Below are 57,671 nucleotides of genomic sequence, written 5' to 3'. Positions count from 1 at the left end.
GATCTCGTCGAACCGGTCCGCAGACAGCTCGATGCCCGTCTCCCGGGCAATCGCGATCAGATGCATGACCGCGTTCAGCGAGCCGCCGATGGCGGAATGCACCATGATGGCGTTCTCGAACGACTGGCGGGTCAATATGTCCGAAGGCTTGATGCCGGCGCGGGCGAGCCGCATCACCTGCTGGCCCGCCTCGCGGGCGGACCGGCGAATCTCGGCGTTCGTCGCCGGAATAAGCGCCGACCAGGGCAGCGCCAGGCCCAGCGCTTCGGCCATCGCCTGCATCGTCGCCGCCGTCCCCATGTACTGGCAGGCGCCGCAGGTCGGACAGCAGGCGCGCTGGAAGGCGAGGAATTCCTCCTTCGTCATTTTGCCGCTCTCCGTCTCGACGCTCATATGCCACAGCTCTTCGTTGGAACGCATGCAGGGCCCCGCGCCCATCGCTCCCCCCGGAATATGGATCGCCGGTATATCGAGCCGGGCGATCGCCATCAGATGCGCCGGCACCGCCTTGTCGCCGGCCGACGACAGCACCATCGCGTCGAACGGCGTCGCCATGGCGTGGATCTCCACCATCGAAGCGATCATATCCCGCGACGGCAGCGAATAGTGCATGCCGTTGTGGGCCTGCGCCACGCCGTCGCATATATCCGTCGTCGTATATACGGCCGGCTTGCCTCCGAGCTGGTAGACGCCCTTCTCCGCCTCGGCGACGAGCTCGCCGAGGTGATAGGAGCTCGGGTGGCTAGAGCCCATCGTGCTCTCCACAAGCACCTGGATTTTATCCAGATCCTCGACGCTCCAGTCCATCGACATGCGCAGCGCGTCGCCCTCGTAGCTGATCTTGCGCACTTTCTGGCTGGCGTATTGCGTCTCTTCGTTCGTCATCTCGCCCATCCTCCATTCGTCCGGCGCGGCGCTTGCGCTGTGCGCGCCGCCGCTCGTTCGCTTTTGTTCATCGTGATTGCCTCCAGTCGAAATGGTCGTCGAACGGGTACATCGGCCGGTCGATATTGACGAAGTTCAGCGACTTGATATTGGCCGTGCTCGCCCCCGGCGTATCCAGAATGTAGATGCGGGAGGACAGCTTCTCGTATTCGGAGCGGAACTGGTTGGCCGACTTCACCAGCACGATGTCCGCCTCCGCCGGCTCCAGGCCGACGCTGCGGTACATGGCGGGATCGCCGGTGAAGACGGCGTTCTCCATCACGAGCAGCGACAGACCGCCGATCGCCAGCACGGCGCAGCGTCCCATATCCGCCTCCAAATTTTTGATGAAGCCGCCGCCGAAGCGGAACTTGCCGCTGCCGACGGCCGCGACCTCGGCTTCGATCTCCAGCGGCTGCCCCACCTCGGTCGATATTGAGTGGCCGACGGCCAGCCTGACCCGGCTGCCGCTCCCCGCCGCCGACGCCTTGCGCGCCGCCTCGGCGTCGACGATGGACAGCAGCGCCGTCCGGCGATGCTGCACGTTCAGCCGCAGCAGCTCGCGCAGCACGTAGTTGCTGTCGCCCGGCGAGCCCGCTCCGGGGCTGTCCGCCGAATCGGAGAGGATGAACGGCCTCCCGGAGTCCCCGCCGTCCAGCAGACCGACGACCGCCTCCACCGTATGCAGCTCCACGTCGAACGCCGCCCTGCGCGCCCACATCATCGCCGCCAGCCGGTCCGCCTCGGCTTCCGCCCGGGCCCGGTCGGCTCCGACCACAACGACAGAGCAGCCCATCTCCTTCACGTCCAGCCAGGGCTGCACCGCGAACAGCGACGTGGCGATCGAAGCGCCCGCCTTCTCCCCGTCTTCCGCCTCCAGCCATAATTCCCGCATGGGCCCCCGGTACGTCTGCTGGTTTTCCGCAGGCACGATCATCGGCACTTTGCGGAAGGCGACTGCCGGGCGGCGGGAATCCCCAATCATATCGAACAGCAGGCAGGCTGCCCGGTGGCCCGTTTCCATATAGTCCACATGAGGGAACGTCCGGTAGCCGACGATTCCGTCCGCAAGAGCGGCGATCCGCCGGGTCACGTTCGCATGCGAATCCAGCGTGACGACGATCGGTATGTCGGGTCCGACGATCGCGCGGACATCCTCCAGCACCTCACCTGCCGCGTCGTCTTCGTCGTCGGCGCACCAGGCGCCGTGCAGCGCCAGCAGCACGCCGTCCGCCTGACGCAGCCGCCCGATACGGCTCAGCAGCATCCGCTTCAGCTCGTCGAACGGCGTCCGACCGATTCTTCCGGCGGAGACCGCGCCCGCATATAGCGTCGGCAACAGCTCCACTCCCCGTTCCTTGGCCGCCAGATAGAAGCCGCTCAGCTCGTTGCGCGCCGTCCCTTCGCTCGCCAGCTCCTCGTCCACCGCCATATAATAGCGCCGGAAATCGTCCACGGTGACGGACGCCATACTGAACGTGTTGCTCTCCTGCACCAATCCGCCGACAATGACTCTCATGCCCGCAGCAGCTCCCTTCTTTTATGTGCTCCGTCGATCTGCCCTCGTCTACGTATGCTCCTCCGCGCCCGATCCGGCCGCGACGAAGTCGAACGAATCGCATACCATCGCCCCGCCGCCGGCGAGCTCGACGGTGACGGCGCGATAGCCGCAAGCGAGCTCGCCGCTGTCGAAGACGACGCGGGAAGGCCCTGCGATTCCTGCAGCCAGGTCGATCGTCGCGAGCAGCGTTCCGTCCAGGTATACGCGGATTCGCCCGAGCGAGCGGTCCGACGGACTCCACAGCCTGAACCGTCCGCCGTTATAATTCCATTTGACCCGGCTGCCCGCGCGGTCGGTCCGATACCCGAAGCCGAAGCGCAGCCGCTCGTCTGTCACCAGCGTCCAGCCCTCCGGCTCTACGGCGCTGCCGTCTCTGGCGGGCGCATGACCCGCGCCGATCATCCCTTCCGTCGCCAGACATGCCACCGTCAAGGGGGAGCCCGCGCGGTCGAGCGCAAAGCGGTCGACCCGCATCGCGCTTCCCGCCCCCGCGAGCAGCCCGACCGCGCCGCGGCGTATCGCGATGCGCCCGGACCAGACGTTAGCGCCGTTTATCGTCAGGCTCGTGCCATCGGCCGCATAACGGAGCCGAATCTCGTCCGGCGCCGCCTCCGCAGCTGTAGTACCGGCCGCCGCCTCCACCGTTGCCGGAGTGTTCCCCCTCGCCGGCGGATAGACGCCCGCGGCCAGCGGCGCGACGCCTCCCGAATCGTCGTGGTCGGTCAGGCTCCAGCGACCGTCCGACCATTGTAGCCGCAGCATGTCGCGGTACATCAGCGGATGCAGCGCGGCTCCCGCCGTCGTGATGTCGGGGCCGACCGGCGCCCGGCACGCCCAGCAGACGCTTTTTTCCCCGGCGGAGCCAACCCTCGCCTCAAGCGCGAATTCGCCGAATTCAGCCGTCAGGAAGCTGAAGGCGTCGCCGTTCGGCGCGGACAGCCGGAATGTCTCGCCTCGATCGATGTCCGCCCAGACGCATTCGGCGAAGTTGATCGTCCCGACATCCTCCTCCGGCGCCGTCTTGGCGGGGTAGATAACCCGGAAGCGCCCGTCCGCCTCCGGCAGACCGGCCAGCGTCTGGCCCCATATGCCCTGCTTCTCGTGCGCCAGATCCTCCGCATGCCATAGCGAGCCGTACTTCATCAGCTGCCAGGCTTCGGGCAGATGGGCCCGCTCCCGCTCCGCCCGGTACAGCGCCTGAAAGCCGCGGTTCAGCGCCAGCGAAGTGAACGGCGCGTATACATACCGCTCGTCCTCAAAGGCGGGGAAAAACTCCGCAATCGGCGGGTGGAATACTTGACTTTGAGGATGCAAGAGCAGTACCGGCGCCGAGTACGGCCCTTCCGGCCGTTCCGCCGTCATCGCCGCGAGCGCCCACGTGCCGCCCCAGTTCTGCGGCGTGCTGGCCATCGCCACGATCAGCCAATCCCGCTCCCGCCGGATGAGCGACGAGGCGTACAATCGCTTGTATCGGCCGAGCAGCAGCGGCTGGTCCGATTCCCGGTGAACCGGCGCCGCCGCGATGGCGAACGGACCTTCGGGCGTTGAGGCGACGGCGTAGCCGATGCCGCCGTCGACATTGCCGGGCGACGCCCAGCCGAACACGGCGTGGTAGCGTCCGGCGTCCCAGACGACGCACAGGTCGGCCGCGCCGCCGCGCCGGCCGTCCCGCGAGTCGTAGCCGTCCGGCGTCCCCTCCAGCACGGTGCCGACCGGCTGCCAGGATGCGCCGTCGTCCGCCGAGCGCATGGCGACGACATGCAGGCTGTCGCCGGACGTCTCCGGCGGCCAGTAGCCTTTGTAATAAAGCGATATATACACATAAAGCAGGCCGGACACGGGGTCCCGGAACAGCGTCCCGTTCACCGGCCACTCGAACGGAGCCGTTCCCTTGTAGACCGGGTTCGCCGGGGACCGCACGAACGTGTCGAAGGACGGATCGCCGATGACGGGATGCCTGTACCAGTCGTTCTTGCGAATATGGCGCGCATAATCGATCATGCTACGCCTTCACCGAGCCGGCCGTCAGGCCGGACACCATGTACCGCTGGCCAAAGACGAAGAAGATCAGGCTCGGCAGCGTGGCGATCAGAATGTCCGCGAACAGCAGGTCCCACTGCTGCTTGTATTTGCCGAAGAAAATGAAGACGGTCATCGGCAGGGGCCACTTGTCTCCTCCCGAAAAGTACAGGTACGTCGAGACATCGTTCCAGACGCCGATGAAGTTAAGGACGACGACCGTCACGGACACCGGAGCCAGCAGCGGCAAAATGATCGAGAAAAACATCTGGTAAGGCTTGCTGCCGTCTATAATAGCCGCCTCGTCGATTTCTCTCGGAATGGTTTTCAGAAAACCGATATACAGAAAGACGCTCAGGGGCAGGGCATAGGTCGTAAAAATGGCGATCAGACCGAGATACGTATTGTTGAGATCGAGAATGAGCATGGCGAAATAGGTCGGGATGATCGCGGTCGGAATAATGATGCCGGACAAAAAGTAGACGCTGGCGAACCGGGCGAACCGCGTTCCTTTTCTCGCGATGTAATAGGCGGCCGCGGCCGATAACAGCCCGCCGATGAGCACGACCGTGATGCCGATGAACAGCCCGTTGTAGATGCCGGACAGCGCGTTGGACTTCTCGAACACCTTCGCATAATTGTCGAAATGCAGCTGCTTCGGCCAGTTGTAGCCGAGCCGGTTGGCGTGGATCGTATCCTTCAGCGAGTTGACGACGACGATCCAGACGGGCAGCAGATAGACCGCCACGACGCCCAGCATGATCAGCTCCGCGATAAGCTTCCACAGTTTTGCGAGTCTCGAAATCTGCATTAGTATTCAACCTCCAGCTTGCGGAACAAACCAAGCGTGATGAAGCTGACGAGGCTGATGACGACCGTGAACAGCAGTCCGGCCGCAGCGGAATAGCCGTACAAGCCCGTCGAGAACGATTTGAAGATGAAGGTGCCGTACACCTGCGTCGCGTCGTTGGGTCCCCCGTTCGTCAGCCCGAATACCTGGCCGAACACTTTGGCGCCGCCGATCAGGCACAGAATGAAATTGATGGTGATGGCGGGCATCGTCAAGGGCAGCGTGATGTTGAAAAACCTTCGAAAGCTGCCCGCCCCGTCGACGGTTGCAGCCTCGTAATATTCTTGCGGCACCGATTGCAGCCCCGTCAGGAAAATGACGACCGTAATGCCGATGCTGGCCCAGACGTCCATGGCGCAGATCGACAGCATGGCAAAGCGCAGATCCGTTAGCCACTCCTGGGCGAGGAAGCCGAGACCGACGCTGCGCAGAAAGACGTTGATCGGCCCGAACTCCGGCTGGTACAGCGCGCTGAACACGAAGGCGATGACCAGCGGGTTGAATACGATCGGCGAGAAAATAATCGTCCGGTACAGATGCTTGAGCTTGATCTGATTGTTGAGAATGATGGCCAGCAGGAAGCCGACGACGATCTTGACGCTGGTGGTCAGTATGGTGAAGATCAGCGTATTTTTGATCGAAATGGAGAAGATCGACGACTGGAACAGATCGACGAAGTTGGTCCAGCCGTTAAAGGCCGGCTTCAGCGGGTAGTAAGAGGACCAGTCGGTGAACGCCATCGCGAACCCGGACAGGTTGGGGATGATGAAAAAGAGGCTGAACAAGAGAAACGCCGGCAGGACGAACAATATCGTATACTGCTTCGATACGCCTTTTGAAAGCATGGCCTTACCGCCTTCCGTAATCGGCGAAGGCGCGCGCCGTTCGCGCGCGCCCGCGCAATCGCAAATTTTGTAGAGGCGCTCCGGCCGTTACCAGCCCGGCGTCTTGATCGTGCGGTTCAACTGGGCGTAATCCTTGTACCAGTCGTCGAACGCCTTGTCGATCGGCTTGTCGGCGAAGATGTCGCGGAACGGCTTGCCGCTGTCCGAGAAATTGAAGGTCGGGAAATGCTGGCGGAACACGTCCAGCGTGATCGGAATCTGGTTTGCGGTCGTCAGCTGCTGCATTTCCTGCTGGAACGGATTTTGATCGGTCGCATAGCCTTCGTACGGGCTCGCGCCCTGGTCGGGAGCGACCATGATCTTGAAGTTGTCCGGCTCCATGAGGAAGTTGATCAGCTCTTTGGCCTCTTCCTTATGCTTGCTGTTGCTCGGCACGCCGAAGGCGCGGCCCGACAGGTTGACGACGCCGCTGATATAATCGTCGCCGAGCGTGATCGGCATCATGCCGAGATCCTTGACCTTCTCGGGATCGGTCTTGGCGAGATCGGCGTACAGCCAGTCGCCCAGCACCATCATGCCGTATTTGCCGTCCAGCAGCCCCTGGTAGCCGTCGGGAATCTGCACGGTCATATGATTGTCGTTAATATACGGCTTGAGCGCCAGCATCCGGTTGGCGAATTCAACCAGTTCCTTGACGTCGTTCGGCTTCTCCTCGTTTTTGACGATCTTCTCCACATCTTCGTCGGGGAACGTATAGACACCGCCGACGGCTTGAAGCATCTGGTACGTCCAGCCTTCCTTGCCGGGAATGAACAGCGGCGTGGCGCCGGTCTGCTTGATTTTCTCCAGGCCCGCCGTCAGTTCCGCGTAATTCATCATCGGCACCTTGACGCCGGCTTTCTCGAATACCTTTTTGTTGTAAATGGCGCCGAAATAGCCGAGCGGCGTGGCGTACGCTTCGTACACCTGACCGTCCTTGGCGGCGAACTGCTTGACGCTGTCGATCATCTTGTCCGCCCACGGACCGGAAAGCGGTTCCAGGAAGGTAAAAGGAATGTAGCCGTCGCCCACGTTGGCCTGGAACAGATCGGGGGCGTCGTCCGTCGACATCTTGGTCTTCAGGATGTTGATGAATTGATCGTCCGGGTAGACGTCGAGTCTGACCTTGTTGCCCGTCGCCTTCTCGTAGGCGGCCAGCGCGTTCTTCAGGCCGACCGATTCGCCCCAGCTGTTGAAGGTGGAGAGCACCAGCTCGACCGGCTTCTTGGCAGACGCAGGGCTGGCTGACGCGCCGGCATTGGATGCCTGCGAACCGGTGTCGCCGGCATTTTCATCCGCTTTATTGCCGTTTCCGCAGGCCGCCAGGATGCCCATCAGGATGACGAACGCCAAAATGGCCGCCGTCGATTTAAGTCTGGAATGTCGCATGCTTCGAACGCCTCCGATATTCGTAATGTGTGCCGCCAGCTCGTTGCCCCCTTATGATAGCAAACGGCAAAAGCCATCCGATATGGAAGATCGTTCGGACGGTCTGGATTTTTGGACAGACATCCGGAGAGCGGATTCGTTTGTGCTATACTGTGGGCAAGGCGGTGATCGGCATTGAGATTGAGGAATTCTCTGCAGGCAAAAGTCTTCTTGGTCTATTCCTTGGTATTCGTTGCGATTACGATTATGGCAAGCGTTCCCGCCTATCTCTATCTGAAAAAAGGCATCGAGAAAAACGCGCTGAACAATATCGACCAGACGATGGCGACGATCAGCGGCAAGCTGGATACGAGCTGGGGCGAGTTCAACAGCATCAGCAAGCAGGCTTATCTCAGCACCGGAATCAACGGACGGACGGTCATTCAATATTTGGAGCTGCTGGCCGCCGACGGCGAATCGTACGATACGTACGAATCGGGCAAGGCGGTGGACGATTTTCTCGGCCTCATCTCGGCGATCTACAACGATATTCACCGGATCAGCATCGTCACCGCCCAGAACGCGGTTTATCTCCGCCCTTCCGTTCGCCAGCTGGCCAACCGGCCGCCGGACGATCCCGCCGAGCTTGACGCTGTGCGCCGATCGAGCGGCGAGACGCTGCTCCGTTACCGGGACAAGGACTATGCCGCCAATCCCGACGACGTGCCCGTCTTCGTGTTCAGCCGCCTGCTCAATCCGAAGCAAAACAAAATCGGCGTTATCGAGATGCAGATTGAAGTCGCCAAGCTCATCCCGCTGGAACAGCTCGCGGCGATGCCGGGTTCCCGGCTGCTCGTAACGGCGGGCGACCGCGTCATCTACACGCTAGCGGACAACCGGAACGGCGAGGCAACGGACGGCGAGGTATCGGAAGGCGGGGCCGCCGCCGCTGTGGGCGCCGCAGGGCAAAATGAATACGCCTTCAGACAGACGGCGCCGAAGTCCGGCCTGTCGGTCGTACTGACGGTGCCGCGCACGGTCGTATTCGCGGAGCTCGACCTGTTCCGCAATGTGGCGGTCGCCACGGTCGTCGTCCTTATCCTCTTTTCGGTCGCCGTCTTTTATTACTTGTCCCGCGTGCTCACCCAGCCGCTGGTGAAGCTGAAGAACGCGATCGATTCGATCGACCTGCAGGACGCGCAGCCGAAAATCGACAACAAATTCAGAATGAACGAAATCCAGAAAATCAACTTTTCGTTTCGCAACATGAACGACCGGCTGCAGCATTCGCTGGAAAAAATCGTCCGCTTCCGCACGCTTCAGCTGCAATCCCAGTTCGACACCCTGCAGGCGCAGATCAATCCGCATTTCCTGTTCAATATGCTGGGCATCATTCAAGCCTCGGCCGAGAGCGGCCAGCTCGAGCAGGTCAACATGCTGAGCCGCAATTTGTCTGAATTTATGCGATATTCCATCTCGATGGATTCCCCGACTACGACGCTAGACAAGGAAGCCGCCTTCACCGCGCAATATCTGGAACTGATGAAGACGCGCTACATGCACCTGCTGGAATACGAATTCGATCTCGATCCCGACATGCTGTTTATTTTCGTTCCGAAGCTCATCCTTCAGCCGCTTGTGGAAAATGCCATCAAGCACGGGTTCGGCGGCAACGCCCGCCCGCTGCGCATCTCGGTTGTCGGCCGGCTGGAGGGCGAATGGTGGGAGCTCCGAGTGCTCGACAACGGCGCCGGCTTCACGGACGACGGACTGGCTGCCGTCAACGGCAAGATCGAGTCGTCGCTGGCGAGGCTGGACGCGGACTTCGAGCAGATCCGCCTCGACCTGGGCGGCATGGGCATGGTCAGCACGATCGTGCGGATGAAGCTGCAGTTCCGGCATCAGTTCCGGTATGCGATCGGCAATCGGCCGGGCGGCGGGGCGGAAATTATGCTGCGCGGCACATTTAACGGATAGGGTGATGGAGCATGAACATCATGATCGTGGACGACGAGCCGTTCTTCATCGAACAATTCAAACGCAGAATCGAGGAGCTGGGCAAGGAGCTGCGGGTGGCGCTTAACGTCACGGCGGAATGTTACGACGGACGAGAAGCGCTGCGGCGCATCGCCGAGCGGAAGCCGGACGTCGTCTTCACCGACATTCAGATGACGGCGCTGAGCGGCATCGATCTGGCCCGGGCGATCCGCGAATTCGATGCGGAGCTGCCCGTCGTCGTCGTCAGCGCCTATCCTTCGTTCGATTATGTGCGGGAGGCGATCCGCTTCAATGTCGTCGACTATTTGCTGAAGCCGGTCGATCTGCATTCGCTGCGCAGCCTGATCGAGAAGCTGCTGCTGCGCACGCGCAACAAGTCGTATCGGGTGCAGCGGGCAGCCCTGCTCGCGCTGCTCGGATCGCCTCATGCTTCTGAGGACGCAGACGCCGCCGTCCGCCCGTTGTTCGCCTTTCCGCTGTACCGCGCTTTTCTGGTGCAAAATATGGCCATCATTCAGGAGCATCCCGTGCTGGTGCCGGACGACGACGAGGAGGAGGAACGGCTGCGGGCGTTGCTGGCGGCGGAGCTGAGCGAGGACGATCGGTTATGGAGCATTCCGCTCGACGACGGCCGCTCCCAGCTGCTCGTGGCCGGCATGCGCGAAGACGAACGGACGAAGCTGGACCGTTTTCGCCGAGCCGTCTCCTTGCATTTCTCGAGAAACGGAGTCGCGCCTTCGGTAGGCTGCAGCGAACCGGTCGGCGATATCCGCCGATTGGGACAGCTCGTGCCAGCGCTGCGCAGCGTGCTGACCGAACGGACCGTCATCGGCAAGCCACAATGGCTCGACGCCTCCGCGCCGGAGCGTCCGCTCGCACCGCAGTTCACCAAGGTCGAAAAGAAGCAGCTCGAACGGCTGCTCGTTCGCGGCGACCATGCCGGAATCGCCAATCTGATCCGCCATACGGTGCAGCTGTGGGAGGCTGACGGCAGTCCGATGATCATCGTGCGGCTTCAGATCAAGGAGATCGTCGGCATTCTCGAAAACGACGAGCGCGAGACGAAAGGGTTCAAGCTGCGGAATTGGGACGCCCGGATCGAGGAGCTGCTGCAGATGGCCCGGTCGTTCGGGGAGCTGGCGGACGGCCTGATCGCCATGCTGGCCCGCAGCTTCGAATGGGAACTCGACGAGTTGAACAGCGGGGATCTGGTTCGCTTATTTGCCAAGATCGAGCTGTACATCGCCGCCCATATCGGGCAGCCGCTGTCGCTGACGCAGCTGATGAACAAGTTCCACATTTCCAAAACGCTGCTCTGCGGCTTGTTCCGGGAAAACAGCGGCAAGTCGTTCGTGGAATACGTCACCGCCATGCGCATGCGCAAAGCCCAGGAGCTGATGGTCCATTTCCCGTCCATGCGCAACAAGGAAATCGCCGAAATGGTCGGCTATGCCGACCAAAACTATTTCAGCCGCGTATTTGCGGCCACGGCGGGCATGAGCCCGAGCGAATACCGGGCCCGTCATGCCGAGTCCGGCTGATACCGCCAGGGTCAACTCAATAAGGCGAGCTAGACCACATTCCAGTACCGAGCGAGGTTCCACGATGAAGGATCATCCGCTTCTTTCCCTGCTTGCAGCTGCCGAATTGAAGGTGCTGACGTTCGACAATCACCGTCTGCGCGCGATCAACTACCGCAACCGCGTCATTCACGATTTTTATATGATGACTTATGTCCGCAGCGGATCGGCCAAGCTCCGGGTCGGGGACCGCGTGTACGACATCGCTCCGGGCACCGTCATCTTTATTCCCCCGCTGCTTGAACACGATCAGTACAAAGACAACGACGAGGAAACCGAGTTCCTCTGGTGGCATTTTACGTACCGGATTCAGAACACGGTCGACGTACTTCCGTTTTTAAGAATTCCGTTCATCTATCCGCTGCGCGATCATCGCCGGTTCGAGGACGCGTTCGACGAGCTGATCCGATGCCGGAACCCGGAGGACGGACATCTGCCCAAGGTGATCCTGCAAAAGGCGAAGGCGCTCGAGCTGTTGTACGTGCTGCTGGACAACGCCGTCGGCCAAGCGAACGACGCGAATCCGGAGCTGCCGCCTGCGGGCTTTCTGTCCCTGCTGCTCAAGCTTGCGGCTCGGCCGGAAGCTCACTTTACGCTCGCCGATCTGGCCAAGGACATGCATATGAACCCGACTTACGTCAGCAATCAGTTCAAGAAAATATTTGGCAAGTCCCCTATTCTGCTCCACCGGGAGCTGAAGATTGCCAAAGCCAAAGCCCTGCTTGAAACGGGCGATCGCACCGTCGCCGACATCGGCGCCGATCTGGGCTTTGAGGATGCGCAGAGCTTTACCCGGCTGTTCAAAAAATACGCGGGCATCTCGCCGATCCAGTACAGGCGCTTGTTTGAAATCAGACCTGTATAAGTGTTAACTAATCCTAAAATAAGGCGCTGGGATAAGCAGGCCGTTCCCTCTACAATGGGTTTGATGAAAGCGGGTCAGCCCGGTTGAGGAGGTTGTAAATGGAATCTTGGAACGTCGTTTTCCCTCAGGCGCAGCAGGTCGAGATACGCAAAGAACCGCTCGACCCGGCGCTTGGGCGAACGGAAATTTTGTGCCGGTCGACGGCATCGCTCATCAGCACTGGCACGGAGCTGCAATGCTTAAGAGGCGTCTTCGACGCGGGAACCAATTGGTCGGATTGGGTGCAGTACCCGTTTCGGCCCGGCTATATGACGACAGCCGAGGTACTGGAGGTCGGCCCGGACGTGACGGACATCCGCGCGGGAGACCGCGTCAATGCGGGGCATCCGCATGCGCAGTACTTCAAGATCGAAGCTAGCGACGTCTATGTCCTGCCGCAGGCAATCAGCGACGAACAGGGACTCTGGCTGAGCTTGGCCAAAACGACGCAGCTCGGCGTCCGGCGCGCGGAGCTGAAGCTGGGCGAGACGGTCGGCATCATAGGGCTCGGGCTTCTGGGCCATTTGGCCGCCCAGTACGCTTATTTGTCAGGCGCCCGCGAAATCTACGCCATCGATCCGGCCGAGAGCCGGCTTGACCTGCTGCCGAAAAAGCCGGGCATTATCCCGCTGCCCATGAACGCAGAAGCGGCAAGAGAAGCGATCCGCGCGGCGACGGGAGGCAAAATGCTCGACGTCGTATTCGACGTCACCGGTCATCCTTCCGTCCTTGCCCAGGCTACCTTGCTCGTCAAGCCCTTCGGCCGCGTCGTACTGCTCGGCGATACCTCGGTGCCCTCGCAGCAAACGCTCGGACCGAACGTCGTATCGGATTGTATCTCGATCCTTGGCATTCATGCCGTCAAAGATTACAGGGATTGGAACCATCCCGCCATGTCCGGACTGTTTCTTCAATACTTGCTCCAGGGTCGCATGGATATCGGTTCGCTCATTACGCACCGTTATTCGCCGATGGATGCGCCGGAAGCGTACGGCCTGCTCGCGAATAACCGCAGCTCGGCCATGGGCGTGCTGCTCGATTGGACGCTTATAAATTAAACGGGGAATAGTCCTACGGCTGGCATGCGATTAATCTCTGGGGTGATCGATGCGCATGATATCAAGGAAAGGCAGCTTGGCGAGCTTCTCGAGCGTTTGGACATGGACCAATCTCGTGCGCGCGTCCAGCTTCACGATCCGGCCCCGCACCGGCTCCGGCTCGTCCCAGATCGTCAGCACGACCGTGCTTTCTTCCTGCATCGCCTCCACGAGACGCTCTCCCAATTCCTCTAGCTCGAATTCGTCGCGCGTCGGACGCTTGGCTTTATATTTTTTTCCCGGCTTTTTTACCTCTGGCATGGTGTACCTCCTTAGAAGTGAACTCTCCTATTCTATCAAATAACGGAGGCGTTATGGGAAAAAGGCGCTTGTGATATAATAAACCAAGTTTATTAGAGAAACCTGGTGAGAAAATGGAACGTTCGGAGCGCAAATATTGGGTGCCGGCCTTGGAAAGAGCGCATGAGGTGCTTCATTGCATCGCGGCCCGCCCTTCCCGGCTGCGGATGATGGACCTGGTGTCCGAGACGGGCATCAACAAAAGCACGATGTTCTCGCTTCTGCAAACGATGGAGACGCTGCTTTGGGTAACGCGGGAAAAAGGCGAAACGTATGCGCTCGGCCCCGTATTCGCCACGCTGGGCCGCGCTTATTTTTCCGGCATCGATCTCGTCGCGCAGTTCCAGCGCCTGGCGGCGAGCGCGGCCGAGCGGGTCGGCGAGACGGCGCAGCTTGCCCGCTTGGAAGGAACCCATATTCTGTACCTCGCGAAAAAAGAAGCGCCGGCGCCCGTACGGCTCGTCTCCGAGCCGGGCATGCGCATTCCCGCTTATGCGACGGCAATGGGAAAAGCGCTCCTGTCGCAAATGCCGGACGATCGGGTGCGCGCGTTGTTCGCGGACGCCGCGTTCGAACGGTTTACCGAAAAAACCGTCTCGAACGTGGAGGCGTTGATCGTGCAGCTCGCGCAAGTTCGCGAACTCGGGTATGCCGTGGACGAGGAAGAGGTCGTGAACGGGATCGCGTGCATCGCGTCCGCCGTCAAAGACCCAAGCGGCGTTCCCGTGGCGGCCGTCAGCTTCACGATGCCGCTGCCTCGCTGGGAAGCCAAAAAGCCGGACGCCCGGACGGAAGTGCTGCGGCTGGCGGAGCAATTGTCAGCGTTGCAGTAGATGGAGATTGGGTCTGGGTTTCGAAAGATTAGGCTCGAATAAGAAGACCGATTCGAATACAGATCCTGATTGAGAATCGGAAAGGACTCGTTTTCGCCGCCTTTGGCGCGTGAAAGCGGGTTCTTTTTTCGTTGACCGGCGCAAAGGCGAATGCTATATTTGTTTTATATAATAAATTTGGTTTTATATAATAAACTTAAGGATGTGAATACCGCTTATGAGGCTGGACGGCAAAGTGTGTTTGATTACGGGTTCGGGCTCCGGCATCGGTAAAAGCTCCGCCTTGCGCTTCGCGCAAGAAGGCGCAACCGTCATCGTGAACGACCTCGATCAAGCGAAGGGCCGGGAGACGGTTGACGAGATCAACAAAAGCGGCGGCAGCGCCCTGTATATCCCCGGCGACGTCACGTCGCCGGCCGATATGGAGCAAATGGCGCAGACCGCCCTCCAAGCGTATGGGCGCGTCGACGTGCTCTTCAACAATGCCGGCATCAGCGGCGTCGGCGCGCTGCACGAGCTGGAGCTCGAGCAATGGGACAGAGTGATGCGCGTCAACATCGCCGGCGTTTTTTTGCCAAGCAAGTATGTGCTGCCGAGCATGATGGCGCGCAAATCCGGCTGCATCATCAACATGTCGTCCTGCATCGCCGAGATCGGGCTTGCCCGCCGCGCCTCCTACGCCGCCTCCAAAGGCGCCGTCCTCGCCTTGACCAAGTCGATGCAGGTGGACTACGCGCCTTACGGCATCCGCGTAAACGCACTGCTCCCGGGCACCATCTTTACACCGTTCGTCGAGAACTACTTGAAAACGTCCTACGACGAGCCGGAAAAGGCGATCGAAGCCATCAAGAGCCGCCAGCTCAGCGGCGAGCTCGGCAAGCCCGAGGACGTGGCGAATGCCGCGCTGTTCCTCGCTTCGGACGAAGCCGGATTTATGATGGGCTCGCCTCTCTATATCGACGGCGGCGTCACGTTCGGCAAAAATGCATAATACGTTTTAGATACTGCGAGAAGGAGACTTAAGCGATGAGATTCGTAACAATTCGGGAAGAAGATAAGCTCGCTTTGGGCGTTGTTAGAGGAGAACAAATCGTGCATCTGCGCAAAGCGCTGGAAGCCGTGCCGGCGCAGGGCGTGCCCACTGAAGCAATGGACTTGATTCGCGGCGGAAAAGAAGCGGTCGCTGCGGTCGAACGTTATATCGGTCAATTGCCGGCATCGCCGCAAGCCTTCCTGCTGCAGGAGAGCGACGTCCGGTTCGGCCCGTGCGTGACCGCACCGGGCAAGATCATCTGCATCGGCTTAAACTATCGCAAGCATGCCGAAGAATCGAACGCGCCGATCCCGGAATACCCGATCCTGTTCAACAAATTCAGCAATACGCTTGCCGCCCATGGCGACGAGATCCCGCTGCCGAACCGGGTGACGAGCGAGGTCGATTACGAAGCGGAGCTCGCCATCGTCATCGGCCGGGACGCCAAATACGTAAGCAAGGACGAAGCGCTGGACTACGTATTCGGCTACTGCTGCGTCAACGATCTGTCCGCGAGAGACCTGCAGATGCGCACGCATCAATGGCTGCTCGGCAAATCGCTCGACAAATTCAGTCCGCTCGGACCGTACCTCGTCACGTCCGAAGAAGTCGGCGATCCGAACGCGCTTGCCATGCGATCGCTCGTCAACGGAGAAGTGCGGCAGAACTCCAACACGTCGGACATGATCTTCCCGTGCGACGAGATCGTCAGCTACGTGTCGCAGCATATGACGCTGTATCCGGGCGACGTCATCTTGACCGGCACGCCGGAAGGCGTCGTCCTCGGCCGCCCGCCCGAGGAGCGCGTGTACCTGAAGCACGGCGACATCGTCACGATCGAGATCGAAAAGCTGGGCTCGCTCACGAACCGGATGGTGGACGAATAGGCAACGGGCGGTGAAACGCAAAAAGGGATGAAGCCGAGCAGCCTTCGGCTTCATCCCTTTTGGTTGAGAACGCGACACGATCGTGGCGTTAGGAACGTTTGCGGCTCCCCACACAAAGTACTCCCAGCCCCCCGGTCCGCCGTTCGGGCTGACCGCCTTGAGCGGGTAGTCCTAATCGCCCGGATTGAAGCTTACGTAAGTCCTTCCCCAGTAGGGCGACCGGAAGGCGACAAGTCCGCCGCCGCAATCGCGATATCGACCGGGCCGCCCGCCGCGAGCTCGAGCTAGAGCTTGAGATTGTTGACGTAGTCGGCCTGGGGCGTAAAGGTCACGTCGAGCTTCGGGCGAAGTGTATCCATTGTTTGCCGCTCGAATTCGGCGACCACGTCGTCGAAGTGTCTGGGCTTGTCCCCCTATAGCATGATTTGAAGCGTGACGGGCTCCGCATTGGAAGTCTTCCCGGTGCCGCTCGGAACTGCCTAACGGCACGCTGACAACGCGGACAGGCACAGCAATGCGGTTAACGGGAGAAGCGTCGCGCGGCGGGCTGTGCTTATGTTCATCTGGGCGTCCCTCATTTTTCGCTAGGTTGCCTTTAGTATAACACGCACGCAGTAGCCCTTATCGAGACTCTAACTCGGCAGGGTGGCGTTTCATTAGCTCGGGAACGGAATGACCTCGGCCCGTCTCCTTCAGCCGCTCGACATAACGTGGCAGCTCGCCCTTCGCATGCGCCGGGCCGCCTTCCTTGATGACCATCCAAAGCGGGTCGACGTCATGCTTCATCGACGCCATAATGCCGTCCTGCCATTCATATAGAAGATAGACGGTTTCCTTGCACAGCTCCGGACGCACGCCGGCTACGTTATGCTGCTCGAACGGATCGTCCTTCAGGTTGAACAGCATCTCCTTGTCGAACAGATGATAGCCGTCGTGATACGTCCGCACTTACAGCCAGTTTGCAGTCTTGCGCTGACCATCGCCATCGTTTCACCTCAGTACTACATTTAAAAAATAAAAATGCCCCCGCTTTTTAGTGGAGGCGTCAGTGTATTCGACTCTTAAAATCCACCAGGAGCAGGTGGTTGAATGTATGTTTGATTCTGTTCTTTTTTTGCAGCACTAACCATCAAAAGAATACCTGTGATAATGTGCATGATCATACCCACGAACGGAATCCATGCTACTAACGAGGTTACGATCCCTAGAATTGATCCATACTTCACTTCTTGATTTTTTGTGGAAAGAACCAACGTTACGATATGCAGTACGAACATTACGAAAAGCGGAACGTACGAAAAACCAATTACTATCAATCCTCCGAGAACGGGGATACCCAAGAATATTTCAAGAGCACCCGTAACCCACTTTAGTACTTTAGAACCTGTCATTCTGCATCCTCCATATCAGGAAATATGTCCTAAATATAACAGACGGAATACTGTGAAGGCTACTATTTTTTTCTATTTATTTTGTCTTTACGTTTTCTTTCGACACGAATATCAATCATGGCATAGAAGATGGCTGCCCACTCGTGACGGCTATCTGCACCAAGGAATGAGGCAGGATTTTTAATTAGTGGAGGACGTAGTAGGCGTAATTGGCCTCTGCGTCGCGTCGGCAAGGCGCAATGTGGAGGCTGTTTATGCTTGGAGCTCTGATCGGCGGCTTCGGGCGCGGTGAGTTAGTGGCCCCGACGTGGGATGATGTGGACTTCGAAGCCGGAACAATCCGGGTCGACGAGAGCATCTCATTGACCGTGGATGGAAAAGCGATTATCGCGGCCCCCAAGACGGAAGATTCCGAAGCCACGGTTGATATGCCAAAGTGGTATATGGACGAGCTAAAGAAATATGAACGATCGTGGAAAAAGAATTACATGCAGATGCGAGACAAATGGAAAAGTACGGACGGACGTCGATATGTATTCCATGCCGGCTACGGGAAACAATGTACTTTTCGAATCCGTCGCAATGGTGGAAGAAATTCCTCGCGCGGCATGAGTTGAAACATATTCGGCTGCATGACCTTCGGCACACGACCGCAACGTTATTACTGGAGAACGACACGGATCTGAAGATTATCCAAGAACGTTCGCGTCACTCCCAGTATTCAATTACAGCTGATCTGGATGCGCATGTCACGAAAAGGCGAGCCGGGCGACAGCGGACAAGTTCGACCAGTTCGATCCGCGCGCAGGTACGAATTGAAAGTTCGCTCCCTCGTCGCTTCCACGCACGAAAATAAGAACAAGCATTCCCCAACGATCGAACCCTCACCGCTCCGGTAAAAATAAAAAAATCCCTCATGCATCAAGGGATTTCATCATTTGAGTTATGGTGCGGTCGAGAGGACTCGAACCTCCACGGTATTGCTACCGCCAGCCCCTCAAGCTGGTGCGTCTGCCATTCCGCCACGACCGCATAATTAAAGTGTTGATGTTCTCCAAGCGGCAGTGCCGGGGAACTTCTTGAAGCGTCTTCCTTGCGTCAACCGATCTTGCCGATCGAAGGTGGTGAGCCATGAAGGACTCGAACCTTCGACACCCTGATTAAAAGTCAGGTGCTCTACCAACTGAGCTAATGGCTCGTACTGAAGTTGGTGACCCGTGGGGGAATCGAACCCCCGTTACCTCCGTGAAAGGGAGGTGTCTTAACCGCTTGACCAACGGGCCGCATTAGCATCAATTCGCTTGTTTATCTCGTTCCCTCTCGGGCGACAAAAATGATTATATAACACGCTTTGCCGATTCGCAAGTACCTTTACGCAATTTTTTAAAAGTTTTTTTGTGGTGTATGCTAAGACCAAGAAAGGGGCATCCATCATGACTCAAATGCTTCTATATAACGAATCGACGCAGCGCGTGGAGGAGACGGCCGTGCGGGTGCCTAGCGAGGGCGAAGTCGCCTGGGTGCCGCTGATCGCCGCCTCGCAGGAGGAGATCGAGCGCGTGCTGCGAGATGTGTTCTGCTGTCATCCGCTTATCGTCGAGGACTGCGTCAAGCTGAACCAGCGTCCCAAGCTCGACCGCTACGACAAACATCTGCTCCTCACCTTCTTCGAGGTCGGACAGGATCTGACGACGATCGAGACGGAGCATGTCATCGGCCCCAACTACGTCATCACGGTAGCCCCTCAGTCCGCGAGCTCGGTCGAAGCGGCGGAGCGGGACTTCCGCGCCGCGCCCGAACGCTTCATGACTTTTTCCGGCGTCATCCTCTACCGCCTGCTCGACCGCTGCGTCGACGACTATGCGGATCTGACCGACAAGGTGGAAAACGTGCTCGACAAACACGAGCGGGCCGTCTTCCGCAATCCGCATGTCAAGATCGCCGGAGACGTTTTTCGCCTCAAAAGGAAGCTCCATACGATCAGGCGCATTATGGCGGACGAAAAAGCGGCGCTCGCGCAGCTGACGCATCATCAGTTTCCTTATACCAGAGAGGAAGCGGATGTATATTTCATCGATATCTACGATCATGTATCGCGCGTGCTCGATTCGATTGACGGCTTCCGCGAGTCGCTGTCGGGTCTCCTCGAGCTGCAGATCAACATGAAGTCGGATCGCATGAACGAGATCATGAAGACGCTCACGATCGTCAGCTCCATTTTCCTCCCCCTGACCTTTGTCGTCGGCCTGTACGGCATGAACTTCCACGATATGCCCGAGCTGCGCTGGAAATACGGCTACCCCGCCGTGCTGCTCGTCATGGCTGTAATTGCAGGATCTCTCTGGTGGTTCTATAAGCGAAAAAAATGGCTGTAATCGCCCGCCTCGCCCCTCGTTTCAACGGTTGTTGTATCCGGTTAAGCAAGAAGTAATACGGATTCGACAAAGGGGCTATTCGTTATGAATGAATTCAAGCTGCACGACGGTTCCCTGTACTGGCCAAAAACGATGTCTTTCTTCCCTACATATCCCTCTCTGCGCGAACGCGCGATGACGCAGGTCGCGATCGTCGGCGGCGGAATGACCGGCGCGATCTGCGCGGCAACCCTCGCAGAAGCCGACATTCCCGCCGTACTCGTCGAAGAGAAACGGGTCGCTTGCGCCAGCACGGCCGCCAATACGGGCCTCATCCAGTATTCGAGCGATATCATGCTAAGCGAATTGGCGGACCGGATCGGCGAAAAGGACGCGGTCGCGTTTTACGCGCATAGCTATAAGGCCGTGAACGACCTTAGCTTGCTCGCGGCCGCCATTCCACAAGACGGCGGCTATCGCGCCCGCGCCAGCCTCTACTGCGCCTCGGAGACCGGCGACGCGACTAAGCTGCGCCGTGAATACGAGATGCTCCGCCGGCATGGCTTTGCTGCCGATTGGGGCTCCCCCGCAGGAGTCGGTCCCGGCTTCAAGGCGCGTTATCCCGAAGCGCTCGTGACGCATGGCGATGCCGAGCTCAATCCCGTTCGCTTCGCCCACGGCTTGATCGCGCAGGCGGCACGCAGCGGTGTCCGCGTCTTCGAGCACACAAGCGTGACGAGCATGCGAAGAAGAGGCGACTGGTTCGTCTTGACCTGCGACGGCGGAGAGATACTTGCACACACGGTCGTACGCGCAACAGGCTATCTCCCCGGCGTCGATGGCGCTGCCGGAAGCGAACCGCTCCTTCGCCGCACATTCGCGCTTGCGACGCGGCCGGACTCGGTTCCGTCCGAATGGCGCCCCGACTTGATGATGTGGGAAACCGCGCGACCCTACTTCTACTTCCGCACCACGCCTGACGGCCGGATCATCGCCGGCGGGCTTGACGAAGCCATGCGGGACTCCGCGGACGGCGGATGGACGCTGCAAGCGCGAACCGACAAGCTGCTCGCCGAGCTCGGGGCGTTGTTCCCGGGCCGCAGCTTCGAAGCCGAGTACGCCTGGAGCGGGGCATTCGGCGAATCGCCGGACGACCTGCCTTTCATCGGCGAGCATCCGGAGATGCCCGGTCTCTTCCATGCGCTCGGCTACGGTGGCAACGGCACTGTCTACGCGATGCTGGCCGCAAGCATGTTGGTGGCGCGTCTGCGCGGGGAGATCCATCCGCTAGCCGGATTGCTGCGGCCGAGGCAGGTCGCTAACCAGGGTGCAAAGGACAAGCCGGCGATCAGGAAGGCTTGATGGGATGTAACTGCTTGTACGGCATACTGGGAAGTCTCGCTCGGGGGTAAACGTTGTTCGCATTCGCACGATTTGAGCGATGTAGTTCGAATGAGCGTGTTTGTTTGTTTCTAATCGAGACTTGTTCGTCCTTTGCGTCGCATCGAGAAGGTTGTTTGTTCCTGACCAGAACTACCCCGCCCTGCTCGACTTAGTGACCCGCGTGTTTGTTCCTAACCAGGACTAATCCGCCCTGCTCGACTTCGTGAGTGGGGTGTTTGTTCCTGGCCAGGACTACCCCGCCCTGCTCGACATCATGAACCGCGTGTTTGTTCCCGACCAGGACTACCCCGCCCTGCTCGACGGCGTGAGCCGCGTGTTTGTTGCTGACCAGGAATACCCCGCCCTGCTCGACATCATGAGAGGTGTGTTCAAACAAAATAAAAAAGGATTGCCTATTCGGCAATCCTTCGTCATGTCGCTGTAGTGGCGGAGAGAGAGGGATTCGAACCCTCGCACCACTTGCGCAGTCTAACCCCTTAGCAGAGGGTCCCCTTGAGCCACTTGGGTATCTCTCCAGAACTGGCTCCCCGAACAGGACTCGAACCTGTGACAACTCGATTAACAGTCGAGTGCTCTACCGACTGAGCTATCAGGGAACGTTTTTCTCAAAAGCGACATTGATTAATTTATCATATGTCCTTAAATGAGTCAAGCACTGTGCACAAACTTTTTTTAAACTAATTGTGCATCGCCTGTCCAGCCATGGCAACGGCCTTCTCCGGCGCGGCTTCTTCGAGTCGAAGCTTGCCTTTGCACCGGCCGCAAACGTACTTGCGCGGATCGGTCTTGCGCTTGCGCGGATAAGACATGCCACAGGCCCTGCATACCAGATGATAGCGGACCGGCAAGCTGCGGCGGGCGCCCGGCAGCGCCTGACAATAAAGCGTGGCGCCGACTTGCGCAAGCAGCGTCTTGAACTCGGCGTCGCGATGGCGGTAGCCTCGACCGAGCAGGTGCAGATGGTAGTGGCACAGCTCGTGCTTGATGATGCGCTCCGTCTCTTCAGCTCCATTGATTGCGAGCTGATGCGGGCTGATCTCGATATGATGGCTTTTGGTGAAGTAACGGCCGCCTGTCGTCCTCAGCCTGCTGTTGAACGCGGCCTTGTGCAGGAAAGGCCTGCCGAACCATTGCAGAGACAATGCCTCCACCCACTGCTGTAATTCACGGTTGTCCATTAAAGGAGCCTGCCTTCCTGCCTATGCCTTGTTCTACTTGAATTGTAGCCACGGGTTGGGCTACACTGTCAAGTAGAATTTGCCGAGGGGAGACCATCTGACTCATGCCCGACATGACCCACGTATTGCTGCAACGCGCCGACGGCAGCCTCCTGTTCGTCGAGATGCCCGCATCTCACGCCTATCAGCTTAGCGCGCTGAACCTTAGACTGCACAAGGAGCTGTCCAAGCTGACGGCGGACAACGTACCGGCGCTGCCTAGAGCCGTCGCTGAGGTAGGCAGCCTGGATCTGATGGAGGGTGCGGCCGAACGAATCGGCGGCATGGACTACGTCAACGAGCTCGAAGCGACATTCGCCGCCGTACGGGAAGGCGAGTACCCGCTCGTCTCGCTGCTGACGGAGATTCGCGCCCTGCAGGCGCAGCTCGAGCAGTGGTACGAGGAAGAAGGCCTTCTCTAGTCTCCATCGTTCGACGCGCGGCCTGATTTTTTACCTTAATTCCAGCAGTCGGACCTGCACGGTTCGCCTTTCCGCTCCATAAGGTATTAGTACAGCATGACAGTGGAGGAGGACGACGGCTATGCCGCAATGGCTGTGCAATCAGATGATGAGGGCTTACCAGAAAAAGGACCGCCGCCAGATCAAGATGCTGAACGACTGCTGGTTTTTCTATTATCGCCAGCCCGCAAAGGATGCGGCCGCGATTAACCGTCCCTAACCGACCGTTCGACCGTCAAGGATTGAACGCATACCTATCGCTATCATAATCACAGCCGCCCCGAATGCGGACGCAGCATGCTGCGCCGCATTCGGGGCGGCTGTATGTCGGGCGGGATCATCTCGGCGTCAAGCCTCCGCAGGCCCCTTCATCGTCAGACTAACGCGACCCTTCTTCAGATCCGTGCTCATGACCCATACTTTGACCGTGTCGCCGACCGCGACCACTTCCGTCGGATGCTTCACGAACCGGTTGCTGATCTGCGAAATATGCACGAGACCGTCGTTCTTGATGCCGATATCGACAAACGCACCGAAGTCGACGACGTTGCGGACCGTGCCGGTCAGCTCCATCCCCGGCTTCAGATCCTCGATATCCAGTACGTCCGTATGAAAAATCGGCGCCGGCAGTTCATCGCGAGGATCGCGTCCCGGGCGCTGGAGACTGTCGAGAATGTCGCGCAGCGTCGGCACACCGACGCCCAGCTCGGCGGCCGTCTCCGCGGCGTTTACGGCGCGCAGACGCTCCTTCACCTCGTCGGTGCCGATCGCTTCCAGCTTCAGCCCGAGCGCCTTGAACAGCTTGTCCACGACGCCGTAGGACTCGGGATGGATCGGCGTGCGGTCGAGCGGATGCGCGCCGTCCGAGATGCGCAGGAAGCCCGCACACTGCTCGAACGCCTTCGCGCCGAGCCGCGGCACCTTTTGCAGCTGCTTGCGATCGGTGAATTTGCCGTTCTCTTCGCGCGCCTTGACGATGTTCTTCGCCAGTGTGGCATTGATGCCCGACACGTACGAGAGCAGCGACGGCGACGCCGTGTTAACGTCTACGCCGACGTGGTTGACCGCCGACTCCACGACGCCGCCGAGGCTCTCGTCGAGCCGCTTCTGTGACACGTCGTGCTGGTACTGTCCGACGCCGATCGCCTTGGGCTCGATCTTCACGAGCTCCGCGAGCGGATCCTGAAGCCGGCGCGCGATCGACACCGCGCTGCGCTCGGCGACGTCGAGATCGGGGAACTCCTCCTGCGCAAGCTTGGACGCCGAATATACGCTGGCGCCCGCCTCGTTTACGATCAGATACTGCAATCCGCGTTCCGGCATGCCTTTGATGACCGACACGACGAACTGCTCCGTCTCGCGCGATGCCGTGCCGTTGCCGACGACGATCAGCGTGACGCCGTACTGGCCGATCAGCCTGCGGAACATCGCCTCGGCCTCCGCCTTCTTGTTGTGCGGCGGCGTCGGATAGGACACGGCCACCTCGAGCAGCTTGCCCGTATCGTCGACGACGGCCAGCTTGCAGCCGGTGCGGTAGGCAGGGTCTACGCCGAGCACGACCTGCCCTTTGACGGGCGGCTGGAGCAACAGGTTCCGCAGATTCTCGGAAAAGATCGAGATCGCGTGCTCCTCCGCCTTCTCCGTCAGCTCGGCGCGCAGCTCGCGCTCGATCGAAGGGGCGATCAGCCGCTTGTAGGCGTCCTCCGCGGCCGCCGCCAGCGCGTCCCGCGCCGGAGACGGCCCACGGAGCGTACGCCTGTGCAGCTCGGCGACGACGCGTTCCGACGGCACCTCGAGTCCGACGCCGAGCACGTCCTCGCGCTCGCCTCGGTTGATCGCGAGCACCCGGTGCGGCGGCAGCCGTTTGACCGGCTCGCTGTATTTGTAGTACATCTCGTACACGGATTCGGCGTCGGCATTTTTGGCCTTGCATTGCAGCACACCCTGGTCCCACGTGAAGCGGCGCACCCACTTGCGGATGTCGGCGTCGTCCGCGATACCCTCGGCTACGATGTCCATCGCACCCTGGATGGCCTCCTCCGCGCTGCCGACGCCCTTGGCGGCGTCGACATATCGGGCCGCCTCGCGCTGCAAATCGCCCTGCCTAGGCTGCGACAGCAGCCAGTTCGCGAGCGGCTCGAGCCCCCGCTCCTTGGCCACGCTCGCCCGCGTCTTGCGCTTTTGCCGGTACGGCCTGTACAGGTCTTCGAGCTCCTGCAGCTTGACCGCGGCGCCGATCGCCTTCGCCAGCTCGGGCGTCAGCTTGCCCTGCTCGTCGATCAGGCGGAGCACCTCGCCTTTGCGATCCTCCAGCTGCTTCAGATAGCCGCGGCGCTCCTCGATGGCCCGAAGGACATTCTCGTCCAGCTCGCCGGTCATCTCCTTGCGATAGCGGGCGATAAACGGGATCGTGTTGCCCTCGTCGAGCAGTCCCGCCACCGTGCGCACTTGCGCAGGCTTCAGATTCAGCTCCGATGCGATCTGCGCGATCATGCGCTCCGCCGCCAGCTTCGCGTCCGGCAATGTCGCTTCATTCATGGTACTTCGGCTCCCTCTGATCAAGTCTTTTCCCATCATAACAAAAGACGCTTCCGTCAGGAAGCGTCAGCAGGATCGGCATCAAGCGCGAGCGCAGGCCGGACATTGTCGGGGCAGCGCAGCGCGGCAAGGGCGAATCCGACCATATCCTCGATCAGCCGCTCCGCGTCGGGCACGGGCTCCGACAGCACCGGATCGAAGAAGCTGAATTCGCGCCTGTACGTAATCCCTCCCCATAGGTAAAGAAAGGCGCTGTCGAGCGAGCGGTAATGGAAGACGCCGCGCAGCTTGCCTTCGGCGAGCAGCGACCGGATTTTCTCCCAGATCGGCGTCAGATACTCTCGAATGTAGTCGCGTCTGCACGACTCGTTGCCGATCTCGTTCTGGATCACGCGGACGAGATCGGGGTCCTCGAGCTGGAACTTCACGATCTCCCGGATGACCACCTTCAGTCCCGCGATCGGCTCCAGCGGAGCCGCGATCGTCTCCCGAACGAGCTCGATCGGAAAAAACTCGTCCAGCAGCGCTTCGAAAAGCTTGTCCTTGCCTTGAAAATAATACGACACGAGCGCGGGATTCGTATCCGATTCGACGCCAAGCGCCCGAACCGTCGTCCCGTCAAAGCCCTGTCGTGCGAAAAGCCGCTTGGCGGCCAGCAGAATGCGCATCCTTGCGTCTAGCTCGTAGGTACCCATAATTCCTCCCACTGCCGGATAATACTTTAGTGCTTCACCGCATTATCTCTATTATGCAGCAAAGGACCTACGCGAAGCAAGCATGCGTTTGTCGAATTTGTGGTATATTTTATGCAAAAAGAGATCGTGCGGCCTTTGTGTTTGCGCATTGGCGCGTAGCCAACTGTAAAGTCGGACTGAGGGGCCGTTATTCTTGTTTCTATCGCTGTTCGCGGCCCGATCGCGGACTCAGGGGGCGCTATTGCGAGATTGACGACCTTTTTTAGCCTTGATCCGAGGAAATAGCGCCTCTCCAGTCCAAAACGATCGTCATTGGGACGGGTTTTGCGAATTAGCGTCCCCTGAGTCCGATGCATCGTGCCTGTTGCCAGATGCCTCTGTCTGATGTCTGATGTCTGATGTCTTGTGCCGGATGTCTCTACCTGGCGCCTCTGCTTGGTGCCCGGTTCCCACCGCCTCTGCCTGCTTTGCAATCCGCTGTTGCCCCCAGGCGCAAAAAAAGAACGATCCCTTCCCTCAAGAAGGAACCGCTCTTAAAAATCGATCAGACCGACGCTGATGAGCAGCGCCTCGTCTACTTTCCTCATCATTTCCTCGTCCAAGTGCGTAATCTTATCCGTAAGCCGCTGCTTGTCGATCGTGCGAATTTGCTCGAGCAGCACGACCGAATCGCGCTCCATCCCGTGCTCCTTGGCCTCGATCTCCACATGCGTCGGAAGCTTCGCCTTTTGAATCTGCGCCGTGATCGCCGCCACGATGACCGTCGGACTGAACCGGTTGCCGATATCGTTCTGTATGACGAGCACAGGGCGAACGCCGCCCTGCTCGGACCCGACGACAGGCGACAGGTCCGCGTAGAACACATCCCCGCGTTTGACGATCAATCGCTACACCCCGCTCACGAGCCGTCCGAGCGTGCTCTCGGCGTCTTCCTCGGCATGGAAGGCCTCGGATGCCATGTTCAGGTTGATCTTGGCCATCTCCAGGTATCCCCGCTGCATCGCGTCGCGGATCAAGCGTTTTTTTCTGTCGACCAGGTACTGCTTCATCGCCTGGCGGACGACCTCGCTGCGATTGGAATTCTCGTTCGCCGCGACATAGTCCACCTCGCGCAGCAGATGATCGGGCAGACTGATCATAATCCGCTTCGTATTGTGCAAATTGGCCACCGAACACGCACCCCCAAAAAATGTCCATGCTGCAATAATTCCCAGTATCTCGTTAGCTGAAAGGAAATATACGAATATCATACCATTCGCGCCGTTCGCGCGTCATTCCTGCTTGACGGCATTAAAAAATGCCGACGCTTCGACGGGCCGCTATCCCTGCCATAACGGGTTGGCCACGCCGACGACCTTGCCGCCGCTGACGTACACCCTCGGTACGCGGGCCGCGATCATGCAGGTCACTTCATAATTAATCGTGCCCAGCTTGTCGGCGAGCTCCTCGACCGGCAGCACCGTATCGCCCTGACGGCCGAACAAGACGACCTCTTCGTCGGGCGCCCAAGGGGGCTCCGCAGCGCCGGACGTTCCTTCGTCCAGCCGCACCATGCACTGATCCATGCAGATCGAGCCGACGACGGGATGCCGCCTGCCTCTGACGAGCACCTCGGCTTTGCCGGACAGCATCCGGCTGAAGCCGTCGGCGTAGCCGATCGGCAGCGTGCCGATCGATTCGCGCTTTTCCGTGAAGTATCGCGTGCCGTAGCTGATGCCTTCGCCGGCCTCCAGCGTCTTGACATGCGCGAGCCGCGTGCGCAGCGACATGACCGGCGCAAGAGCAATCTCGTCGCGCCGGACTTCGTCGCTCGGATACAGGCCGTACATGCCGATGCCGAGTCGCAGCATGCCGCCGACCCGGGGCGGCAGATCGATGCCCGCGGCGGTGTTGCCCGCATGTACGATCGCAATGGGCAGTTCGGCACGCCGGACGTAATCGACGACCGAAGCGAAGCGCTCGGCCTGCATCTCCGTGTAGCTCTTGTCGCTCTCATCCGCTCTAGCGTAATGCGTATACAAGCCTTCGACCGCCAGCTGCGGCAGCTTGAAGGCTCTCTCCAGAAAGCGCTCGGCAGCCGGTCCCGGCAAAACCCCGAGCCTGCCCATGCCCGAATCGACTTTGACATGCGCTTTGAGCTTCGCCCCGTTCACGGGCATTCGTTCGATCGCATCGAGTTGATCGTCGCGGTACAGCGTCACGGCGACGCCGCGCTCGCGAGCGATCGGAAAAGCTTCGGACGGCGTCAGCCCAAGCACGAGTACCGGCGTATCGATGCCAGCGTCGCGCAGCTGCAGCGCTTCGTCCAGAAAGGCGACGCCGAGATAGTCCGCGCCGGCCTCGACGGCCGCTCGCGCGGTCCAGACCGCGCCGTGGCCGTATGCGTTGGCCTTGACCGAGGCGAGCAGCCTCGTGCCCGGCGATAGGCGCGACTTGAACGCGGTCACGTTGGCGCGCAGCGCGTCCAGCGAGATCGCGGCCACCGTCGGCCTGTAGTATCCTTCCAAGTACGTCACCTACTTCTGCCTGAAAACAGATTGCTGCCTAATACAGTAATGTTACCGGGCGCGGGCCGTACTGTCAACGCAAGAGCGGCAGCCAAAGCTTGGCTATCTGTCTCTCGGATGCCAAAAAGCCGGTCTTGGGACCGGCTTTTGGCAGTAAATGAAAACGACTTAATGTAAGGTTACGGACGTTATTTGCCGGATTGATCCACGAGCGCCTGGGCGACGCGAACCATCTCCTCGTGCGGCAGGTCGACCGTCGTCAGACGATAGTCAATGCCGTCGTACGTCCAGGACAGCGACTGCGTGTCGTCTTCGGTCAGGAAGCCTACGGTAAAGCCGAGGTCGAGCGCCTTCGTCTGTGCCAGCGTCGAGACCGCGCGGTCCTTGGACTGCGACTCGACAATCGAGAAATCGTAGGTGCCGCTGTAGCGCAGCATGACCCCTTGCTGTCCGTCGCCGAGCTGCACGTCGAACGGTGCTTCCACCTGTGTCACGCCTTGCGGCAGCATGAGCGGGTCGGGCTCGATCGCGGCCATTTCGGCGACGGGTTCGGCGGCTTTGCCATCGCTGCCGTCCGCCGGGTCTGCGGTCGCGGGATCTGCCGTCGCCGGATTTTCGGCCGACGGGTTGGCCGTCGCCGGATCGGCGGACGCGCCCGTTCCGTCGGTGGACGACGAGGCGACTGCGTCCGGCAGCGCGCCGGTCGTGCTGGCATCGCCCTTCGGCGTCGCGAGGTTCTGCTGCATGTCGAACGCGGACTTGTCGAACTTTTTGCCGAATTCGAAGCTGTCGAACTTCACGTCCACCAACACGTTCGAGTTTGTATCCGTCACCTCGACGAGCTGCGGAGAATAGTCGCTCTTGTCCAGCCAGATCTTCTGGCGGGCGAACGAGCCGTTCTGATAATTGCCGGCCATGACGTTAAAGACGTAGGAGTCCTTCTCCGCCGCGAACTGTCGCGAATTGTCGACCGTGATGCTGTGCAGCAGCGTCTGCAGCAGGTACACTTGGCCCTGATTGTCCGGCCAGTCGCTCTGGAAGCGGTAGCTCTTGTTCAGGCTCGGTGTCAGGACGAACACACCGTCGTCGTTGCGGAGCACGATCTGCGTCACGTCTCGGCTCGCGCTCGTCAGTGCGACGCGGTAATAGTTGGGCTTCTGGTACCACACCTCGACCTTGTAAGCCTGCGGCTGCTGCCCGGTATGCAGCGTCATGACGCCGCTTCCTTGGTAGCTGTCCATCTTGTCCGACAACTTGGTCAGATCCTTCACGACCGAATCGGCGTTCTTGCCTGCGCCGCATCCCGACAGCAACGTCGCGACGAGCACCAGGGCAACCGCGATCCACGGCAGCTTGCGAAGCATCACATCAACCCCTCTTCGAATGGTTAGTCCATGCTTCATTCCTATGAGGGGACTTGACCGAATATGCGGACGAGATTGGCGAGCCCAGGAGTACACACCATCGATACGAGGGATTAAATGACGCCCTTCCGAGCAAGTACGGTAAGCAGGCGGTAAAAGTCGTAGCTACCGCCCGAAGGCGTATCGATAAGTCTGGATTTTACAGCCGCCTTGACAGCGTCAGCAGCCCAGGTGGGCGGCTCGTTCATAATTTGGAATTGCTCGAGCGATTTCACTTTTTCGGAAAGCGACTTGAGCTGCGCATTCTGCTCATTAACAAGCTTTTGCAGCTCCACAAGCTCTGTATGTTCTTCTTTCGTCATTGGTCCATTCTCCTCCTCACTTTTATTAGGGAAAATCCAAAATTGTCGAGCCTCGGTCGTGAACACAGATTCGTGCACGCGGATTCGGCCATCGTCTTTAACTCCTTGATCGATGAGACCATCTTTACCATACTTAGTGTTGTCGTGATTCGGATCAAATACCTCAATCCACTTACCATTGATACCGACCAGCAGCACGTAATGGCCACCGCCGGTCAGGTGGCCCGGGCTCATCGTAGCGATAACGAGTGCGCCCGCCGCGAGAGCCTTCTTTGCATCGGACAGACTGCCGGTCTGCCTCACTGCGAGTCCGTAGAAGCGGGCAATCGCGTCAAAATAACTCCACGCGGTGCCGCTGTTCGCTGTCCTGTAGCCGTGCTCGACCGCAAAGGATGCAGCCTCAGGCGGAAGAATGACTCGGTCTGTGAACGTGCTGGCGACCATCGCAAATGATGTCGGACCGCACGCGCTCGAGCCGATCGTCTGCGTGGGATCACCGGTCCGTGTATATGGCATGAATGACCATCGCTTGTCCTCTTGGCTGTAATATACAGTCATGCTCCTCAGTCCTTTGGAATGTGATTTATAAAGGCCTTTTCGTTGGACCTTCGAATCGAATTTTCGCTGAACTAGATGCCAAGCAGTCCTCGCTCTGCCAGGTGAATTATAGAATTTTTTTTGCTTGATTGCGCAAACACCATCGTACAAGCGTGGTCTGCATTATGTTGGGTCCTCTTTCTTTTCCCTGCTGCGTAACCGAATCCATAGGTCGTATTTCTTCGTGTACGTCTGATAGGCGATCAGCAACAGACCGATCATTGTCCCGCCGGTTACGATCAACCATATAAGCCGCTGGACGACTTCTATGCTCTGCGTTTGCCACCCAAAAACAACGCTCGCCCGGAACCACACAGCCGTCAGCATTTTCGCATCATAAGCCGCAAGAAAAAAGAGCATCGACAGCATAAACACGCTGACGACGCCCTTTCGGAATCGTTCGTGGAAATATTTGCGATGAGCGGCCAAAATATAAGTTGCGCTGCCCACTGTCACCATGTAGACGGCCAGGAGCGCGTAGTCGATCCAGTCAAGCATAGGATCATTCCCCTTTATCATATATGAGGTATCTTGCAAAGTTGTTGCTGCGGATCTCCTCCTGCAGCTCGCGGGATGCGGTACGATATTGGATGATGGTGCTTCGCGTCTTGATCGAGGCATGGTTTAGCTGCCGCTGCTTGTCCCGGTACCAGGGGGATAGCCGCATGAGCCATTTGAACATGCGCTATCCGCTCCTCTCGTTTGGGTTGTCATCCCTTTTTAAGTTGCTTACCACGCCCGCGATGGATCGATATGTGTCTTTCTGCTCAATCAGTGCCGTTAATAGCTCGTCCCGATCATGCTCGACTTTATCCAGCAACGACCTCGGTACGAGCTTGCCGGTCACGACCATCCGCATAACATACAGCATCGCCACAAGGAAGATCAACGCGAAGATGAGAGCAATGCCGTACTTCTCGGCCAATTGCGCCAGCTTGGCGACTTGGTCAATATCCTGGTTCATTGAGGCGCACCGCCTCCTTCATAGAATAGGCCCCGCCAGAGCGAGGCCCTAACTTGTTATTCAGCGACCATATACTGCTTCCTGGTAGCTGCGAATTCTTCTAATTCTAGCTGTTTATCTCAAAGGAGAAATCAGAACTCATCACCCCCGTTTCTCACTCTGTTGTACGTAAACTTGCATTGCAACAGCTTTTTGTGGCAGTACTATACTTGATCTGTCAATCATATATAGCGCTTAAAAATTGAATGACATGTCCGGGCGCATGACGTGCTCGTTCTTTCGTGTACCATTGTTAATATAAGCTGTCCCAGATCAGAGATAGATCTTCCGGGCTCAACTCCGTCATGGCAGTGGTTCCCCCGGAGTTAAAGCGGAAGGGAAACGAGATTCCCTTATACGTTGCCATTTATGATCCCCTCCCTCTAATTCGACGTAGCGTCGATGTTCAAGTACAACTGGCTCCACGGATTGCTCAGAGGGTGGTCGGCGGTGTTTCCGATGGTCCCTGCGAGCGCGGTAATAGCGGTCATGATCTCCGTGAGGTCCGCTTCCTTCACGGCTGTTCCTGCGGCGATTGGATTCGCCCACGCGGTAACGGGAAGCCCCAATTCAGTCTGCCTCGCATTCAAGTAGCGTCGCATCTCCAGAACGTAAGCGGCGGTCGGAGCGCCGGAGTTCGTATCAGGAGGGGTATTAGCGAAAGCGGCGAATCTCCCGAATATGAGGCTAGTGCTTGTAAGCGCTCCGGTGTCAATTTGATTGTCCTTGTTGTTTTGAGCGGAGAACATTCTAAACTGCACCGCCTTAATCTCCGCAGGAGGGTCGATGATCCTCCATCCAGAACTCCCTCTAACATAAAGGTTCTCAGTATTGGTCTGCTCCCGAATCATACAGACAGGCGCTTGCATCCCACGATTGAAGTAGCCGCTTTTCAACGTACTAATTCCCGATCCTTGAACTATCTTTTCTCCCGCCTTTGGTGTAATTGTGCCCGTTAACTCAGCGGACGTGAAGGAGGCGTAGTAAGCCCAAACAAAAGTGTACTGTTGGTAGAACAGATGGAACATATCCGTTTGCGTGTCATAGTGAACATGGACGGTGTTAATGTCCGTATCAGTCGTTATCGCAACCGGGGCGGTCCAAGTGTTTGCCGCAGGATCGTGTATGGAGACAAACACACCTCCGTAGGTAGGAGGGGTCCCTGCTACAGTAACTCGGGCAAAGAACAGGTATACTTTCCCGCTGTTCGCAACAACAGAGCTTAACGATTGCCCCGTATTGGATATCGCGCCAGTCGTGCCGTTGGTAGAGATCGTGGTGAGCGATTGGGAATCGAAGCCCGTAGGATTCGTCGCCATATTCGTCTTGTGCATGTACGCGGTGAGATTACCAGAAGGGGAGCCTGTTCCCCGATAGCAGAACACGTACAGGTTAGAGTTCACTTCGTTCGTAGCGGCGCTCATGATGTTATTGTTTAGCGTGACGGCGAGCGCCGCTCCCTTGAGGTAAATGTCGTCCGTTAGGTTGAATACTTTAAGTCCAGTGTCAATCTTCAAGAGCATCGCCTTGCCGCCTACTTTATACAGTCCGACCATTCTCCGCAGGGACGAGGAGTAAACGCTCTGCCCGAAAGACGTAAAGTTGGTAGTAGTGAACTCTGCGAAGGTTGCTCCCCGATCGGACGACTTATAAACGGTGAAGGTGGAAACAGACTTCATAGCGACTACCCAAACATCATCTCCTATAGAGAGCATTTGATGAACGGGATTGAGTGACATTGATTGATACGTTCCCGGTGTCGTGGTTACGAATGACATGCTATCCCTCCTTTACAAATAGGTCTGTCCGGCCGGGATGCTATTGATCCCGGCTTGAAGCTCCGCGAAAGTGGCGACGCTACCTGCCTTGGAAACTGTTCCGCCAAGGCCAGTAATGGTCGTTTCCAATAACGCTTTCCCATTACTGACTGAGGTAAAAAGCTCTTGCAACGCGTCCTCCACGTTCGTAGCCGTAATGACGTTCCCTGCATCCGTGATCGGGATTGCGGAAGCATTCGGGATGATTCGCGTGAAGTTGGCGGCGGTGGTCCCTACTGTCGGGGATGCTCCAAATGCAAGCCCGCTACTGTACATCCACACGGTTCCCCCATTCTGCGTCCCCTTCTCCACAGGTACGATATACGGGAAGGTCAATTCCAACGAAACGTCCGCATCATAGTCCCGAGTCCAAGATGCAGAGGATGCCTTGTAGATGCCGTTTTGAGCCGCGTTCGTTTGGCTCTTTACAAGAACGCGGTCGTTCGCCACGAGCGTAATCCCGTCGATCGTTTGCAATCCAGACAGGGAGATATTGGCGGTCGTGGCTACCCGAACAGCCTTCTTGATCGGTCCGGTGAGCATACTTTGGGTATCCAGTCCGTCCAGCTTGTTCTTGTCGGTGACACCGATAAGCCCCGCCGAGATATTTGTGGCAGTAGGGATAGCATAGACGAAGCTTATAGCGGTTGTTCCAACAGTGACAGGGGAAGTGTTGGTCATCCGCCACAATCCCGAGCTTGTAGTCCCTTGTAGGACGTGTACAACAAGTCCTACGGGAAAGTCCTCGTCATACTGCGCGTCCGCCGCGCGGGTCCAAGCGCCGGATGAGGCTACGTAGATGCCGTTGTTTGCGGCTGTGGTCTGATCTTTGACTAGGATTCGATCCCCTTCCGCAACCTGCATCCCGTCCAGTATGGGTAATCCCGAGAAGGACGTGATGTTGGAGAACGACGCGAGCCGCACGTACTTGACCATTATCTTGCTGTTCGTGTAGGCCATAGCATTATTAGCTACTGCGCCCATCCGTGCGTCGAGGGTAGAGTAGGTTTCCCCTATCGCATTCCGCACGTTTTCAGAAGAAAGATTCCCGAATGGGTCGGTAAACGGAATGGCCTCGGAAACGAGGTTCCCGGAGTGGTACACGTCGTAGCCATTATACGTCAATATGGTGGACACTACTGGATCAGTGTAGTTCAGCGAATCGCTAACTTCCTGAATGAGCGTGACGTTATTCTGCGTATCCCAGTAGTCAAGTCCAAACATAGCGAGCGAGGTCATGCCGTGGAACTCTACGGTGGACAGTTCCGCCGCTGAGAAGAAAAATTCCACTCCCCCGTACTTCACTCCGTTGTACGTAAAGGTACAGGGACGGATATTCCCCTCCACAAGCTCTCCCAATGCGATAGCTTGGTAGAACGGAACGGTCGAGCTATACTTCTTGCTCATAACGAAGTCCAGTTCTTGCATACCGAAAAGTCCATTTCCCCGCTTGAAGTACAATTTTCCCGCGCTATACGAATTCAGGCTTATATCCGTATTCGTCAGGTCACACAGGGCGATAACGGATTTCCGGTAGGACACTTTCTGGAGCTGTCCGGAAAGGACGATTCGCTGCGTCAACTGCGGCTTGCTGGCTAGTTCGGACCAGTCTACAGTCCCCCATGCTTCGCTCGCTGCATTCGCTCCTGCTTTCAGGACTTTCCCGCTGTTTGACGTCCCCGTCGCTGGCACATGTCGGTTCCCATCCCCGGTAGGATGGACATAGTTATTGGCTGCAGTGGCCACGCCATCCAGCTTCGCTTTGTCGGCCGCGCTCATAAGTCCGCTAGAGGAGGAGGTCGCGCTGCTGGTTGAAGCCTTTGCATTCCATGATGTTTTCTCAGCATCCGTGACAAATCGATTAGCATTATCGAGCAAGATATCGCCAGGTGGGATGGCAGACCATGAAACACTACCGGCAGTCAACCCTGCTTTGAGGTATTTACCGTTATTCGTAGTACCGGTTGCAGGTACATGCAGATTACCGTCACCGGCAGGATGCGAATAAACGTTTACCTCGCTATTATCAATCTTGATGTTGCCATTGGTTGACGAGCTAGCGACGTTTTTCGCATTCGAAGAGATACCTTCAATTTTCGATTTGATCGCAGGATTAAGACTAATGTCAGCAGAGGTCGTCGGATTCGAGACGAGCAGATCTCCACTTGTCGACTTGACCTCAATCATACTGCCCGTGCCGTCCGCACCTTTCCTGGCGCTCATGACCCAGTAATCCGTATTCGTCGGAAGGTTACCGGTTGACGAAGCGATGCAAGTGTAGCTTGAGCCGTTGTATTCAACGCTGTTGTTCCGCACATAAGCAGTCGTGGAATTATAAGAGCCTTTGTAAACAACAGAGTCTCCAACCGATTTTGCATAATTCCCTTGAGCTTTTGCGTAATCGCCTTGTGTTTGAGCGTAAGAGGCATTTCCAGTTGCCTGGATTGCAGCCGTTTCGGCCAGGCTGGCCTGCTCGTTGGCATGGCCCGCAGCAGCGATTGCGCCGTCTCTGGCGGTATTCGCTTCAGTTGTCGCCGTCAATGCCTGCGTTGCTGCGGAATTGACCGTCTCAATTGCAGTGTTCGTACGACTAACCAATGAATCTATGCTGATGAGCAATGCCCAGTTTGAAGCGTTATTAAGCGCAGCATTAACCGTCGAATCTTTAACACATTGATAGACGTTCTGGCTATTCGCATCCACGACGACATCGCCGAAGCTATAAGTAGTGCTTGCATTGTACATTCCCAACCATCGCTGATTCGTTATTTTCTTAAAATAAGTGGTATTGCCAGGCTGATTGCCGGTGGAATCGAGAATGCACATGTAAGTGGCGCCCTGATAATAAACAAGATTCCGCGCTTTATAGGCGGAACCCAAACTGAAATCGCCCTTATGAAAAAGATTATCGCCTGCAGCTTTGGCATAGTCGCCTTGTGTCTGAGCGTAGGAAGCTTTGGAGTCGGCATTGCCTGCAGCGGTATGGGCAACGGTCGCCGCGTTGCTTGCATCCTCCTTCGCCGCATTCGCACCTGCAATGGCTGCGGACGTATCGACTTTTCGGACTTCTTCCTGAGATTGTCTTAACGACTCGGCACTCATTCTTCCTGATTCAGCCAGCACCCTGGTATCTTCAGCAACAACTCGCGCCGATTCGGAGATCGAACGCCCCGTCTCTGACATGGTGCGTTGGGTCTCCTCCGTCTGCCTGGAAGCTTCAGCAGTTTGCCGGGTAGTTTCATTCGATTGTCGGGAGGTCTCCGAATTTTTTCGTCCGGACTCCGCACTGATCCGGTTATTCTCCTCAGAAGCTCTAGTCGTCTCTGCCGTTGACCGTGCAACTTCAGCCGTTTGTCTGCTTGTTTCTGCAGACGACCGAATGTTTTCTGCCGTATTTCTGATTAACTCAGCGGCTGCTCGATTGCTTTCAGCAACTCCTGCAATTTCGCTCAGTCCGTTTAGTTCTTGAATTGCTTGATCTGCTTCCGACAACTTGTCCGTTAGCTCATCAAGGGCATGAAGCGCTTCCTGACTGCTGTCTATGAGTTCTCCCAGCGTCTCTACTACATTTCCATGATCCTGCTTCGTCCACACCCGATCCGCCGCTACGTAGTGCACGCCTCTTCCTTTATAAGAGACACTAATCGTATTTCCTTCTTGCGACGGCGAAAACGAAACGATTCCTTCGTTATAATCCACACAAAAAAGAGATCCTTGCAGGCCGCCAGCAGGGATCTCTTGGACTTCTGTATGATTGGCAATGATCACGCGGTTACTTCGTACCGGGACTTCCGATAAAAGAATCTGGCCATTAATGATCTTTCTCGATTCCGTGATCGGAATGTACGGATCCTCAAGCGTTCCCGCTCTATACTTAGTTATCGTTGATGGACGGTATTCGATACTCATAAGCTCACCCTTTACATTATGCTATTTAGTGATTCTACGAATTGATTCAGGTTAGCTGCAAGCAGAGGATCTCCACTGTTCGCCAACGCAAGGGGAATTGAAGGTCCCAAATTGTTTATTGATGCTGCTGCTTTATTGTACATTTCTGCAGTCAAGGGAGAGTTTGGGCTGCCGGCAATAAAGTTAATTTGACTCAGTCCCTTGTAATTGCGAAATTCATTAATCCTCTTGGTTAAATCATTCCATTCCTTCGCCGTCGGAACGGGCCCCCCCGGATACTTTAGTGTGGTCCAGGAATAATTCTCAGGTCTACTGTAGCTAACAGAATTAGAATCCGCCGACTTAACCGTATTTTTTACGGAGTGAGCTACGAAATAGTAGTTTTTAATCGACCCACTTTCAATGGACCATTGAACGAAGGAACCATTTGCCGTCGTGCTCTTGGTATCCACTAGACTCCCGTTTGAAGATAACCGCCTCTCTACAATTAAGCTGTCCCAATATGAATTAGGAACTCCGACTCCGCTCACAAATATGGTTAGCGTTCCGTTAAGGTAGCTGCTTGATATGGAAGGCGTTTTGGGAGAAGTAGTGGCGATACTGCTAGTGGAATATTCGCTCCAAGAATCGTTTTTGTAAGATCGTACTTTTAATTCATATTCTAATCCATAGGTATTCAGCGTCACCGAGCCAGAATTGCTTGTGAACTCATTAGACTGCCATACATTGTTTATCGATGGCTTGTACGCTAATTCATACTTAAGTGCGCCAGCAATAACACCCCATTGAAGATTAAATCCGCCTTCGAATCGATTAATTAAAGTAACGGGAGAGGGAATGGACGAGGTCGTGGTGACCGTTAATGTCTTCATACCGCTCAATGGAGCATAGTTACCGTCTTTGTCATAGTAGCGAGCACCAATCGTGTACTTCGTATTAGGCTGTAACGCGACACCACCGGGTGTTAACCCGGTAAAGTAGACATAATGCAAAGCATACGCGCCTGAGTCATCTGTATATGTTGCCATATTAGACGTTCCTTCGCCTTGTTGGATCATCATTCTTACTCCAGCTACTCCGCTTGCGTTGCCATTAGTAGGAGTCGCATCTGACCCGCCATCGATTGAAACATAAATAAAATTGTCGCCGATCTTTAATAAATTAAAAAAAACGCCATTGTTAGTAGGTGGTGTCTCATCCAAGGAATAAATATTTGTTGAACCGGTGTTACCTTTCACTGTTCCATTTTTGGGAGTAACAGAAATAAGATAATTTGTATACTCTTTATCCACAGAGATCGTCGTACTCAGTCCGGTTACATTACTGGCCTTATTAACCCCATTAGCACTTACATCATAGGAGGTAGCTCCGCTAACACTAGTCCAAGATACTTCAATCTGTTTTCCGATTTTGCCAAATCCGCTAACAGTCGGCGTTCCAACCGGGGGAGTCGGTGGATTTATCAAAGTAATGCTAGCTGTGCCACTGCCGCCAGATCCGCTAATATTTTTAGGTGTTACTGTAATGGAGTAAGTTCCTGCAGATTTCAATCCGATATTAATTGACTTTTCTGTAATGTTGCCTGATCCGCCACTCGATGTTGAATATTCATACGAGGAGGCATTGCCTGTATAAGAGACCCATGAAAACGACACCTCAGTCGGAGCATAATTATATGTGTCTGACGCTGATGCTGTCACATATCCATCCATTGAGGAAGGAGGATTCGGCAGCGTAGTAAACGGATAAGTGCCCACTGAAACGACGGCATTACTTTTTGTTATTACAAACCCCTCAGCGGTATAAGGTGTATTGGGTGTTAATGCGGGAATGGAATACGTGCCGCTTGCTTGAGTTGCCGTTGTCGAAGAAATAGCGGTAACTTCTGAATTCCCTTTATTTTTATTTATTTCTATATACGCTGATTTATAAAAATTTGTATTAAATGGGCTGCTTAGTCCGCTAATGTTCCAGTTCACCGAAGTAATTGACGGATTAACATATAGTGATGGCGCCATTTATTTATTCACTTTCTTTATTTACAGGTTGAGTGAGGGCAAGGCGAATTCGTTGCACGGCTTCAACTTCAGCAAAGTGATCGGCACCGTCATATTTGAGCCTGGATAAAAAGGTCAGTAAGTTTTGAATATCATTTTCTTCTAAGCGAAAAATTGGCATATTAATTGGCTCCTTTATAAGTTATATCATGCGTTAAAATCATATGGTAAAATGTTCTACAGAACATTGATGAAGGAGCTGTAACTAATGAAAAATGCCATCAAATATATGTCCATTTTCATCGCTGGCGCAATCTTCGCAACCGCCGGTTCCGCTTATGGCGCATCTGCTGTTCAAACCATTAAGGCATCCATTCGCGGCGATCTAAAAATCAATGTTAATGGCAAGCCCATTGATGCTCAGCCCATTACCTACAACAACACGACTTACCTTCCGCTGAGAAAGGCCGCTGAAGCTGTTGGAGGTCAAGTGAGCATTAACGGGAGTACGATTAGCATTCAGACGCAGAAGCAGCCCTCTGCAACTAGTACGCCCACACCGAGTCCTAGTAGTGGGCCTAGTGCGATGCCAAGTCCAACTGAAGAAGTTGGAGTAGATCCTTATGCTAATCCTTATAAAGATACCCCTGTTAACACTGTTATTCTGTCGGGACAGGATGTTGGTCCTTAATTTCTTGTTCGATGTCTTTTCCTGATAATGTAATTGTAGTTACTGGTGTGTTCTTAAAGGGATTAAAATCTACTTCTATTTCCATATTCACCTATCCCAACTTTGCAACAATATTAACAGTGTTTATATTGTTACGTGTTAATATCTCGCTATTGTTTATATAACCTTGATTTAGATTTAGGAATGTTACGAGTTGCTCGCCAGTATCTCTTATTCCTATATGAGCGCCAACATTTGCTCCATTGATGGTAACTGCACTACCTGCACTTAGAGAGACCCTTGCTTTTGAGGTTGTATCCCTAAGATTAATTAGCCCAAAGTCACCATATGCGGGATTATTAGTGTTAGGTTTTGTAATTCCTGCTTCAACTCTTTGTTTATCACTATAGCCTGCTGTGCCGCCAGGAGCATCATTATATAACACTAGTGTACCGCCAGTATTATCACCTGTGCCGCTCTCAACGCCTAGCCGGACGTTAAGGTTGCCACTATTATCGTTAAGAACGACTTTACCGCCATATGTATCATTAAATCCATCCAACAGGGTAACTCCATTTCCGCTTTTAACTGTGATCCTGTTGGATGTGATATTCCCACTCATACTCCCTTGAACATACATGCTCCCCAGCACAGTAATATTCCCCTGGAAGTTCCCTCCCGTTGCGTTGATCGTCCCAGAGATCTCGGCACTCGAACCTTTCAGATTGTTCGCTATCAAATTACCATCCTGGTCAACATAAAAACGATCATCCCAATATGGGTTCGCAGGATTACCTGTATTTGCTTGCATTCTGAACCCGTCTTTATTCATGATCGCTTTACTTTTCGTGTTGGTATCAACTACTGTAATACCTTCCGTAGAACTGATTACGACATTGTTGTAATTCTTCCCCACCTGCACGGCCTTATCGCTAATCGCCTTTAACAGCAACGCCCTCTTCGAATAATAATCCGTAAAGTTGCTTCTCATCATCGCGCCGACAATGGCCGTGGTCGTCGTTAGATCGGCAAGAAGCGGAGACAAGTAAGCATTTAGCGAATTATAGGAATTCGCAAGGCTTGTTTTCTCAGACGTGATCGAATACACATCCGCTTGTGCGTCTAATGTGGGCTTCTCCGCAATGATCCAATCCCACTGACGTTTTACCTCTTGTTTTTCAAAGCCGGTAAGGAGATTATCGCTGGACAGGTTATTGATAGTCGTTGATAGCTGAGAATCAGAATAGGTTTTGGCGGCTTGCAGAGATTTATCTGTGATCTCGGCGAGCAAAATCGTTCTAGTATCATAATACGACTTAAAGGTGGCTCTAAAGGTCGTTCCGACAATATCGCTTGTAACGGCCAGAGATGCAAGTAAAGGCGTAATGTATGAGCTTAAAGCATTGTACGCATTTACATACGCAGTCTTGTTCGTTGAAATGCCGTAGGTCGCAGCCTGAGACTCTATATTCGTTTTCTCGGTGACGATAGTATCCCATTCCAGCTTCACCTGCTGCTTCTCTGCTGCTGTGAATTTTCCGTCGTTTGCGATATCGGCGAGCAGGCTGTTGGCTGTGTTGGCGGATGTTTGAGCGTTATCTGCGAGTGTTTTTGCTTTCTCGGAAATAGCTTTAGACAGCACCGCTCTAGACGTCGTATAGTCGGAGAACTTAATTCTAAGGTCAGCACCTGCGACATCGGAAGTCGAATTCAGATTGCTTAGAAGTGGCGTTAGGTACGAGCCGAGCGCAGAGAACGCATTCAGAAAAGCAGTCTTTTCTGTCGAAATCCCGTAAGTGACGGCTTCGGCCTCAATGATCGGCTTCTCTCCAGCGATAATATCCCATTCCTGCCTGATGGATTGTTTCTCGGATGGTGTTAACTTGTTGTCGTTGGAAAATTCGGCAATGGCCAGGTTTAAAGAATTGACTTGCGTGTCCGTATATTGCTTCGCATTGGCTTCGGAGGTGTTCCACTTCGACGTGCTTGCACTGTTGATCTGCGACTCCGGCACACCACCTGTTACAGTCAGTGATGTCCCGGCGATCTTTACGCCGTTCTGATCGACCGTAAACGTGCCGCCCGAGTTGGTTATCGTCAGACCCACACCCGCAATGATCTGCCCCACCAGCCGCTGCGCATAAACGCCCGAGGCATCGATTGCTGTCGACCACGTATTGCCCCCGTCGTTACTCAACCCGATCTTGCCATGCTGGAGCACGACGATCTTCATCGGGTCGCTGATATCCTTGAGCCAGATACCCTGGCGCCCGATCTCCACCGTCTCATTGTTGCTGGCCGTGATCTCCCGCTTGGTCGCATCCCAGACCCCGTCGAGCACGCTCTGAACCTCGTTCACATCGACGGCGGCGGCATTCCATTTGTAGCTATTGCTGATGACATTAGAGGAGGTCAGGTTGTTGCGGTTGTAGTCCTTCATGAAGCGAGAGGTCAGATCCTTGACGTTACTGATCGTAAGGCTGATATCGCCATTCTCATAATCGAACGTCATCTGGTTCATCTTGGCCTGCACGTCGATGCCAATTCGCGTGTGGCGGATCGTGACAATATCGCCTAGATTGAGCTTGTCCCACTTCTTATTCTCAGTGACGCATTCTAGCAGATTAACAATGCCGATCTCGGCCACTATCTTCGGCTGTTTGTACTGCTCGAACTCGCCTGTGATCAGCTCCATCAGTTGCTTGTCGTCCGTAACATTGCTGTTTTCGTAGTAACCCTCGATAATATACGAGTTCCATTCGATCAGAAGCTCGGGATTGAAGTGTGAGGTCAACGCCAAGCCGTTCTGTAGCTCTGCGATCTGCGACTTAATGACGTTTACATCTGTCTGCGCCGCTTTGACGAGCATCTCCTGGCTAGCGATCTCAGCCAACTTAGCCGTCTTCTTTGCGATCCATACATCAGTCGGCTCTTTGGCGGCATTGGCCACCGACAGCGAATCCTCGATGGTCTTCAACTGCACCTGTAAATCCCTCAGCAAGCTCGTTTGGTCATCAACGATCTCCTGCAAGCCCGACAGCTGCGACAAATATCCCTGATACGTTCCGTCGTTTGCCACAAGCGCCTCCCGGTAATCGAGCAGCGCATGGCACAGAGCATCGCTCATATAGTCGCTGTGCCGGATAACCGCACGGTTCTCGTCCCGCTCAAACGGATACATGAAGAAGCTGTAATCCTCGATATAGTTCTGGCCCGTGACCGTCTGCCCCGTGATGTCGATGCCTTCCGCTCCGGCTGCGCTGAATCGGGTGTAGAACTCATCTGAATTTTCGGTGACCGTCGCATGCTTCAGCAGACTGCCGTAGCTAACCTCCAGCCCCTTGTTCCGGCCGTAATTGTCGAAATTGTACAGATTCACCTTGCGATGAACAGAGTCGTAGTCGATGAGAGCACCGAACGTATTGGCAATCTGCGTAACGAAGTCAAGCACATTGCCGCTGTACTCGAATGAGCGGTACGTCACGTCAAACGCTGCGTCCACATAGCCGAGCGACCAGATCGTCGGGCCGAGCGCGTCCTGCAGCACCTGCGAAGCCGAGAAGCTGACGGCGCTGTACCGGCGAATTGTCTTGTCAGCCAACTCGAAGGCCAGTCCGTAGGCTTCGATCGATTTATAATCTGAGCTCTCGTCCATGCTGCTCGACGGCGTGCGGATCAGATACCATTCCTCCGTTACGCCCTGTACGAATTTGATCAAATAACGGTTTCTGGCGTGATCGATATTCGGATTCGGCACGAGCCGGTTTCGCTTATGCACGCGATACGGCAGCCTGAAGTCGATCGTCGGGACCGCGCCGAGCTGAATCGTCCTCTTAATGCCATAGGCTTCCGTCAGCTCTCCGACGATCGTCCGGTCCGGCCTGGCGATATACAGCCTTGGTTTGACCAGCTCAGGGTAGTCTTCAATATCCAGAATCATAATTGCGTTCACCTCCTACTGATGTCGTTTAAGCTGATACTTCAGCTTGAGCCTGCACTTGCCCTTGACGAGCAAATAATTGTAATATACAGGCAACCGCAAATAATCCCCGACTAGATTCCCGTAGCGGTAGGTGTCGATTCGACTGGATTCGATGTCCCTGGACTCGCCGTCCATCGTGATAATCTCGCCGTCTACGAGGCCGGTCAGCGTCGTCTCCGCACCGCCGTTTGACTGGTTAATGATGCTGACGTCGCCATCGCCAACTTTCTCGATCGTCACGGTCGGCAGGCAATCCTCGTCTCCGAAGTTATTGAACGCGATGCTCGTCCCCGCAGCCGAATTCGCCGAGAGATCGTGCACCTCCTCATACACCGGCGTATAGGAATAGGGATCCGCGCACTCGAAGAGCAGCGTCATATAGCCGCTCCGCGCGCAGTCGTGAACAAGCTCGTTGTCCTCGACGAACAGGCCGTAAAAAATGCGGTCTGGATCGTCGGAGAACACGAGAGGCGCGTGATACTGCGGCGAATAGAGCCACCGCACCGCATCCCGGATCCGCTCTTCGTCCCACGCGTCCATAAACGCTATAGTAATCGGAAATTTAAGCGGTTCCTTGTCAAAGCCCATAAAGTAGGGACGGTCGTTGCCTCTGACTCTGTCGCTGCGAAGCGTTCGGCGTCCGACGAGCGGCTCGGATTGCAAGCCTGTGTTCAGATTCACATTGACCAGATTAAATTCGGCCGACGAACGGCCGTTATAAATTAAATATTCGCTCGAACGAATGGACAAAATCGTACACCTCCCTTGAGGATAGAAAAAGAGGACCCGGCGGGTCCTCAGCGCTGCTTGGTTCGAATCTTGCGTTCGATTAAATCCATGAACGATTGCGCCCCCGCTTCCCCGCCCTCGAACGTATTGCCCGAGATTGTGAAGCTGAAGTTCGTATTCCCCGCCACCGGCACGGATACCGTAGATATAGCCGGCGAGAGACTGCCTATGACGCGGCTGGCGATATCGTTGATGAACTGGATCGGCTTGTTCAGCACGACCTCCGAATTGCGAAGAATACTCATTACTTCGTTGGACTTCAACGCCTTCTGCACCCAGGATATCTGCGTCGTATTGGGCTCGCCGACTTCGCCGCCGTCATGATAATAGGTAATGTTTTTGGCTACCAGCGCATCATAGCTGAGATTCTCAAAGCTCCATCTCTTTCGAAGCGCTTCTGCTTCCTGAGTCAATGATTGATAATAGGAGCCGTCTTTAATCGCCTTTGATGTACCGATCTGCTCCGCTTCGTGCTTTAGCTTCAAGTACCTCTCGTAGTCCGCCTGCTTCGCAGACGCGCCCGTACCTGAAGCGGTTGTATTTAAGTTATTCTCCGCGGAGGTCGTCGCCGGGTTCGTGCTTAGCATATTGATGCCGTTAAACACCGCTTTGACCTTCTGAATTTCGTCCAGCTTTTGAGCGATATTCATATCGATGCTGCTGCCGATCGCATCCATATAGGTCTGCGCGTTAGCGGAGAACCCCTGCAGCGCGGTCTCCATATTGGTGATGCTGTTGTTTAGTATCGCTTCCTTCAAAGTGCGGTACTGTGCATCCTGCGCAAGCTCGGTCTGCCATTTCTGATCGGCTGCCTCCTTGGCGGCATCGATTTCCTTTTCCTTGGTTGCAAGCAGATCGTCTAAGTTCTCTTCCCGCAAGCTGCGCGACCGATCCTGCTCAAGCGCGGCAATCTCTTCGTTTTTGTCCGCCAGCTGCTTGCGGATTTCGGCCTGCTTCGCTTTTCCTTCAATCGAGGAATCAAGGGAGTATTTATTCAGACGGTCCTGAAGCTCCTGCGCCTCTTTTTGCAGCTTGTCCCGCGAGGATTGGAAGTCTTCCGTTTCAATTTCCCGGTTGAAGGCTTGTTTTTGAAGACCGATGATTTCCCTATAAGCGTCCATTTCCTTTTCGAGCGCCTTGACGGCGGCCTCTCCTTGGCGCTTATAGTGCTCCTCGACAACGCCAAGCGCATCCTCGGCAGCTTTCTTGACGTCAGCCGCCCAGCTGTCCGCCGCCTGCTTCTGAGCAACTTGGAGATCAAGAAGCTCTGACCTTTGATCGGCTAGATACTCGTTCAGCGCCTTGATCTGATCTTTCTCCAGACCGACCTGCTTCAGCCTCTTTTCAGTCCATTCGATCTCACTGCTTACATAGTTGACTTTACTTTGCAGCAGCGCATTCTGCTTCTCCTGCTGCGCATTGTACGCGGCTGTTCCTTTCTCGTACAGCTGCAGTGTCTTCTGAGCGGCGTCATATTGGTCGTCCAGCGCTTCGAGCCCTTTACGTTGCTTATCGAGATATGCATTCGTATTCTCAAGCTTGAGCTTGCTCAAGGAATCTTGGGTTTCTTCAATTGAATTCTTAAAATTGAGGATCTCTGCCGCATTCGCAGACCATCCCTGCTTCACTGCGTAGAGTTGGTCGAACAAGTTTTGCGCAGCCTGCTGTTGCTCCTCAAGAGCTTTAATAGCCGTATTTTTCTGCTCGATTGTAAGCATCTTGTCTTCGTGAACGGCTTGCGACTTCGTCGCGAATTCATTTAGATCACGCTTGAAGCCCACAGACGCCTCTCCGTCCGCGTCGAACCAATCCGAGGTGTCGAATTGGGAATTATTCACACGCAGATTGTTCGCCTTTTTATTCAGATTGCCTTGAGCCGCTTCAAGCGCCGCTACAGCATTTTTCTGAGCTTCCAGCTTTTTCGTCGTAAGATCAAGCGTTTTTCCGTAGTCCTGCGCTTTTTCGGCCGCCTTGATCTGGCGCTCCAAAGCCTCGATATTTTTGTTGCGTGCATCGAAGAGCGCGTTTAGTTCTTTGACTTCTTCCTTCGTAATGTCGAGGCTCATTATGGCGTCATCGAGTACGGGTTTGGGATCTGGCGCCCCGCTGCTGGCACCGGATCCACTGCCACCTCCACTACCAGTCCCCATTGAGTTTAACTGATTATAGTAGTAATTAAAATGTTCATCCTGTTCCTTAGAAATTTTATCAAGACGATCTTTCTCCGCTTGTTCTTTTAATATTTCTTCCTTTAAATACTTAGCGCGATCGGCGGTATAAGCCGTTTCATTAAAGTTTTTAAGATTAAATGAGACTCGATCGGGATCGTACAATTTGAAATCAGAGGACCCCGGTTTAGGCGGTTCTTTTTTTAGAACAGGCCCTTGATCCTTAGGGGACCCTCCTTCCCTCAAAGCTTGCTGTTCCAATTGATAAGCCTTAATACGCTGCTTGGCATTGTCGATTGCAGCATCCGTCGACAGCTTTTCATTTTTGGCATCTTCGATGGCCTTCAGCAACTTTTCTTTGCGCAAATCCTCCAACGCGGAAGTCTCGATCGTCCATCCGTCGGCTGTGCGTTGAATGTGAGAGAGCAATTCGGGGTATTGCTTGGTCAACTCGTCGACCGATTGCTTGCTTAATGTTTGTCCATTTTGCATGGTCGCCATCGCCTGATTCAGTGGCTCTAGCTCCTGCTTGGTTTGGCTGAATGTAGCTGCCATCTTGGCCGACTCGGCATCCAGATCCATTGTGGACGATGTGCCGTATTTGATCTGATCGATATAGGCCATCAGTTGCTGATCGGTTAACTGAAGCGATTGCTGAAGTTTGGTCGCTGCTGCCGAGAACTTTTCGGTACCAACATTCGAACTATATATTTGCTTAATGGCATCTGCTATTTCCGTTGTCTTGGCCCGGATATCCTTCGAATTCAAGCCATCCAAATTAAAGCCGGCGAGCAGGTTTTGAACGTTCTCAATGACTGCTTCATCCACTTTAATGCCGTTAAGCTCCAGCGTGCTCTCAACAATATCCGCCATGTTGCTTTTAATATTGGCAGCCGCTTCGGCGCTGCTTTGCTCTAGGTTGAGAATGTCTAGATTAAGCTGTGCAATTTCGGCATCGGAAAGCTTGATATTATGTAGCATGGCAAAATCATTTTCGTAACCAATGGCAATTTGCATCTTTTTCGAATTAATCTTGCTTTGATTGTCTTCAATATCAGACAGGTCGTCTTTAAAAACAATTGCGGTCTGGCCTACCGTCTTTTTGTTATTAGCCTGCTCGGTCAGAGCGGCCAGCTTTTCCGTATAGCTAAGTTCTTGCTTAATCGCTTCTGTATTTTTTAAGTGAGCGTTGCCTTGTTCGTCGATGTGATCAACTAAATTAGGCAGAAGTTTGGCGATCTCATTCATCGTTTTCTGGTACTGCTCCGCCTGCTCGCTATTCGTAAATGACGTACCATGGTTGGTGGCGTTATCCAACTCCTGATACCGCTTGATCAATTGTCCAATTGTGTCTTTATGGTCTGTCCAAGTCTGGGCCAGCTTCTCGATTCGCTGCCGTTCGGCTTCCATTTCGGCTTTGTGTTGTTTATGCTTTTCGATCAGCGAGGTGATGCCGCTGATAACAAAGGAAATCGCGAGGGATAAGCCGAACGAAAGGGTTGCTTGCAGAGCAGCTGCACCAATCTGAACGCCTAGAAGTTCTAATCGAAGCGCTCTAAGTGTCGTAACCGAATGACCTGCAACGCCGCTCATTCTTGAGATAGAGTCTTGGAGACTTTTTATTCGATCCTCGGACATATTAGGAACGATTTTTGTAATAAAACTTTCCCCAAGAGCCCCCGGCATTGCCCCAGAAAAAGAACTCAACGACGATGTAAGATTCTCCGCAAACTTCGAAGCCGAGTCCGACGCCTCTTTCGCTTTGCCTTTCAGGGCATCCAGCTGACTTTGAATAGCCTTCAGCGCGGTTAAGTTGCTCTCCACGTTTACGATCAGGCTCAGCTTCCGCAGCGTCGAGCTCTTCTCCAGCGATTTGATCGCTTCATTTATGTTGTTGAGGGACGACGCCTGGTTCAGGATCGCCGTCACCTGCACGTTGAGATCGTTGGCACTCGCCATATGTATAACGCTCCTTCTCTAGTTCATGTCCGGCGGTCAGTCGCCCGCCGGCTTGTGAATCTCCTCCCCGCCTTGCTCCATGCGGGTCATCGTCTCTTCAAGCGGCGGCGCCATCGCGCCCGCTTCGCCGCTCTGCTCCATCCGCATCACGGCCTCCGTCAGCTTGTCGAGTTCTTCCTTGGGGAAGGCGCGTACGATCTCCTCCAGAAGCCCCAGATCGACGAGTTTCTCGCACAGCACGATCAGCTTCTCGACGTCCTTCGGCAGGTTCGCGAGCGACGAGAAGTGCTTGATCAGCAGCATATAGTAGAGAAAGGTGACGTCCTTGACAATCTCAAGTCCAAGCCCCTTCTCCTTCAGTTGGGAGATCATCCCGGCGTAGTCGAGCACGAACCGCTGCATATCGGTCGCCTTGAACGCCACATGAACGTCCACATAGCTGCCGTCGTGCAACATGACGCGCTTTAGTCGCCCGAACTGCTCCCTGTGCAGCTTCTGCACGTCCGATACCTTTAATGCCTTGCTCATCTCATCATCTCTCCCGAATGATAGTAGTGTTAACACGATAAAGTCTGTTGCATATGAAGCGGGAACGCATGCCGCTTACGCCGCTTCATTCCCCTTCAGCTGCAACAGACGAACGGAAAAGCAAGAAGCCGGAGCGGATGACTGCGATCCGCTCCGGCTTCTTCCTATATTCTAGCCGCTCCGCTTCTTAGATCAGCTGCGAGCCGTCGTACAGCGTGATCTTGTAAAGATCCTGCTGGCCCGGACGCTTGAGAATGGAGATTGGCATGGAGTGCTCGCTCGGATCGCCGGTCGCCTGCATCTGGATGTTCCAGTTGTCCTCCATCTTGGCGGCGCCGATCTCGATCTGCGCCAGGTAGTCCTTTTGGTCGTACGGAGACTTGACAATTGCATCCAGTACGAGGCCGAACGAGCCGGCGAACTTGTCCGCGGAAATCGTGATCGTCTGCGCACTCGAGTCCGTATTGGTATTGTAATAGGCGACGATCTTGGCACCGTCCGCCAGCTCGCTCGCATGGAAAGACAGCACCTTAGCCGTACGGCTGTATTCGCCGGCAGCGACCGTCGAGGACGCGAATTCGATCTCTTCGCCATGCGTACCGTCTTCGTTTAGTTTAAAGACGGCGACCAGGGCGCCGCTTCCGCTCGGCGTAAAGTTCAGCGTCGCCTTGTCGCTCGATACCTCGAGCACGTCGCGCTGCTGAACGGCTTTTACGCCTTTCAATACATCGTTGCCGGTCATCATAGCCAGCGCCGCATTGTCGAACACGGCGTTCGACATCGTGATTTTGGCGTCGCGGGTCGAAGAGAAGCCGACGATTTTCGGATTGCCGCTACCGCCGCGCGCGTATACGGTCTCGGCCGTATTTTCCAGTTGGGACGTCTTGAGATCGGACAGGTAGAAGAGCGGCTTACGCGTAGCTACGTCTACGAAGGTTGCTTTCGGTACATCGCGGATTACCCATTGATTAAGTGCTGTCATAGTTGGAACATCTCCTTATTTGTGGTCGATTATTTTAGCGATATGAAGGTCCTTCAGGTTCATCTTCTTGGCATCGATATTGCCGGTATAAATGCCGAACAAAGTGTAATGTATGGAGTCCAGGTTCTCCACCCTGCGATAGCCGTCGTAAAACTGATACATCGAAAGTCGCATAATCTCATCCAACAGCGGCTTCCCTGATTTCCAGGAGAGCGCCGAGATCATACTATGTAGATTAATGTCCGGCTTCGGTTTGGGACGCGCCTTTTTCCTGGCGAGCATCTCGGCGATCACCTTGGCCGTAACCTCGTCTGCGGGATTGTATTCGTCCTCATCGCGCTTCTGAAGTCTCACATGATTGCCGATCCGCACAACCTCCTGGATGAAGTCGAAGTTGGTCCGGTCGATGCGCGAGCCGTTGGCGAAGTAAAAATACGGATCCGCCGACGTCTGCACGTCGCACATCTCCGTCTTGGCCTTGAATACCGTGCGGAACGCCAGCTCGGCTATCTGCCGGAATTCCGGATTGCAATAGCAATTTATGAAAAAGACCTCGAAATGACTTAGCTCTTTCGATAGGTCTGTCGGGAGGCTGTTCTTGTCGAACAGCAGAACGGATAACAGCTGATTATATTTGCCTTCTCCCATTTCCACGACCTCGCGGACCGTCGGTGCGTACAGCGGTTCGCAATTAGGGATAGGAACAGGCAATGCGGCTAAGAGCAGCAATTCGATGTCTTCCCGGTTCACTTATCAATCATGACGACCAGTCCCTTCGCAAGCATTAGAGCAGCAATGAACACGCACTGAATTTTTTAGGAACGCGAGGGTGCCGATTCTGGCTATCGGCAGCATCCTCTTCCCATGCGGCGGCGGGTTCATGCCGTCTCCCTTAAAGACCGTTCTAAAATGGGCTTATCTGCACGAAAAACCTTGATACATAAAGGATTTTTCTTCCACCCCAAGGTCTGATGCCGGCTCTTAACAGCCCCAGAACCCCGTCATATCAAGGATTACATGATTTTTAATATTCAAACATATGTTCGCCTTTTTATTCGCATTCGTTCCCTTGTTTGTTCCCGATTGGCTTTGGCGGCACATGGCTCGCACTTCTTTTGATTACGGGATGTCTTGATAATCCGCTCGCCACAACTCTCACACATGATATGGCCGTCATCTAATTTCATGGGCACATTCTTTTTTAAATTACGAACCAGGATATCGCCGAAGCTAGACCAGAGCGTCGTTTTGTAGCTGCTTTGCTTCAATCCGTATAAATAAGCCACAAGCACATCAACGACTGCATCAATGTCGTCGTTGATCTCCAGCAACTCCTTGCGGATTTTCACATAGAGGTAACCTTGCTGCGTGTCTTCCCCGTCTCCAGCTTTTGTTTTTCCAAAGAAATGCTTCTTTAAATCGCGCTCCGCATAAGCTTCGATAATGGCTGCATCCGGCTCCCGATCTGGCTTCGACATCAATAATCGATAGTCTAGCTTGCCGATCTGAGCTGCGGAGAACTGAATGCGGACGTTCGGAATGAGTTTGCCCAAGCGATCGATAACGCTCTGATTGGCAGGCTCGATCTCATGCTCTTGCTTGTCCTTGGCGTATTTAAAAAAGTGCGGAAGCTTCGCATGCCCGTAGCTGTTGATCTGTTCGTGTTTATCCTCCGGTCGCTCCAACTTATACAGCGTCTTCGCATAATCAATCGTAAAGTTGTTTTCCATGCACAGCCACTTGATCACATCGAGATCGACTGTCGGACTGTTCCAGATTTTCGTAATCTCATTGGAAATGGATCCGATATTGCCGCCGGTATATGCAGCTCTGATTCCTTCATATATGCTGCGAGCATTAATTGTCTGGGCATCTGCCTTGGCCATCTCATAATATAAAGGTACAATGTCGCGCATATCTCTTTCCGCGGCTTTTACCAGCGTCGCCTCCGCGCAGACGAGGCTTTTGTCCCCGTCGTTGTCGAACATGAGCAGCTTGCCGATGGCATCGCGACAGCTCGTATATAAGCCTTTGGTTACAAACCATCGTTTCTTTTCTTTGTCCGTCTTGTTCGTCCTCACCGCATGCTCCCGGTACAGATGCGGGGCGCGTAGGCAGTCCAGCCTTGTCTCGTTGTCGTAAAGGCTGCAGAACACCTCTCCATCCTCCAACAGCCCCGACGGGCGCGCCTCGCCCAGAAATAACCGCTGGCAAAAAGCGTAAAGATCGGGACAAATGTACGTATACTTGCCATCGACGTCCAGTTTCCCAGACTTAGCCGCCTTGATTTTGCTCTTTTTGACCTGCTTCAATATTTCTTTGCTATAAGTGTCGCTCAAGAGCTCCGGGTAGATCTCAAGCGCTTGCTGGTAATAATTTTTGTCCGTGTTCGAATCCACCACGCCCAGTACTTTTAGCATCGTTGTTTTATCTGTCCCGAGCCTGACGATGAGATCCCGGGATGCTGCGCTGAGCTCTAGAAGCTCGTCATCCGATAACGACGTTAAGGTCTGCAACATTTGATAGTTAAGCTTAGCGTCGGCGAGGCGCTCTTCTTCCTCGTTGCATTTCCCTGCCCGGCATCCGTGTGTCCGATACAAACGCTGATATTGCTGCCAGGACTGATAATAGTTCCACATTTTAAACTGGCTCTTCGTAAAAATAACCTCGATACCTTCTTTGAGAATATCCCGGCTTTGTCCGTAAATGTCCTTTACGATCCCGACACGTCTATCCGATCGGCTCTTTCGATGCTCCCGGATAAACTTATCGAACGGAAACGGAACGAGCAGCCCTTTGATCCACGGCAGTCTGACCATCATGCTGCGTTTTTGAAGCCGGGGGAGAATCATGCCGCAGCCGTCCGTATGGGTAAAGGGGATATCCAACTCCGTTCTGCGGATCTCGTACGTGCCGATATCGATATGGTCGGCAAGGCTTCGGACTGCCGTCTGCAGATCGTCGACGACGATCGCCTTGTCGATATCGAATTCCGGCCATTCTTCAGTTGCTGTAGCGCAAAGTGCGAGATACGCCAAATATTTGTTGCTGTTGATGCCTCTCTGACGATTGATCGATTCCGTCGTCAAGCCACAGGACAACGCCATCTGATGCTGCAGCAGCAGGCTTTCCCGAATGAACAGCGTTTTTTTCGAACGGATCTGGCCTGCGCTTGCGGTAAAGCACACATATTTGTTGCCTCCGTGCATGAATCCGTTCAGAATAAGATCCTCCAGCACAGCCAGATAGTAGGTTTGAATAACGAACAAATCCTCGGTCAGCGTGTCCCGAGCGATGCCAAGCGTCCGGGTCAGCGCGGATTCGAAGACGCCGATGACGTTTTGCGGCTTAAGTCCGCCGGCATCCAGTTTTCTGATGGCGACGTTCTGCGCGAAAGCCTGCTTCATTTGCTCCTTAAGCCGCTTTAACCGATCGTTCGCAAAGGCAAGGCGATCTGCCGCTCGTTTGCCAAGATTTTGAGCCGACTTTAGATAGGCCATGTACTTTCTTGTGCGATGCATTCGTCGGCTGATGCGTTGTTCGATTGGCGTATAAAAATGGCCCGTATCCAAACCGTACATAAAAATTTGCCGATGTAAACTCACGCGAATTTACCTCCTGTCTAATAAGTCCTGTTCTGCCATTCGAATGATTTCACGCAAATCCTCATCGTAATAATCGCCGTAATCCAGCTCGCCATCGTAATACAGATCCTGCCAATTTAGCGATTTGTCCATTGCTGCACCTCCAGCCTGCCATTCATCTTTCTACTAAGAGATGGCATTCGTTCGACAAGCCGGCTGTTGAATGTCACAAAAGCACGATAAAAAGCCCTCGTTTTTGTTCAACGAGGGCCAAATTTAAAGTTAATATCCTTGCGTAAATCAACTATAGCTTCTCCCATCAGCCGATTCAGAGCGATCGTCGCTTCGCCTATACCGTGATAGGCTTGCGATAACGGCTGACACAGACAGGGCCGACTACTAATCAATTAGCTTCTTTGTCTTTACCTCTCGCACGAGCCTTGCCGCCAGCGCTTCGACCGTCATCTCCTCCGCATCCCCGCCGCCCCGCCGCCTGACGGACACCGTGCCGCGCTCGCGCTCCTTTTCGCCGACGACGAGCATGTACGGTACCTTCGCGAGCTGCGCCTCGCGGATCTTGTAGCCGAGCTTCTCGTTACGCAGGTCGACCTCGACACGGATGCCCGCCTCGGCCAGCTCGCGCTTGATCCGCAGCGCATCGTCGGCGAACGGGTCCGAGACCGGCAGCAGCTTCGCCTGCACGGGCGCCAGCCAGAGCGGGAACGCACCGCCGTAGTGCTCGGTGAGCATCCCGATGAACCGGTCGATCGAGCCGTAGATTGCCCTGTGAATGACGACCGGCCGATGCTTCAGGCCATCCTCGCCGACGTACGACAGATCGAATTTGTCCGGCATCTGGTAGTCGAGCTGGATCGTGCCGCATTGCCAGCTGCGCTTCAGCGCGTCGAGGATGTGGAAGTCGATCTTCGGCCCGTAGAAGGCGCCGTCGCCCTCGTTCAACTGGTACGGCAGACCCAGGCTGTCCAGCGCGTTCTGCAATCCCCGTTCGGCCTCGTCCCACGTCTCGGCCGTCCCGAGGTAGTCGTCAGGGCGCGTCGACAGCTCGATTCTGTATTCGAAGCCGAATACGCGATAGATCTCGTCGATCAGCGCGATCGTCCGCTTGATCTCCGCCTCGATCTGGTCCTGGCGCAAGAAAATATGGGCGTCGTCCTGGCAAAACGTGCGCACCCGCATCATCCCGTTCAAGGCGCCGGAAAACTCGTGCCGGTGAACCTGGCCGAACTCGGACAGCCGGATCGGCAGCTCGCGGTAGGAGCGCAGCTCGTTTTTGTAGATCAGCATATGGCCCGGGCAGTTCATCGGCTTCAGCGCGAACTTCGTGTCGTCCACCTGCGTGAAGTACATGTTGTCTTTGTAATGATCCCAATGTCCCGATTGTTCCCAAATTCGGTTGTTCATCATGAACGGCGTGCGCACTTCGTCGTAGTCTCGCTTGCCCTGGATCTCGCGCGAGAAGTTCTCGAGCTCCGTCCGGATCGTCATTCCCTTCGGCAGGTAAAACGGCATACCCGGCGCTTCCTCGGAGAACATGAACAGCTCGAGCTCCTTGCCGAGCTTGCGGTGATCCCGCTTCTTGGCTTCCTCCAGCATGCGCAGATGCTCGTGAAGATCGGCTTCATTGGGAAAAGCAGTGCCATAAATGCGCTGCAGCATTTTGTTTTTCGCGTCGCCTCGCCAATAGGCGCCTGCCACGCTCATCAGCTTGAACGCCTTGATGCGGCCTGTCGACGGCAGATGCGGCCCCCGGCACAGGTCGGCGAATTCGCCTTGCTCGTAGACCGTGATGACGGCTTCCGCCGGCAGATCCCGGATCAGCTCCAGCTTTAGCGGGTCGGCGGCAAACCGCGCCGCAGCCTCTTCCCGGCTCACCTCATGCCGGACGATCGGCAGATCCTCCGCGGCGATCCGCGCCATCTCGCGTTCGATGTCGGCCAGGTCGCTATCCGTCAACGACCGTTCCATATCGATGTCATAATAGAAGCCGTCCCGAATAACGGGCCCGATTCCCAGCTTGACCGCGTCCGCGCCGCCGTATAAGCGACGAATCGCCTGAGCCATCAAATGCGCCGCGCTATGGCGGTAAACGACGATTCCATCTGGGTCGTCCAGCGTCAGAATCTCGACCTGCGCATCGCCTTCGATCGGCGTGCCGAGGTCGACCGGCTTGCCGTCGATCTTGCCGGCGATCGCCCGCTTGCGGAGGCTCGGTCCGATGATCCCGGCCAGCTCGCCGACGGTCGTGCCGCCGACCACCTCTCGTTTTTTTCCGTCAGCCAACGTTACCTTTACCATTGCACAAGCCTCCTTAGGGTGTATTTGAACGCAAAAAAACGCACAATCCCCAAGGGACGAGTGCGTTCAGCTCGTGGTTCCACCCTAATTCGACCTGCGTCGCACACGCGTCGGCAGCATGCCGACCCATGACGGGCAAAGTCCTCATCGGTATCCGGTAACGGGGATAAGACGGTATCGCCTACTGACGCGGCGCCGGGCGGCACGCGATTTCGACGCTACGGCTGCAAAGGGGTAATCCGCTTCCGGTATCCGCAGAGGCTCGCACCTTGCACCTCTTTCTCTGGCCGGTCCTCGAAGGGGATCTTGTCTTTGGTCGTCGCCTGAATAGCTGGGATTGCTTGGCGTTAATTATAGGCCTCCAAGCGCTTCGGGTCAACCGTCCGCCTGCCGCCCTCTCAGTCTGTCCCCGCAAAGTTTAAGCATGTCTTAAGAATTGCCGCATCGGCTCGTATGCTATATTGGGGATAACGGATTCAGGGAAAAGCTTGCCGCGCAGGAGGAAAAGATGGCTGTCAGAGGAACGATATTGCTGGTCGACGACGAAAAAGAAATTATCAAGCTGATGGAAATCTACTTTGTCAACGAAGGCTACACGCTGCTTAAAGCGTCCGACGGACTGGAAGCGCTCGACCTGCTCGAGCGTCATCCGGTCGACCTCATCATCATGGACGTCATGATGCCCCGCACGGACGGCAGCGAAGCCTGCATGCGCATCCGCGAGACTCGTGAGCTGCCGATCATCCTGCTGTCCGCCAAGAGCCAGGACATCGCCAAGATCGCGGGCCTCAGCATCGGCGCGGGCGACTATGTGACGAAGCCGTTCAACCCGCTGGAGC

Annotated in this window: 49 protein-coding genes and 5 tRNA genes (1 of these 54 running past the window's edge); 16 read left to right on the top strand and 38 right to left on the bottom strand. The window is 55.5% G+C overall.

All coding sequences use genetic code 11. The features are described 5' to 3' along the window. The 6 genes from ilvD to KVT38_RS19090 all read right to left on the bottom strand — a co-directional run. Positions 1–885, bottom strand: partial view of a dihydroxy-acid dehydratase gene (ilvD, locus tag KVT38_RS19115; RefSeq protein WP_217595341.1) — the 5' portion only. Its footprint begins 867 nt before the window's first position; 885 of the gene's 1,752 nt are visible here — the first part of the coding sequence; its start codon is at positions 883–885; its stop codon lies off the left edge, out of view. Positions 886–952: 67 nt separating this feature from the next. Continuing rightward, entirely contained in the window at positions 953–2,443 is a 1,491-nt protein-coding gene (locus KVT38_RS19110) for a M81 family metallopeptidase (RefSeq protein WP_217595340.1), read from the bottom strand. Between the two features lie 48 nt (positions 2,444–2,491). Then, entirely contained in the window at positions 2,492–4,486 is a 1,995-nt protein-coding gene (locus KVT38_RS19105) for a glycoside hydrolase family protein (RefSeq protein WP_217595339.1), read from the bottom strand. 1 nt (position 4,487) lies between these two features. Next, on the bottom strand, positions 4,488–5,315 hold the full coding sequence (locus tag KVT38_RS19100; protein ID WP_217595338.1) for a carbohydrate ABC transporter permease: 828 nt from the start codon (positions 5,313–5,315) through the stop codon (positions 4,488–4,490). Then, complete coding sequence (locus KVT38_RS19095) at positions 5,315–6,199, bottom strand: carbohydrate ABC transporter permease (RefSeq protein WP_217595337.1); 885 nt, start codon at positions 6,197–6,199, stop codon at positions 5,315–5,317. The genes KVT38_RS19100 and KVT38_RS19095 overlap by 1 nt, the downstream gene beginning before the upstream one ends. An 87-nt stretch (positions 6,200–6,286) precedes the next feature. Next, complete coding sequence (locus KVT38_RS19090; RefSeq protein ID WP_217595336.1) at positions 6,287–7,627, bottom strand: ABC transporter substrate-binding protein; 1,341 nt, start codon at positions 7,625–7,627, stop codon at positions 6,287–6,289. A gap of 210 nt (positions 7,628–7,837) precedes the next feature. On the opposite strand from KVT38_RS19090, the gene KVT38_RS19085 reads away from it, so the two are divergent. From KVT38_RS19085 to KVT38_RS19070, 4 genes are all read left to right on the top strand, one after another. Continuing rightward, positions 7,838–9,583 (top strand): sensor histidine kinase, encoded by a 1,746-nt coding sequence (locus KVT38_RS19085; RefSeq protein WP_217595335.1) that lies wholly within the window; start codon positions 7,838–7,840, stop codon positions 9,581–9,583. An 11-nt stretch (positions 9,584–9,594) separates the two neighbouring features. Further along, positions 9,595–11,145, top strand: coding sequence for a response regulator (locus tag KVT38_RS19080; protein ID WP_217595334.1), 1,551 nt, complete (start codon positions 9,595–9,597; stop codon positions 11,143–11,145). Positions 11,146–11,209: 64 nt separating this feature from the next. After that, positions 11,210–12,049 carry a helix-turn-helix domain-containing protein gene (locus tag KVT38_RS19075; RefSeq protein WP_217595333.1) on the top strand — a complete coding sequence of 280 codons (840 nt, stop codon included), beginning with the start codon at positions 11,210–11,212 and terminating at the stop codon, positions 12,047–12,049. 98 nt (positions 12,050–12,147) lie between these two features. Continuing rightward, positions 12,148–13,146 carry a zinc-dependent alcohol dehydrogenase gene (locus KVT38_RS19070; protein WP_217595332.1) on the top strand — a complete coding sequence of 333 codons (999 nt, stop codon included), beginning with the start codon at positions 12,148–12,150 and terminating at the stop codon, positions 13,144–13,146. A 30-nt stretch (positions 13,147–13,176) separates the two neighbouring features. Here KVT38_RS19070 and KVT38_RS19065 read toward each other — a convergent pair whose 3' ends face one another. Further along, positions 13,177–13,446 carry a YolD-like family protein gene (locus tag KVT38_RS19065; protein ID WP_217595331.1) on the bottom strand — a complete coding sequence of 90 codons (270 nt, stop codon included), beginning with the start codon at positions 13,444–13,446 and terminating at the stop codon, positions 13,177–13,179. Positions 13,447–13,559: 113 nt separating this feature from the next. On the opposite strand from KVT38_RS19065, the gene KVT38_RS19060 reads away from it, so the two are divergent. The 3 genes from KVT38_RS19060 (at position 13,560) to KVT38_RS19050 (ending at position 16,238) form a co-directional block, all read left to right on the top strand. After that, on the top strand, positions 13,560–14,318 hold the full coding sequence (locus KVT38_RS19060) for an IclR family transcriptional regulator (protein WP_217595330.1): 759 nt from the start codon (positions 13,560–13,562) through the stop codon (positions 14,316–14,318). Between the two features lie 217 nt (positions 14,319–14,535). Continuing rightward, positions 14,536–15,309, top strand: coding sequence for an SDR family NAD(P)-dependent oxidoreductase (locus KVT38_RS19055; protein WP_217595329.1), 774 nt, complete (start codon positions 14,536–14,538; stop codon positions 15,307–15,309). A gap of 35 nt (positions 15,310–15,344) precedes the next feature. Then, positions 15,345–16,238, top strand: a complete 894-nt coding sequence (locus KVT38_RS19050) for a fumarylacetoacetate hydrolase family protein (RefSeq protein ID WP_217595328.1) — start codon at positions 15,345–15,347, stop codon at positions 16,236–16,238. A 621-nt stretch (positions 16,239–16,859) separates the two neighbouring features. Here the strand turns inward: KVT38_RS19050 and KVT38_RS19045 are convergent. After that, positions 16,860–17,186 carry a hypothetical protein gene (locus tag KVT38_RS19045; protein ID WP_217595327.1) on the bottom strand — a complete coding sequence of 109 codons (327 nt, stop codon included), beginning with the start codon at positions 17,184–17,186 and terminating at the stop codon, positions 16,860–16,862. A gap of 113 nt (positions 17,187–17,299) precedes the next feature. Then, entirely contained in the window at positions 17,300–17,629 is a 330-nt protein-coding gene (locus KVT38_RS19040) for a hypothetical protein (RefSeq protein ID WP_217595326.1), read from the bottom strand. Positions 17,630–17,883: 254 nt separating this feature from the next. On the opposite strand from KVT38_RS19040, the gene KVT38_RS34850 reads away from it, so the two are divergent. Both KVT38_RS34850 and KVT38_RS35565 read left to right on the top strand, forming a co-directional pair. Further along, complete coding sequence (locus KVT38_RS34850) at positions 17,884–18,246, top strand: site-specific integrase (RefSeq protein ID WP_254639348.1); 363 nt, start codon at positions 17,884–17,886, stop codon at positions 18,244–18,246. Then, a complete protein-coding gene (locus KVT38_RS35565; protein ID WP_368859127.1) occupies positions 18,135–18,485 on the top strand; it encodes a tyrosine-type recombinase/integrase in 351 nt (116 codons plus the stop codon). Before KVT38_RS34850 ends, KVT38_RS35565 begins: the two co-directional genes overlap by 112 nt. 90 nt (positions 18,486–18,575) lie before the next feature. On the opposite strand, the gene KVT38_RS19030 is transcribed toward KVT38_RS35565, so the two are convergent. The 3 genes from KVT38_RS19030 to KVT38_RS19020 form a co-directional block, all read right to left on the bottom strand. Beyond that, positions 18,576–18,661, bottom strand: a tRNA-Leu gene (locus KVT38_RS19030). 90 nt (positions 18,662–18,751) lie between these two features. Continuing rightward, positions 18,752–18,827, bottom strand: a tRNA-Lys gene (locus tag KVT38_RS19025). A 10-nt stretch (positions 18,828–18,837) separates the two neighbouring features. Beyond that, a tRNA-Glu gene (locus KVT38_RS19020) sits at positions 18,838–18,912 on the bottom strand. 150 nt (positions 18,913–19,062) lie between these two features. On the opposite strand from KVT38_RS19020, the gene corA reads away from it, so the two are divergent. The 3 genes from corA to KVT38_RS19005 all read left to right on the top strand — a co-directional run bounded on the left by corA (position 19,063) and on the right by KVT38_RS19005 (position 21,811). Then, the gene (corA, locus tag KVT38_RS19015; protein WP_217595324.1) at positions 19,063–20,004 is read left to right on the top strand and encodes a magnesium/cobalt transporter CorA; all 942 of its coding nucleotides are present in this window, start codon (positions 19,063–19,065) and stop codon (positions 20,002–20,004) included. A gap of 84 nt (positions 20,005–20,088) precedes the next feature. Next, positions 20,089–21,345 (top strand): NAD(P)/FAD-dependent oxidoreductase, encoded by a 1,257-nt coding sequence (locus KVT38_RS19010; protein WP_217595323.1) that lies wholly within the window; start codon positions 20,089–20,091, stop codon positions 21,343–21,345. A 253-nt stretch (positions 21,346–21,598) separates the two neighbouring features. Further along, positions 21,599–21,811 (top strand): hypothetical protein, encoded by a 213-nt coding sequence (locus KVT38_RS19005; protein ID WP_217595322.1) that lies wholly within the window; start codon positions 21,599–21,601, stop codon positions 21,809–21,811. Here the strand turns inward: KVT38_RS19005 and KVT38_RS19000 are convergent. The 3 genes from KVT38_RS19000 to KVT38_RS18990 form a co-directional block, all read right to left on the bottom strand. Beyond that, positions 21,812–21,902: transfer RNA gene (locus KVT38_RS19000), tRNA-Ser, on the bottom strand. A 5-nt stretch (positions 21,903–21,907) separates the two neighbouring features. After that, a tRNA-Asn gene (locus KVT38_RS18995) sits at positions 21,908–21,983 on the bottom strand. 81 nt (positions 21,984–22,064) lie between these two features. Next, a complete protein-coding gene (locus KVT38_RS18990; protein WP_217595321.1) occupies positions 22,065–22,565 on the bottom strand; it encodes a SprT family protein in 501 nt (166 codons plus the stop codon). A 104-nt stretch (positions 22,566–22,669) separates the two neighbouring features. Here KVT38_RS18990 and KVT38_RS18985 point away from each other — a divergent pair, with 104 nt between their 5' ends. Beyond that, positions 22,670–23,026: a hydrolase/acyltransferase gene (locus tag KVT38_RS18985; RefSeq protein ID WP_217595320.1), complete on the top strand. Its 357-nt coding sequence runs from the start codon at positions 22,670–22,672 to the stop codon at positions 23,024–23,026. A 121-nt stretch (positions 23,027–23,147) separates the two neighbouring features. Continuing rightward, positions 23,148–23,285, top strand: a complete 138-nt coding sequence (gene cmpA / locus KVT38_RS18980) for a cortex morphogenetic protein CmpA (protein ID WP_217595319.1) — start codon at positions 23,148–23,150, stop codon at positions 23,283–23,285. Between the two features lie 128 nt (positions 23,286–23,413). On the opposite strand, the gene KVT38_RS18975 is transcribed toward cmpA, so the two are convergent. From KVT38_RS18975 to KVT38_RS18910, 14 genes are all read right to left on the bottom strand, one after another. Further along, a complete protein-coding gene (locus KVT38_RS18975) occupies positions 23,414–25,603 on the bottom strand; it encodes a Tex family protein (RefSeq protein ID WP_254639347.1) in 2,190 nt (729 codons plus the stop codon). 56 nt (positions 25,604–25,659) lie between these two features. Continuing rightward, positions 25,660–26,298, bottom strand: coding sequence for a TetR/AcrR family transcriptional regulator (locus KVT38_RS18970; protein WP_217595318.1), 639 nt, complete (start codon positions 26,296–26,298; stop codon positions 25,660–25,662). A 533-nt stretch (positions 26,299–26,831) separates the two neighbouring features. Then, positions 26,832–27,182, bottom strand: coding sequence for a type II toxin-antitoxin system PemK/MazF family toxin (locus tag KVT38_RS18965; protein WP_090114400.1), 351 nt, complete (start codon positions 27,180–27,182; stop codon positions 26,832–26,834). Between the two features lie 3 nt (positions 27,183–27,185). Then, positions 27,186–27,467 (bottom strand): CopG family ribbon-helix-helix protein, encoded by a 282-nt coding sequence (locus KVT38_RS18960; RefSeq protein WP_090114402.1) that lies wholly within the window; start codon positions 27,465–27,467, stop codon positions 27,186–27,188. Positions 27,468–27,617: 150 nt separating this feature from the next. Next, the gene (gene alr / locus KVT38_RS18955) at positions 27,618–28,805 is read right to left on the bottom strand and encodes an alanine racemase (RefSeq protein WP_217595362.1); all 1,188 of its coding nucleotides are present in this window, start codon (positions 28,803–28,805) and stop codon (positions 27,618–27,620) included. Between the two features lie 188 nt (positions 28,806–28,993). Beyond that, positions 28,994–30,169, bottom strand: coding sequence for a DUF4367 domain-containing protein (locus KVT38_RS18950; RefSeq protein ID WP_217595361.1), 1,176 nt, complete (start codon positions 30,167–30,169; stop codon positions 28,994–28,996). Positions 30,170–30,282: 113 nt separating this feature from the next. Then, the gene (locus KVT38_RS18945; protein WP_217595317.1) at positions 30,283–31,089 is read right to left on the bottom strand and encodes a C39 family peptidase; all 807 of its coding nucleotides are present in this window, start codon (positions 31,087–31,089) and stop codon (positions 30,283–30,285) included. Positions 31,090–31,251: 162 nt separating this feature from the next. Beyond that, a complete protein-coding gene (locus tag KVT38_RS18940; protein ID WP_217595316.1) occupies positions 31,252–31,626 on the bottom strand; it encodes a hypothetical protein in 375 nt (124 codons plus the stop codon). 4 nt (positions 31,627–31,630) lie between these two features. Beyond that, entirely contained in the window at positions 31,631–31,810 is a 180-nt protein-coding gene (locus KVT38_RS18935; protein ID WP_217595315.1) for a hypothetical protein, read from the bottom strand. Positions 31,811–31,813: 3 nt separating this feature from the next. Further along, entirely contained in the window at positions 31,814–32,092 is a 279-nt protein-coding gene (locus KVT38_RS18930) for a hypothetical protein (RefSeq protein ID WP_217595314.1), read from the bottom strand. 422 nt (positions 32,093–32,514) lie between these two features. After that, positions 32,515–33,909 (bottom strand): hypothetical protein, encoded by a 1,395-nt coding sequence (locus KVT38_RS18925; RefSeq protein ID WP_217595313.1) that lies wholly within the window; start codon positions 33,907–33,909, stop codon positions 32,515–32,517. Positions 33,910–33,921: 12 nt separating this feature from the next. Next, on the bottom strand, positions 33,922–37,857 hold the full coding sequence (locus KVT38_RS18920; protein ID WP_217595312.1) for a hypothetical protein: 3,936 nt from the start codon (positions 37,855–37,857) through the stop codon (positions 33,922–33,924). Between the two features lie 11 nt (positions 37,858–37,868). Further along, a complete protein-coding gene (locus KVT38_RS18915; RefSeq protein WP_217595311.1) occupies positions 37,869–39,875 on the bottom strand; it encodes a hypothetical protein in 2,007 nt (668 codons plus the stop codon). 4 nt (positions 39,876–39,879) lie between these two features. After that, the gene (locus KVT38_RS18910) at positions 39,880–40,035 is read right to left on the bottom strand and encodes a hypothetical protein (protein WP_217595310.1); all 156 of its coding nucleotides are present in this window, start codon (positions 40,033–40,035) and stop codon (positions 39,880–39,882) included. 87 nt (positions 40,036–40,122) lie between these two features. Here KVT38_RS18910 and KVT38_RS18905 point away from each other — a divergent pair, with 87 nt between their 5' ends. Further along, the gene (locus KVT38_RS18905; protein WP_217595309.1) at positions 40,123–40,545 is read left to right on the top strand and encodes a copper amine oxidase N-terminal domain-containing protein; all 423 of its coding nucleotides are present in this window, start codon (positions 40,123–40,125) and stop codon (positions 40,543–40,545) included. Between the two features lie 91 nt (positions 40,546–40,636). Here KVT38_RS18905 and KVT38_RS18900 read toward each other — a convergent pair whose 3' ends face one another. The 9 genes from KVT38_RS18900 to thrS form a co-directional block, all read right to left on the bottom strand. Continuing rightward, positions 40,637–44,464, bottom strand: a complete 3,828-nt coding sequence (locus KVT38_RS18900; RefSeq protein WP_217595308.1) for a phage tail spike protein — start codon at positions 44,462–44,464, stop codon at positions 40,637–40,639. A gap of 15 nt (positions 44,465–44,479) precedes the next feature. Further along, the gene (locus tag KVT38_RS18895) at positions 44,480–45,256 is read right to left on the bottom strand and encodes a distal tail protein Dit (protein WP_217595307.1); all 777 of its coding nucleotides are present in this window, start codon (positions 45,254–45,256) and stop codon (positions 44,480–44,482) included. Positions 45,257–45,303: 47 nt separating this feature from the next. Beyond that, the gene (locus KVT38_RS18890) at positions 45,304–49,422 is read right to left on the bottom strand and encodes a coiled-coil domain-containing protein (RefSeq protein WP_217595306.1); all 4,119 of its coding nucleotides are present in this window, start codon (positions 49,420–49,422) and stop codon (positions 45,304–45,306) included. A 36-nt stretch (positions 49,423–49,458) separates the two neighbouring features. After that, a complete protein-coding gene (locus KVT38_RS18885; RefSeq protein ID WP_217595305.1) occupies positions 49,459–49,950 on the bottom strand; it encodes a hypothetical protein in 492 nt (163 codons plus the stop codon). Between the two features lie 187 nt (positions 49,951–50,137). Further along, the gene (locus tag KVT38_RS18880) at positions 50,138–50,932 is read right to left on the bottom strand and encodes a hypothetical protein (RefSeq protein WP_217595304.1); all 795 of its coding nucleotides are present in this window, start codon (positions 50,930–50,932) and stop codon (positions 50,138–50,140) included. 15 nt (positions 50,933–50,947) lie between these two features. Further along, positions 50,948–51,580 carry a hypothetical protein gene (locus tag KVT38_RS18875; protein ID WP_217595303.1) on the bottom strand — a complete coding sequence of 211 codons (633 nt, stop codon included), beginning with the start codon at positions 51,578–51,580 and terminating at the stop codon, positions 50,948–50,950. 383 nt (positions 51,581–51,963) lie between these two features. Beyond that, the gene (locus KVT38_RS18870; protein ID WP_368859126.1) at positions 51,964–54,537 is read right to left on the bottom strand and encodes an RNA dependent RNA polymerase; all 2,574 of its coding nucleotides are present in this window, start codon (positions 54,535–54,537) and stop codon (positions 51,964–51,966) included. Between the two features lie 6 nt (positions 54,538–54,543). Further along, entirely contained in the window at positions 54,544–54,669 is a 126-nt protein-coding gene (locus KVT38_RS35225; protein WP_256454877.1) for a hypothetical protein, read from the bottom strand. A 246-nt stretch (positions 54,670–54,915) separates the two neighbouring features. Next, on the bottom strand, positions 54,916–56,832 hold the full coding sequence (thrS, locus tag KVT38_RS18865) for a threonine--tRNA ligase (protein ID WP_217595302.1): 1,917 nt from the start codon (positions 56,830–56,832) through the stop codon (positions 54,916–54,918). A gap of 508 nt (positions 56,833–57,340) precedes the next feature. Here thrS and KVT38_RS18860 point away from each other — a divergent pair. After that, positions 57,341–57,671: response regulator (locus tag KVT38_RS18860; protein WP_217595301.1), on the top strand; the 331-nt coding region annotated here is incomplete at its 3' end.

Origin of the sequence: Cohnella sp. GbtcB17, from assembly GCF_019091135.1 — a bacterium.
Lineage (GTDB): Bacteria > Bacillota > Bacilli > Paenibacillales > Paenibacillaceae > Cohnella.
Note: the sequence above shows the minus strand (reverse complement) of the source record. Positions and strands in the feature narration are given on the sequence as shown.

Coding starts and splice junctions, on each gene's coding strand:
- KVT38_RS19110 (WP_217595340.1), bottom strand. CDS start 2,443: ATGAGAGTCATTGTCGGCGGATTGGTGCAGGAGAGCAACACGTTCAGT.
- KVT38_RS19105 (WP_217595339.1), bottom strand. CDS start 4,486: ATGATCGATTATGCGCGCCATATTCGCAAGAACGACTGGTACAGGCAT.
- KVT38_RS19100 (WP_217595338.1), bottom strand. CDS start 5,315: ATGCAGATTTCGAGACTCGCAAAACTGTGGAAGCTTATCGCGGAGCTG.
- KVT38_RS19095 (WP_217595337.1), bottom strand. CDS start 6,199: ATGCTTTCAAAAGGCGTATCGAAGCAGTATACGATATTGTTCGTCCTG.
- KVT38_RS19090 (WP_217595336.1), bottom strand. CDS start 7,627: ATGCGACATTCCAGACTTAAATCGACGGCGGCCATTTTGGCGTTCGTC.
- KVT38_RS19080 (WP_217595334.1), top strand. CDS start 9,595: ATGAACATCATGATCGTGGACGACGAGCCGTTCTTCATCGAACAATTC.
- KVT38_RS19075 (WP_217595333.1), top strand. CDS start 11,210: ATGAAGGATCATCCGCTTCTTTCCCTGCTTGCAGCTGCCGAATTGAAG.
- KVT38_RS19070 (WP_217595332.1), top strand. CDS start 12,148: ATGGAATCTTGGAACGTCGTTTTCCCTCAGGCGCAGCAGGTCGAGATA.
- KVT38_RS19065 (WP_217595331.1), bottom strand. CDS start 13,446: ATGCCAGAGGTAAAAAAGCCGGGAAAAAAATATAAAGCCAAGCGTCCG.
- KVT38_RS19060 (WP_217595330.1), top strand. CDS start 13,560: ATGGAACGTTCGGAGCGCAAATATTGGGTGCCGGCCTTGGAAAGAGCG.
- KVT38_RS19055 (WP_217595329.1), top strand. CDS start 14,536: ATGAGGCTGGACGGCAAAGTGTGTTTGATTACGGGTTCGGGCTCCGGC.
- KVT38_RS19050 (WP_217595328.1), top strand. CDS start 15,345: ATGAGATTCGTAACAATTCGGGAAGAAGATAAGCTCGCTTTGGGCGTT.
- KVT38_RS19040 (WP_217595326.1), bottom strand. CDS start 17,629: ATGACAGGTTCTAAAGTACTAAAGTGGGTTACGGGTGCTCTTGAAATA.
- KVT38_RS34850 (WP_254639348.1), top strand. CDS start 17,884: ATGCTTGGAGCTCTGATCGGCGGCTTCGGGCGCGGTGAGTTAGTGGCC.
- KVT38_RS35565 (WP_368859127.1), top strand. CDS start 18,135: ATGGAAAAGTACGGACGGACGTCGATATGTATTCCATGCCGGCTACGG.
- corA (WP_217595324.1), top strand. CDS start 19,063: ATGACTCAAATGCTTCTATATAACGAATCGACGCAGCGCGTGGAGGAG.
- KVT38_RS19010 (WP_217595323.1), top strand. CDS start 20,089: ATGAATGAATTCAAGCTGCACGACGGTTCCCTGTACTGGCCAAAAACG.
- KVT38_RS18990 (WP_217595321.1), bottom strand. CDS start 22,565: ATGGACAACCGTGAATTACAGCAGTGGGTGGAGGCATTGTCTCTGCAA.
- KVT38_RS18985 (WP_217595320.1), top strand. CDS start 22,670: ATGCCCGACATGACCCACGTATTGCTGCAACGCGCCGACGGCAGCCTC.
- cmpA (WP_217595319.1), top strand. CDS start 23,148: ATGCCGCAATGGCTGTGCAATCAGATGATGAGGGCTTACCAGAAAAAG.
- KVT38_RS18975 (WP_254639347.1), bottom strand. CDS start 25,603: ATGAATGAAGCGACATTGCCGGACGCGAAGCTGGCGGCGGAGCGCATG.
- KVT38_RS18970 (WP_217595318.1), bottom strand. CDS start 26,298: ATGGGTACCTACGAGCTAGACGCAAGGATGCGCATTCTGCTGGCCGCC.
- KVT38_RS18950 (WP_217595361.1), bottom strand. CDS start 30,169: ATGCTTCGCAAGCTGCCGTGGATCGCGGTTGCCCTGGTGCTCGTCGCG.
- KVT38_RS18945 (WP_217595317.1), bottom strand. CDS start 31,089: ATGACTGTATATTACAGCCAAGAGGACAAGCGATGGTCATTCATGCCA.
- KVT38_RS18940 (WP_217595316.1), bottom strand. CDS start 31,626: ATGCTTGACTGGATCGACTACGCGCTCCTGGCCGTCTACATGGTGACA.
- KVT38_RS18935 (WP_217595315.1), bottom strand. CDS start 31,810: ATGTTCAAATGGCTCATGCGGCTATCCCCCTGGTACCGGGACAAGCAG.
- KVT38_RS18930 (WP_217595314.1), bottom strand. CDS start 32,092: ATGAACCAGGATATTGACCAAGTCGCCAAGCTGGCGCAATTGGCCGAG.
- KVT38_RS18925 (WP_217595313.1), bottom strand. CDS start 33,909: ATGTCATTCGTAACCACGACACCGGGAACGTATCAATCAATGTCACTC.
- KVT38_RS18920 (WP_217595312.1), bottom strand. CDS start 37,857: ATGAGTATCGAATACCGTCCATCAACGATAACTAAGTATAGAGCGGGA.
- KVT38_RS18915 (WP_217595311.1), bottom strand. CDS start 39,875: ATGGCGCCATCACTATATGTTAATCCGTCAATTACTTCGGTGAACTGG.
- KVT38_RS18910 (WP_217595310.1), bottom strand. CDS start 40,035: ATGCCAATTTTTCGCTTAGAAGAAAATGATATTCAAAACTTACTGACC.
- KVT38_RS18905 (WP_217595309.1), top strand. CDS start 40,123: ATGAAAAATGCCATCAAATATATGTCCATTTTCATCGCTGGCGCAATC.
- KVT38_RS18900 (WP_217595308.1), bottom strand. CDS start 44,464: ATGATTCTGGATATTGAAGACTACCCTGAGCTGGTCAAACCAAGGCTG.
- KVT38_RS18890 (WP_217595306.1), bottom strand. CDS start 49,422: ATGGCGAGTGCCAACGATCTCAACGTGCAGGTGACGGCGATCCTGAAC.
- KVT38_RS18885 (WP_217595305.1), bottom strand. CDS start 49,950: ATGAGCAAGGCATTAAAGGTATCGGACGTGCAGAAGCTGCACAGGGAG.
- KVT38_RS18880 (WP_217595304.1), bottom strand. CDS start 50,932: ATGACAGCACTTAATCAATGGGTAATCCGCGATGTACCGAAAGCAACC.
- KVT38_RS18875 (WP_217595303.1), bottom strand. CDS start 51,580: ATGGGAGAAGGCAAATATAATCAGCTGTTATCCGTTCTGCTGTTCGAC.
- KVT38_RS35225 (WP_256454877.1), bottom strand. CDS start 54,669: ATGGACAAATCGCTAAATTGGCAGGATCTGTATTACGATGGCGAGCTG.
- thrS (WP_217595302.1), bottom strand. CDS start 56,832: ATGGTAAAGGTAACGTTGGCTGACGGAAAAAAACGAGAGGTGGTCGGC.